This is a genomic window from uncultured Psychrobacter sp., assembly GCF_947500265.1.
In the GTDB taxonomy this organism is placed as follows: Bacteria; Pseudomonadota; Gammaproteobacteria; order Pseudomonadales; family Moraxellaceae; genus Psychrobacter.
Genome location: NZ_CANMRN010000004.1, coordinates 173014 through 230684 on the forward strand (window position 1 = coordinate 173014; position 57671 = coordinate 230684).

At 42.8% G+C, this 57671-nt stretch carries 50 protein-coding genes and 1 tRNA gene (2 of these 51 only partly in view); 31 read left to right on the top strand and 20 right to left on the bottom strand.

What is annotated here, in order from left to right; genetic code table 11:
- Together Q0788_RS07800 and Q0788_RS07805 are read left to right on the top strand one after the other, a co-directional pair.
- Positions 1–1236 carry the 3' portion of a TonB-dependent receptor gene (locus tag Q0788_RS07800; RefSeq protein WP_298809317.1) on the top strand. Its footprint begins 852 nt before the window's first position, so 1236 of the gene's 2088 nt are visible here — the last part of the coding sequence; its start codon lies off the left edge, out of view; it ends in the stop codon at positions 1234–1236.
- A gap of 162 nt (positions 1237–1398) precedes the next feature.
- Positions 1399–2733: a PepSY domain-containing protein gene (locus Q0788_RS07805; protein WP_298809319.1), complete on the top strand. Its 1335-nt coding sequence runs from the start codon at positions 1399–1401 to the stop codon at positions 2731–2733.
- Between the two features lie 98 nt (positions 2734–2831).
- Here Q0788_RS07805 and Q0788_RS07810 read toward each other — a convergent pair whose 3' ends face one another.
- The 4 genes from Q0788_RS07810 to Q0788_RS07825 form a co-directional block, all read right to left on the bottom strand.
- On the bottom strand, positions 2832–3602 hold the full coding sequence (locus Q0788_RS07810) for an ABC transporter ATP-binding protein (protein ID WP_298809322.1): 771 nt from the start codon (positions 3600–3602) through the stop codon (positions 2832–2834).
- Positions 3603–3679: 77 nt separating this feature from the next.
- A complete protein-coding gene (locus Q0788_RS07815; protein ID WP_298809324.1) occupies positions 3680–4765 on the bottom strand; it encodes an iron chelate uptake ABC transporter family permease subunit in 1086 nt (361 codons plus the stop codon).
- A 95-nt stretch (positions 4766–4860) separates the two neighbouring features.
- Complete coding sequence (locus Q0788_RS07820; protein WP_298809327.1) at positions 4861–5946, bottom strand: iron chelate uptake ABC transporter family permease subunit; 1086 nt, start codon at positions 5944–5946, stop codon at positions 4861–4863.
- 81 nt (positions 5947–6027) lie between these two features.
- Complete coding sequence (locus Q0788_RS07825; protein WP_298809330.1) at positions 6028–7080, bottom strand: siderophore ABC transporter substrate-binding protein; 1053 nt, start codon at positions 7078–7080, stop codon at positions 6028–6030.
- A 486-nt stretch (positions 7081–7566) separates the two neighbouring features.
- Here Q0788_RS07825 and Q0788_RS07830 point away from each other — a divergent pair, with 486 nt between their 5' ends.
- The 3 genes from Q0788_RS07830 (at position 7567) to Q0788_RS07840 (ending at position 9870) form a co-directional block, all read left to right on the top strand.
- On the top strand, positions 7567–8514 hold the full coding sequence (locus tag Q0788_RS07830) for an energy transducer TonB (protein WP_298809332.1): 948 nt from the start codon (positions 7567–7569) through the stop codon (positions 8512–8514).
- A gap of 108 nt (positions 8515–8622) precedes the next feature.
- Positions 8623–9312 (top strand): MotA/TolQ/ExbB proton channel family protein, encoded by a 690-nt coding sequence (locus Q0788_RS07835; protein ID WP_290177472.1) that lies wholly within the window; start codon positions 8623–8625, stop codon positions 9310–9312.
- Positions 9313–9468: 156 nt separating this feature from the next.
- Positions 9469–9870 (top strand): biopolymer transporter ExbD, encoded by a 402-nt coding sequence (locus tag Q0788_RS07840; protein ID WP_025651314.1) that lies wholly within the window; start codon positions 9469–9471, stop codon positions 9868–9870.
- 225 nt (positions 9871–10095) lie between these two features.
- On the opposite strand, the gene Q0788_RS07845 is transcribed toward Q0788_RS07840, so the two are convergent.
- On the bottom strand, positions 10096–10635 hold the full coding sequence (locus Q0788_RS07845; protein ID WP_298809338.1) for a DUF2799 domain-containing protein: 540 nt from the start codon (positions 10633–10635) through the stop codon (positions 10096–10098).
- A 357-nt stretch (positions 10636–10992) separates the two neighbouring features.
- Between Q0788_RS07845 and Q0788_RS07850 the strand changes: the two genes are divergently transcribed.
- Both Q0788_RS07850 and topA read left to right on the top strand, forming a co-directional pair.
- Positions 10993–11589: a hypothetical protein gene (locus Q0788_RS07850; protein WP_298809341.1), complete on the top strand. Its 597-nt coding sequence runs from the start codon at positions 10993–10995 to the stop codon at positions 11587–11589.
- Between the two features lie 283 nt (positions 11590–11872).
- A complete protein-coding gene (gene topA, locus Q0788_RS07855; protein ID WP_298809343.1) occupies positions 11873–14539 on the top strand; it encodes a type I DNA topoisomerase in 2667 nt (888 codons plus the stop codon).
- Between the two features lie 224 nt (positions 14540–14763).
- Here the strand turns inward: topA and Q0788_RS07860 are convergent, their stop codons facing one another.
- A complete protein-coding gene (locus Q0788_RS07860) occupies positions 14764–15321 on the bottom strand; it encodes a superoxide dismutase family protein (protein ID WP_298809346.1) in 558 nt (185 codons plus the stop codon).
- A gap of 361 nt (positions 15322–15682) precedes the next feature.
- Positions 15683–18286, bottom strand: a complete 2604-nt coding sequence (lon, locus tag Q0788_RS07865) for an endopeptidase La (protein WP_298809347.1) — start codon at positions 18284–18286, stop codon at positions 15683–15685.
- A 434-nt stretch (positions 18287–18720) separates the two neighbouring features.
- On the opposite strand from lon, the gene Q0788_RS07870 reads away from it, so the two are divergent.
- A complete protein-coding gene (locus Q0788_RS07870; RefSeq protein ID WP_298809350.1) occupies positions 18721–20082 on the top strand; it encodes a Na+/H+ antiporter NhaC family protein in 1362 nt (453 codons plus the stop codon).
- A 101-nt stretch (positions 20083–20183) separates the two neighbouring features.
- On the top strand, positions 20184–20618 hold the full coding sequence (locus tag Q0788_RS07875; RefSeq protein WP_298809353.1) for a hypothetical protein: 435 nt from the start codon (positions 20184–20186) through the stop codon (positions 20616–20618).
- Positions 20619–20650: 32 nt separating this feature from the next.
- Here Q0788_RS07875 and Q0788_RS07880 read toward each other — a convergent pair whose 3' ends face one another.
- Together Q0788_RS07880 and Q0788_RS07885 are read right to left on the bottom strand one after the other, a co-directional pair.
- Complete coding sequence (locus tag Q0788_RS07880; protein ID WP_298809355.1) at positions 20651–20908, bottom strand: hypothetical protein; 258 nt, start codon at positions 20906–20908, stop codon at positions 20651–20653.
- Positions 20908–21633, bottom strand: coding sequence for a 5-formyltetrahydrofolate cyclo-ligase (locus tag Q0788_RS07885; RefSeq protein WP_298809357.1), 726 nt, complete (start codon positions 21631–21633; stop codon positions 20908–20910). Before Q0788_RS07885 ends, Q0788_RS07880 begins: the two co-directional genes overlap by 1 nt.
- Positions 21634–21845: 212 nt before the next feature.
- Between Q0788_RS07885 and fumC the strand changes: the two genes are divergently transcribed.
- Complete coding sequence (gene fumC, locus Q0788_RS07890) at positions 21846–23249, top strand: class II fumarate hydratase (RefSeq protein ID WP_057761207.1); 1404 nt, start codon at positions 21846–21848, stop codon at positions 23247–23249.
- Positions 23250–23529: 280 nt separating this feature from the next.
- Positions 23530–24621: a DUF4238 domain-containing protein gene (locus Q0788_RS07895; RefSeq protein WP_298809361.1), complete on the top strand. Its 1092-nt coding sequence runs from the start codon at positions 23530–23532 to the stop codon at positions 24619–24621.
- Between the two features lie 141 nt (positions 24622–24762).
- On the opposite strand, the gene Q0788_RS07900 is transcribed toward Q0788_RS07895, so the two are convergent.
- The 4 genes from Q0788_RS07900 to Q0788_RS07915 all read right to left on the bottom strand — a co-directional run bounded on the left by Q0788_RS07900 (position 24763) and on the right by Q0788_RS07915 (position 28570).
- Entirely contained in the window at positions 24763–25575 is an 813-nt protein-coding gene (locus tag Q0788_RS07900) for a MipA/OmpV family protein (protein WP_298809364.1), read from the bottom strand.
- A gap of 147 nt (positions 25576–25722) precedes the next feature.
- Positions 25723–26808, bottom strand: a complete 1086-nt coding sequence (locus Q0788_RS07905) for a rhomboid family intramembrane serine protease (protein WP_298809366.1) — start codon at positions 26806–26808, stop codon at positions 25723–25725.
- A gap of 197 nt (positions 26809–27005) precedes the next feature.
- Positions 27006–28205, bottom strand: a complete 1200-nt coding sequence (locus tag Q0788_RS07910) for an alpha-hydroxy acid oxidase (RefSeq protein WP_298809369.1) — start codon at positions 28203–28205, stop codon at positions 27006–27008.
- A 56-nt stretch (positions 28206–28261) separates the two neighbouring features.
- Positions 28262–28570 (bottom strand): glutaredoxin family protein, encoded by a 309-nt coding sequence (locus Q0788_RS07915; protein WP_298809372.1) that lies wholly within the window; start codon positions 28568–28570, stop codon positions 28262–28264.
- A gap of 297 nt (positions 28571–28867) precedes the next feature.
- Here Q0788_RS07915 and mtgA point away from each other — a divergent pair, with 297 nt between their 5' ends.
- The 6 genes from mtgA to Q0788_RS07945 all read left to right on the top strand — a co-directional run bounded on the left by mtgA (position 28868) and on the right by Q0788_RS07945 (position 33404).
- Positions 28868–29557, top strand: a complete 690-nt coding sequence (mtgA, locus tag Q0788_RS07920) for a monofunctional biosynthetic peptidoglycan transglycosylase (protein WP_101205165.1) — start codon at positions 28868–28870, stop codon at positions 29555–29557.
- 129 nt (positions 29558–29686) lie between these two features.
- Complete coding sequence (gene ppk1, locus Q0788_RS07925) at positions 29687–31921, top strand: polyphosphate kinase 1 (protein WP_298809596.1); 2235 nt, start codon at positions 29687–29689, stop codon at positions 31919–31921.
- Positions 31922–32237: 316 nt separating this feature from the next.
- The gene (locus tag Q0788_RS07930) at positions 32238–32408 is read left to right on the top strand and encodes a hypothetical protein (protein ID WP_185156594.1); all 171 of its coding nucleotides are present in this window, start codon (positions 32238–32240) and stop codon (positions 32406–32408) included.
- Between the two features lie 63 nt (positions 32409–32471).
- On the top strand, positions 32472–32738 hold the full coding sequence (locus Q0788_RS07935; protein ID WP_298809378.1) for a hypothetical protein: 267 nt from the start codon (positions 32472–32474) through the stop codon (positions 32736–32738).
- A gap of 66 nt (positions 32739–32804) precedes the next feature.
- Positions 32805–33131: a hypothetical protein gene (locus Q0788_RS07940; RefSeq protein ID WP_102092250.1), complete on the top strand. Its 327-nt coding sequence runs from the start codon at positions 32805–32807 to the stop codon at positions 33129–33131.
- 72 nt (positions 33132–33203) lie between these two features.
- Positions 33204–33404 (top strand): hypothetical protein, encoded by a 201-nt coding sequence (locus Q0788_RS07945; RefSeq protein ID WP_298809382.1) that lies wholly within the window; start codon positions 33204–33206, stop codon positions 33402–33404.
- Between the two features lie 177 nt (positions 33405–33581).
- Here the strand turns inward: Q0788_RS07945 and Q0788_RS07950 are convergent, their stop codons facing one another.
- Entirely contained in the window at positions 33582–34394 is an 813-nt protein-coding gene (locus Q0788_RS07950) for a tRNA-(ms[2]io[6]A)-hydroxylase (protein WP_298809383.1), read from the bottom strand.
- Positions 34395–34945: 551 nt separating this feature from the next.
- On the opposite strand from Q0788_RS07950, the gene Q0788_RS07955 reads away from it, so the two are divergent.
- The 12 genes from Q0788_RS07955 to Q0788_RS08010 all read left to right on the top strand — a co-directional run bounded on the left by Q0788_RS07955 (position 34946) and on the right by Q0788_RS08010 (position 50479).
- Complete coding sequence (locus Q0788_RS07955; protein WP_298809384.1) at positions 34946–37144, top strand: malate synthase G; 2199 nt, start codon at positions 34946–34948, stop codon at positions 37142–37144.
- 608 nt (positions 37145–37752) lie between these two features.
- Positions 37753–38808, top strand: a complete 1056-nt coding sequence (locus tag Q0788_RS07960; RefSeq protein WP_298809386.1) for a porin — start codon at positions 37753–37755, stop codon at positions 38806–38808.
- A gap of 249 nt (positions 38809–39057) precedes the next feature.
- On the top strand, positions 39058–40179 hold the full coding sequence (locus Q0788_RS07965; RefSeq protein ID WP_298809388.1) for a porin: 1122 nt from the start codon (positions 39058–39060) through the stop codon (positions 40177–40179).
- A gap of 195 nt (positions 40180–40374) precedes the next feature.
- Positions 40375–42009, top strand: a complete 1635-nt coding sequence (locus Q0788_RS07970; protein ID WP_298809391.1) for a CTP synthase — start codon at positions 40375–40377, stop codon at positions 42007–42009.
- Between the two features lie 215 nt (positions 42010–42224).
- Positions 42225–43100 (top strand): 3-deoxy-8-phosphooctulonate synthase, encoded by an 876-nt coding sequence (gene kdsA, locus Q0788_RS07975; protein WP_201571001.1) that lies wholly within the window; start codon positions 42225–42227, stop codon positions 43098–43100.
- 27 nt (positions 43101–43127) lie between these two features.
- Positions 43128–43385, top strand: a complete 258-nt coding sequence (locus Q0788_RS07980) for a heavy-metal-associated domain-containing protein (protein ID WP_102092254.1) — start codon at positions 43128–43130, stop codon at positions 43383–43385.
- Positions 43386–43639: 254 nt separating this feature from the next.
- Positions 43640–43864 carry a heavy-metal-associated domain-containing protein gene (locus Q0788_RS07985; RefSeq protein ID WP_298809396.1) on the top strand — a complete coding sequence of 75 codons (225 nt, stop codon included), beginning with the start codon at positions 43640–43642 and terminating at the stop codon, positions 43862–43864.
- Between the two features lie 236 nt (positions 43865–44100).
- Complete coding sequence (locus tag Q0788_RS07990) at positions 44101–46458, top strand: cation-translocating P-type ATPase (protein WP_298809398.1); 2358 nt, start codon at positions 44101–44103, stop codon at positions 46456–46458.
- A gap of 326 nt (positions 46459–46784) precedes the next feature.
- Positions 46785–48101: a phosphopyruvate hydratase gene (eno, locus tag Q0788_RS07995; RefSeq protein ID WP_057761174.1), complete on the top strand. Its 1317-nt coding sequence runs from the start codon at positions 46785–46787 to the stop codon at positions 48099–48101.
- A 151-nt stretch (positions 48102–48252) separates the two neighbouring features.
- Positions 48253–48561, top strand: coding sequence for a septum formation initiator family protein (locus Q0788_RS08000; RefSeq protein ID WP_057761172.1), 309 nt, complete (start codon positions 48253–48255; stop codon positions 48559–48561).
- A 149-nt stretch (positions 48562–48710) separates the two neighbouring features.
- Positions 48711–49439: a 2-C-methyl-D-erythritol 4-phosphate cytidylyltransferase gene (gene ispD / locus Q0788_RS08005; protein ID WP_298809401.1), complete on the top strand. Its 729-nt coding sequence runs from the start codon at positions 48711–48713 to the stop codon at positions 49437–49439.
- A gap of 431 nt (positions 49440–49870) precedes the next feature.
- Entirely contained in the window at positions 49871–50479 is a 609-nt protein-coding gene (locus Q0788_RS08010; RefSeq protein WP_290177495.1) for a BLUF domain-containing protein, read from the top strand.
- Positions 50480–50721: 242 nt separating this feature from the next.
- Here Q0788_RS08010 and Q0788_RS08015 read toward each other — a convergent pair.
- The 4 genes from Q0788_RS08015 to pyrC all read right to left on the bottom strand — a co-directional run bounded on the left by Q0788_RS08015 (position 50722) and on the right by pyrC (position 53349).
- A tRNA-Glu gene (locus Q0788_RS08015) sits at positions 50722–50797 on the bottom strand.
- A 52-nt stretch (positions 50798–50849) separates the two neighbouring features.
- The gene (locus Q0788_RS08020; RefSeq protein WP_134292217.1) at positions 50850–51047 is read right to left on the bottom strand and encodes a hypothetical protein; all 198 of its coding nucleotides are present in this window, start codon (positions 51045–51047) and stop codon (positions 50850–50852) included.
- Between the two features lie 284 nt (positions 51048–51331).
- Entirely contained in the window at positions 51332–51988 is a 657-nt protein-coding gene (gene rnt / locus Q0788_RS08025) for a ribonuclease T (RefSeq protein ID WP_298809599.1), read from the bottom strand.
- A gap of 290 nt (positions 51989–52278) precedes the next feature.
- A complete protein-coding gene (gene pyrC / locus Q0788_RS08030; protein WP_298809403.1) occupies positions 52279–53349 on the bottom strand; it encodes a dihydroorotase in 1071 nt (356 codons plus the stop codon).
- A gap of 335 nt (positions 53350–53684) precedes the next feature.
- Here pyrC and Q0788_RS08035 point away from each other — a divergent pair, with 335 nt between their 5' ends.
- Positions 53685–54923: an argininosuccinate synthase gene (locus Q0788_RS08035; RefSeq protein WP_057761167.1), complete on the top strand. Its 1239-nt coding sequence runs from the start codon at positions 53685–53687 to the stop codon at positions 54921–54923.
- 145 nt (positions 54924–55068) lie between these two features.
- Here Q0788_RS08035 and Q0788_RS08040 read toward each other — a convergent pair whose 3' ends face one another.
- The gene (locus Q0788_RS08040; protein WP_298809405.1) at positions 55069–56337 is read right to left on the bottom strand and encodes a hypothetical protein; all 1269 of its coding nucleotides are present in this window, start codon (positions 56335–56337) and stop codon (positions 55069–55071) included.
- A 140-nt stretch (positions 56338–56477) separates the two neighbouring features.
- On the opposite strand from Q0788_RS08040, the gene Q0788_RS08045 reads away from it, so the two are divergent.
- The gene (locus Q0788_RS08045) at positions 56478–56993 is read left to right on the top strand and encodes a L,D-transpeptidase (protein ID WP_298809407.1); all 516 of its coding nucleotides are present in this window, start codon (positions 56478–56480) and stop codon (positions 56991–56993) included.
- Between the two features lie 147 nt (positions 56994–57140).
- Here the strand turns inward: Q0788_RS08045 and Q0788_RS08050 are convergent, their stop codons facing one another.
- A protein-coding gene (locus Q0788_RS08050; protein WP_298809410.1) for a CYTH and CHAD domain-containing protein crosses the window boundary here: on the bottom strand, positions 57141–57671 show its end. The gene runs 1068 nt beyond the window's last position; only the last 531 of its 1599 coding nucleotides appear in the window; its start codon lies off the right edge, out of view; its stop codon occupies positions 57141–57143.

The following is a 57671-nucleotide window of genomic DNA, read 5'->3' on the forward strand; positions in this document are numbered from 1 at the left end:
GCGCTTGACTACGCTTACAGTCCTGCCAACCAGTTGGTTAATGTAGACGCCAATGTATATCAGACTAGCACGCAGATTTTGCGTAACTCTGATGGCGAACCTGGGTTTGAGTTTGATGCAGAAGTCCAAACCACAGGCGCAAAAGTACAAAACACCAGTATCGTCGATAGCAGTATCATCAATGGTGTGCCAGGGGTTCATAAGTTAATCGCTGGGGTTGAGCATTACAAAAAAGAATCTGAGATGACACGTGACTTTGGTAATGCGAGCACCGATGAAGCAACCAATACTTCAGTGTATCTAGAAGACCAATGGCAAATGGGTAAGCTTAGCTTAACGCCAGGCGTCCGTTATGACCGTTATGAGTCTCCAGAGTATGTATCGGCTGGCAAAACTTATGACAATGTCGTTGGCGCATTGGCTGCGAGCTATGAGATTGCACCGCGTACCCAAATATTTGCGAGCTATACGCAGTTATTTAATGGTCCAGATCTTAGCCAAACGATTTTTAACACCGATGGCGCTGATACGTATGTAAACAATGACCTAAAAGCAGAAGAAGGTGACAATGCAGAAGTCGGTATTGCTACAACGCTGCGTGGTCTGACTATGGCTGATGACTCTTTAAAATTAAGTGCTAAATACTTTGAAACCAATATCGAAAACTATATTGAGTTTGTACGTGCAGGTGGTAGTAGAACTGGCATGAATTGCACAACTGGGCAACTAGGTACAAGTGCTGCCCCTGAAGCCTGCCAAGGTGTCATTAACAATGACGAAGATTTCAAAATCAAAGGTGTAGAGCTATCGGCCGACTATCGCGCAGATAACTTCAACATGGGTCTAAGCTATGCTCGTGCGCGTAGCAAAGGCGAAGATACGGGTTACAATATCTCTTCTGTCAGTGGTAGTGGATCTGAGTCTGGCGATAAGTACATGGTCAACTTGGGTTACGCTCCAACCAATACTACTGAGCTTGGCTGGCGCAGTACTTATGTGGCCGATGTGACACCGAATACCGCTGGTGATGACAACGAAAAACCAGGCTATGACGTACACGATATCTTTATGACTTATACGCCAACTCAAATCGAAGGTCTAAAGGCCACACTAGGTGTATACAATATCTTTGATGAGACTTATGCAAGCCATGCATCACGCAACTCTATCGATGATGCCTATACTGATTTTGAGATGGGACGTAATATCAAAACATCTTTAACTTATCAGTTCTAATCTAGCTTATCGAATTTAAGTCTAATCGTAATTATAAAGTCAGCTGTCTTACACGAGAGCTGGCTTTTTATTGCCTACTAGCTTTTACATTGGCTGTAACAGCAATGACGTGCCAACTGATAAGTACCTACTAAAACAATATATGATAAAGAACCAACACTAATGATTTCACTCAATCCTCGTCAAGCTTGCCTATGGCTCCATCGTTATACTGGGCTTGCCATGGCAGCTTTTTTAATTATCACTGGTATTACTGGCACATTATTGGCATTTCATGACGAGCTAGACGATGTCTTCAACCATAAACTGGCTCAGGTTGAGAAACAAAACGCATCACATCTGCCTATTGCCGAGCTTCATGACAAGGTCATCAGTGCGTACCCTCAATATGCTTTTTCTAGCATGCCAACCTCGATAGCAGCAGAGAGGTCGGCTGTATTTTCGGTAGATAGAGCACGAGGAAAAGCCGCCCAAAACCAACCAAAAGCACCGTTTCAACAAGTTTATGTCCACCCTTATACTGGCGATATCATTGGTACTCGTGATAGAGATGAGTGGGCATGGCGCAACACCATGTGGAAAGTGTTTTGGTTGCATCGCGATTTATTACTGGGTGATATTGGAAAATTGCTACTAGGGATTGTCGCGCTCGTGTGGACGATTAATTGCTTTATTGGCTTTTACTTAACGTTTCCTAGAGCGATTAAGAAAAAAGCACAGAACCAAACCTCGCCTAAAAAACGTGCCTCATTTTTTAAACGCTGGTTACCAGCGTGGAAAATCCGTACTAAAAGTAATATGTTTAAATTGAATTATGATCTACACCATGCCTTTGGGCTATGGCTTTGGGGGATCTTGTTTGTCATCGCGTGGTCGAGTGTTGGTTTTAACCTAAGAGAGGTCTATCAACCTGTGATGCACGCTGTCGTAGGACTCGAGGAAAGAGGTGAAAGACAGGAGAAATCAAGAAAGCCATCAGAAAAAGCGGAGCAGGCGTCTGGTGCAGAAACAGCGAATAGGGTTAAGGCTGTAAACAATGAAGATGTCGATGTCGAGGCTGTTGATGTGGTCAACAAAGCCAATAGCATTGCTTATTTAAGTCAGCAGGCAAACATCGCTGCCCAAAGCAAGGACATGATAGTACGGGAGTTTTTAGGCATACGCTGGATTGAAGATGAGGGTCAATGGCAGCTGCGCTTTAAGACAGATAAGGACATTGGTAAAAAAGGCGGTGCATCATCCATCACAGTCAATGCAAAAACGGGTAGCGTTGAACAGGTGAATTTTGGCTATCAAAACTCATCATTTGGTAGCAAAACAAACAATTGGTTGATGACTTTACATATGGGTCATATTGGCCATGGCATCGGTCACTTACTGTATCAAATATTTTTAGCACTGGTAGGTTTGGCTGTGACAGTGTTGTCAGTTACAGGCGTCTATCTGTGGTGGAAAGGTCGACAGCAACGACTTAAAGCGTCGCAAAAACTTAAATAGATATTAAGATATAAAATTAATATGCTCAATATATTGCTAGTACCAATGTGCTAATAATATATTGAGTTTTTTATTGCGTACTTGAATATAACCAGTCATTAAACCGTATCAACAATCACTGGACGACCCTGATGACTTAGGACAGTGACATCGACGTTGTATAAATCTTTCATAGTTTCTTTAGTAATAACATCAGCAGGGCGACCAACAGCCGTCACTTGTCCTGCTTTCATCGTAACCACTGTATCGGCAAACTGTGCCGCTTGGTTGATATCATGCAGGACGATTACTACGGTTTTCTGCTGTTTGTGGCTAAGCTGACGTAGTTCACGCATGAGTCGACCAGCATGATACATATCTAGGTTGTTCAGTGGCTCATCGAGCAATAGATAGGGCGTATCCTGGCAGACAATCATAGCAATCAGCACGCGTTGACGCTGTCCACCTGATAGCGTTGACAAGAAGCGCTCGGCAAGTGGCTCAAGCTCAAAGCGCTCGAGGATTTCCTGTACTTTTTGCTGATCGTCGGCGGTCGGTTGTCCTTGATGATAAGGGTAACGACCAAACATCAGTAGCTCATGTACGCGCAGGCGTCCTTGTACATGGTTGTCTTGCCCAAGCATCGCAACCGTCTTGGCCAGCGTTCGCGCCTGACAGCTGACAATATCACGTTCCTCATTATTTACAGCGAAGCTCACCTGCCCAGATTGTAGCGGCTGCAAGCGAGCCATGACAGAAAACAACGTAGATTTGCCAGCGCCGTTAGGCCCAATCAAAGCAATCACCTGCGCCGTTGGGAGGGACAACGTAATGTCATGCAAGATTTGTTGTTTGCCAATATGGTGAGAGATATTATTTAGTTTAATCATAGTCAGTCTTATTTAAAAAAGTCTTAGGGTTTTCTTTATCAACAGCATCAGCTAAATAAACAACGTCAGCTAAGTAGTTATAACGAACGACGCTGAGACATAAATATCAATGCTAAGAACATCAATCCGCCCGCTAGCTCTATCACCACTGACAATACGCCTGCCATATCTAGCACTTGCTCAAAGAGTGTTTGACCCAGCACTAAGCAAATCATAGCGACCAAACTGACCAATATCAGCCGCTCGGTGTGATACATATGTCGAGCGATACGATTGGTCAATGCGCAAACCAATAGACCAAAGAAAGTCACTGGACCGACCAGAGCGGTAGCCGTGGCAACCAGTACAGCGATGACAGTTAATAGACCAAATGCCAGACGTTGATAGTTGATACCAAGGTTGACGGCTTGTGCTTGTCCGAGCATCAATACATCGCATTGGTAACGCCAGCGCCACACAAATATCGCAGTGATGGCACAGATAAATAAGCTGATACCTAGTAGCTGAGGGTTGACTGTATTAAACTGCGCGTAGCTGGCAGACTGTACGACCACAAAATCATCAGGGTTTATCAGCCGTGCAATGAGTGCTGATAAACTGCGAAACAACACACCAAAGATAACGCCCACCAATATTAGCCGCGTCAGATCTTGACTGCTTTTAGAAAATAATAGCTTAAATAATAATAAAGATGCCCCAAACATCAGGACAATCTCTAACGTGAACTTGGCAATAGGATCGAGACTGGTAAAGCTAATCGCACCTAGAAAGAAAACCAGTAAGCTCTGCAACAGAACATAGAGTGAGTCAAACCCAAGTAGGGAGGGCGTTAGAATTGGATTGTGAGTCAACGTCTGAAACAGTAACGTCGACACGCCAATCGCATAGCCAACCACCATCAGTGCCAGCAGTTTTTTGCCGCGTAATGGTAGCGCAAAGTCCCAATAGCCATTGACGTTGAGTGTCATAAACAAGGTCATCGAGATAAGTAGAATAATAGCTGCTATGGATTTTGGATGCGCAGCTATCCATGCCCACAGCTTTGACAACTGACTTTGGGCAGCGGCTGAATACTGACCATCTGCTGAAGATGAGTTATCTATCGCTGTGCTGGTTTTGGTAGCACCAGTCTTGGTAGAAGTAAGCTTAGTTGATGAGAACATACAAAAATCCTATGGTGCCAAGCTTATCTAATAAGGCAAAAATGAACGACGGTAAGTGAGTGTTGCAAACTAATACACAGTTAGTGAACATAGTGCTACTGCTCAGCTGGCGCTCGTAATAACAGCCATAAAAACAGCACCGTACCAACCACACCAAAAATAGTGGCGACCGGCACTTCAAATGGATAGCGAATAGAGCGCCCGATAATGTCGCATAGCAGCACCGCTGAAGCACCAAGTAGGGCAACTGCTGGCAAGCTGCGACGCAACTTATCTCCCATTAGACGGCTCACAATGTTTGGTACGACCAGCCCAATAAAAGGAATCATGCCCACAGTCACGACCACGACAGCGCTCATCATGGCTACCATACCCACGCCAATCCAAGTGACCTGACGCTTACTAATACCCAAGTTTAAGGCGATATTGTCACCCAAGCCGACGATGGTCAGCTTGTCAGCAATAATATAAGCCAGCACACACAATCCACCCGTGAGCCACAATAGCTCATAGCGCCCTGCCAATACGCCCGAAAAATCCCCAAACTGCCAAACACTGAGCATCTGTAGCGATTCGGTTTGATAGGCGATAAAGGTAGTGACGGCTTCGATAATGCCGCCAAAGACAATGCCAATCAGTGGAATCATCAAAAAATCAGTAGGCGGAATACGGTGAATGAGCAGCATAAATAGCATCATGCCAAAAACGGCAGCGATGGTTGCCACGCCCATTTTTACAATGAGCGCACTGGCAGGGAACAGTAAACTGACCACCAGCAAACCAAGTGCAGCACTCTGAGTCGCACCAACCATAGATGGCTCTACAAAGCGGTTTTTTAGCACCACTTGGATAATCATGCCAGCCACAGCCATGGCAATACCAGTCAAGATAATGGCGATGGTACGCGGTATGCGGCTAACCAATAGCAATGAGCTATCGGAGTTGGCACTCTGAGTCAGCAAACTCTGCAAGATACCTGACCACGAAAAGTCAGCCACACCAATAGATAAGCTCAATAACACCAAAAGCCCCATAAGAATGAGGCTTGCTGTATTGATGAACCACGGTGGTATGACAGTACGTCGATGTAACACATTGCCAGTACCGCTTTGCCAGCTTGACGCTGATGGAGCAGTACTGGATTTGAGCCTAGCATGAGTACGGTGTGAAAATAACGACATAATCTCTACTGGCTTAAAAATGAGCAGTGTTAACGGTAATAATACCTACTTGTGCAAAAAACGTTTTTATAAGCAACGACATTATTTAGCGTTAGTAAAAGCATCTTTGATCGTCGTGAGATCTTGCATCCACTGGTAGTAGCCGCCAAATGCCAAGTAAGAGTCTGGGCTCAGATAAACCACTTGCTGCTTGCTCCATGCATTGCTCTGGGCAACCAATGGATTGTCTAATACGGCCTTGGCACCAATACCGTCTTCACCAATTGCAGCACTACGGTCGATGACAAATAACCAATCTGGATTGGCTTTTTGGATATATTCAAACGATATCGGCTGACCATGAGGCGCATCAGCAATTTTGTCATCTGCCATTGGTACACCTAACACAGTATGGATAAAACCATAGCGAGACTTGTCACCATAGGCTGACATTTTGTTGCCATTGACCATGACGACTAGACCAGTGCCTTTATTTTCTTTCGTTAGACTTTTGGTCTCAGTGATGAGTCCATCAATGTTCTGTTGTAGCTTAGCTGCTTGATCGCTTTTACCGAACAGTGCACCTAAATCATGCAGGCGCTGCTTGCTTGACTCATAGATATTGGCTGTATCAATACTCATGTCCAATGTCGGCGCAATACTTGATAGCTCGTCGTATTTTTCTGCCATGCGTGAACCGACCAAAATAGCTTGCGGTTGCATTGCATTCAACGCTTCAAGATCTGGCTCAAACACAGTACCTACCGATTTTGGATCAGGCTGTGTTTCTGAGTGTAGATTCTTTAGTAGTAGACCACCAGGCATACCATCGACCGCTACATCTAGTGCAGCCAAGTCTTGCATCAACGTCATGTCATAGACGACAAGTGGCGATGGGTTCATAGCCAGTTCAACATCACCTTTTACGGTATTAACCATGATTTTTTCAGCAGATACAGCGTCGTTATTAGCAACGTTTTGTGATTCATCAGCCGTTGGGTTTTCAGTTTTGGCGTCTGCTGGCTCAGAGTCATTTGATTCAGGCGAGCTACATCCTGCCACTACAGTAGCCAACAACGCTGTCATGGCAGCAGTCAGTAATGGACGTTTGAAAAAAGAGACGGTAGATCTGCTAGATAATAAGGGTGTCGGCATAATGAACTCGGTCTATCAAAAAATGTTTAAGCAATTGTCTAAAGTAATTGCAAATGAATGACGCTAAAAATATTAGGTCTGAACGATGCTTGAGATAAAAAGCATAAAATAAATAGTCTACTTAGTACCAATTACTAACTTTTTATACGAATAGTTTTTATAAAAATAGTATGGGTAGACAATACAGCGGTTATAATAAAGTAGTTGAGACTCATTATCAATATAAATGATAATGGTTTTTATTAACAGTAATTGTTATATTAAACGCAACGTATCATTTGATAAAAATATAAGTTTCATAGTAGTGAAATTGAGAAGTAGGGAACGTTCATAGAAATGAGCGTTGCGATAGGTAAAACCACTAAGCAATGTCACGTGTCAGAGATGTATTAAATAGCGAAAATATTGTAAATTATTATTGATAATAATTATCGTTTGCATTATTATCTACGCCATTCTACTCTGAGTAATAAACATTAGGCTGTTATGAGTTCAATGGATTTAGACGCGCCACCACTTAAATCGTTATTGCTAGCTATTGTTGCAGTACTAGGACTCCATGTGCTTGCCGCAATTGCACTAGTGGCAATAAAAACGCCTGAACTCAAACCTGAGCCAAAAAAAGAGATGTCACCGCTTGAGATAAAGTTTGTGTCATTACCGGCAAAAACGGTCTCAACTGAAGTAGAAAAGCAAACAGTCACAGCCAAAAAAGAAATACAGCCTGAGGTACAAGTTCAGCCAGCGCCGCAACCTGAACCAAAGCCTGAAGAGCCGGTGAAACAACCAACAGAGACCCCAGTAAAGCAAAAAGAGCCTGTTGTAAAAAATGTAGAGCCGAAAGTGACGCCTGTGATAGCGTCAGAAAAGTCTCGTCCTGATACCAGTCAAAAAGTAGCCCCAAAAGAGCCGCTACCGAAACCAAAGGTTGATAACTCAGCAGCTGAAGCACAGCGTAAAGCAGCTGCCCAAGCTGAATCAGAGCGACAAGCCAGAAAAGCTGAGCAAGAAGCACAAACTAGGGCAGAGCAAGAAGCCAAAAGAGTCGCTGATGCCAAAGCTGCAGCTCAAGCGAAGGCCGCCGCTGCACAAGCAAGAGCTGAGGCGGAAGCAGCAGCTGCTTTAGCACAGAGTAATGAGCCTGTGAGCTTTACTGCTAGCTCAGCCAACTGGGCATCTGCGCCAAACTTTAGTTTCCCTGAGCGCGCCGCACGTAGAGCCCGTTCTGGTGATACGCTCAACGTTGTCTTGGTATTACGAGTCAACAAGCAAGGCGGCATCGATAACGTGCGCGTTGCTCAATCATCAGGCAATCCGCTAGTAGACAAAGAAGCCCGACGTCAAGTGCGATCTGGCAAATTCAAACCCTTTACTAAGAATGGCGTACCCGTGGTGGGTGATGTGACCCTACCGATCAGTTACGCGGTTCCTTGATAGTTCATACTTTATAACAACGTATTTATTCATCATTTTTCATTATAAAACTAAACATGATATTTACCTCAGTATCATGTAATGGCATTACACATTAAGGAGTCTGACATGGACTTTATGCAATACTGGCAGATCAGCGACATGGTGACAAAAACGTTGTTCTTTTTGTTGCTTGCGTTATCTATTCTATCTTGGGTGACAGGTATCGTCCGCGTATTGCAAAGCCGTAAACTGGCGACCAATGTAGCAGATGATTTGAGCCAGCAATTACAAGCCAGGCAGTCTGACTTGGCTGGTTCAGATGCTGCCACTCGCCGTTTGGTGACTGAACAGACTTTGCTCAAGCACATCGGTCGCTATCGCTTTGCTAGTGAGCGCGGTTTGCCGATTCTTGGTACGACGGCAGCGATTGCACCGTTCATCGGCTTGTTTGGTACGGTATGGGGTATTTTCCATGCATTACACAACATCGGTATGAGTGGTCAGGCAGGATTGGGGCAAGTTGCAGGGCCAGTCGGTGAAGCACTGATTATGACAGGTCTTGGTATTGCAGTAGCGATTCCAGCCGTGGTGTTTTATAACCTTGCAGTACGTATCAATCGCCGCATAATGTATCAAGCCAATGACAGAGCGCATGATCTATTGGCACAATCAACGGGTCTTGTGGATACTACCAAGGTAACTGCGAGCCATGCTACTAGTGCCTCACAAGTGCATGCTGCACCAAGCAGTCGTTCAACGACGAGCGAGACTCAGCATACCAGCAACTACAGTAATTCTGTGCCAAAGCAGCTATAGATAGTACTAGTTCTACAGATACTGATTTTGTAAACGTTAGGTCCGTAAACATTAAGGCTGCAAGCGCTAGGTCTGTAAAGGCTCAAACGACAAGTCGACAAACCGTCAAAAAACGGCTTGGCTGTGTGAAAATAACCAAAAGCATTGAGAGTAACTATGGCATTTCAATTGGGTGATGATGACGTACGAAGCATGGATGAGATGAACCTCATTCCGCTTATCGATATCATGCTGGTATTGATGATTATATTTTTATTGACAGCGACCGTGTTGAATCCGACAGTGCCTTTAGATTTGCCAGAGACTAGTGCCGCGCTCAATGAAACGCCGCCAGAAGCGATTCAAGTCAGCATTGATAAAGACGCGGGGATATTCTGGGATAGTGACCCAATCAGCATGGAAGAGTTAGAGACACGCTTGCAGCAACAAGGCGCGACTGGTAAGAACCCAGCGGTACAGTTACGTGCGGATAAAGAAGGCAAGTACGATACGGTTGCTCAAGTCTTAGCAGCGGCAAGTAACGCTGGACTGACCAAAATCGCGTTTGTGAATGAGTAGCTTAGTAGCTAAATACTGAATAACTTAAGCACTGAATAGTTTAAGCACTGTGAGTCAGTGCTAGTAGCTTTGGCTTTAGATGAGAAAACTGGCTAGATAAATCAATAGCCCAACCAGCAAGACAATTAGCACCACTATAATAAAAACAATTAAAATAATAAAATTTTCTCCAACCTCATTAACTACTTAAACCTCAAATTAAGTCGTTAGTGAGGTTTTCTTTTTTTACCAGCCATAGCCAAACGGACGATAGCCGCAACCGAAGCCTGCATGTCTGTAGCCAAATGGGTAAGGTGAGCGTAAGTAGTCGAGATCGCGCTGACGAATATAATAGTAGCGCCCTTGGGAGTAAGCTTCTTCTAACTTCTCAATACCTTCTAACGGACAGACAGGTTGCCAGTCATAGCCTTCGCGACCGAGCTTATAAGCATTCAGCTCAGTACAGTATTTTGTGAGACCTTGTTGACGCCCTTGTTCCCATTGGATACGGTTAGGACTAGCACCGCCGACACTGGCGCAGCTATTGGTATAGTGACCAAAGTAGGCACCTGAACGTCCTTGCGAGCCATCAGTGTAGCCGACTTCTTGCCAGTTGCTGCTTTGACACTGCTGCGGGGTTAGGCTCTGAGTCGTGGCACAGCCTGATAATGTCAGTACGACCGCGCCAAGTAGCGATAGGCTCATGCCTGTTTTGCTCATGACTTTACTCATCAGCTTGCGAGCGTGATAAGCGCCCGATGAGTTTGACTCAATAAGATAATTCATAATAAACCTGCGCGCGTTTAAAATTATGGTTTATCATAGCACTTTTTTGAACTGACCACTTTTCGTATCTGGTTTTTATAGTGTACTGTACTCAGTAAGTTTGTATACGCTAAATAGCTGATTTAATAGTGTAACTTGCTAAATTGTCATATGCTTTAAAAGCACCTGTTGCACCGCGATTGGACGACAACGCTTGATTTTTAATGGTTCGTGCTCATTATAAGCCCTTATATATCGTTGTTTGTTATCGTGCTAATCGCAAGTCTATATGTACTATTTATAAATAACGGTTCATTAGCGATATTTACCGTTATATCTCTTAGTATCTTTTTCATTTAGTCAAAAGGCCAGACCATCATGGGAACATTGATTGGCGTTATCATTGTACTATTCGTATTAGGGAGTATGATGGCGCTCAAACCGAACGGTATCGATCAGCGTTTAGATAAGCTGCGTATGACCGCGCGTCGTTTACAGCTCAATCCAAAGCTCGTTTCGTGCCCTGATTGGATCAAAGGCCGTGACAATGAGTATGGCCGCGGTATGCTTGGACAGTACTGCCTGATATTTGAAGACACTAAACTGCCGCATACACGTTATCAAGTGATTGATGGACAGTGGCGACCAGACAGCAGTTTTGTCGATACCAGTACAGATGATAAGACGCTTACTATTCCCAGTGCGATTCGATCTAGTCAAATCAGCAATAATCCGACGGTCAAAAAGACTGATTTTAGCTTGGATCAAGTGCCGTTAGATTTGCCAGTAAGTATCGAACCGTTTGTTAAAGGTCTATTGACCAAGGCCAATAGCATTATTATTTATTGGGAAGATATTGCTTATGTACGTCCAGCATCTAATCCTACGTACCATCAAAAACGGATCGAAGCGGACTTATTAGTGCTCAAAGAAAACCTTGAGAAATGGGCGCTACATATGCAAAAACAAGCATAAACCTAGTAAAGCGTATTTTCGTCTCCATTAAAGGGCAATATGCAAGCGGTTTGTCATATTCAAATTATTTAAAGTTGACAGTTTAACGCTTAGCAGTGTAACGTCTTTATAACTATATCTTTATTTTATGGTTATTATTTGTTTTATAACCTTTTTTATCAGCAGCGATTATTACTATAAATAGTTGAACCATGGTCAAACCATGAGTATCAGCTTCCATAAATTGCCGTGCTGCTGAATTTAACCTTACTTTTAATTTACTTATATTATGGTGTCGTCAAACATGGCAAAAACCACAACCAAAAAAAGTCCAGCACCAGCTGCGGACAGCCCAAAGGGTAAGTCTTTGGTGATTGTAGAATCACCAGCCAAGGCAAAAACGATTAATAAATACCTTGGTGATGACTTTATCGTACGCTCAAGTATCGGTCACGTCCGTGATTTGCCGGTCAGTGCGAGCAAAAGCGCAAAGAAAGCAACGACTGCTAAAAAAGATGACAGTCTGACCAAAGAAGAAAAAGCGCAACAAGCACTGGTACGCCGCATGGGTGTAGATCCAGAGCATGACTGGGCAGCAGTCTATGAAGTATTACCAAACAAAACCAAAGTCATCAAAGAGCTTAAAGCATTAGCCAAAGACGCTGACAAAATCTATCTAGCAACGGATATGGATAGAGAAGGGGAAGCGATTGCTTGGCATCTAAAAGAAGTCATCGGTGGCCCTGATAGCAAGTATCAACGTGTGGTCTTTAACGAGATTACCAAGTCAGCTATTCAAAGTGCGTTTAAACAGCCTTCAAAATTAGACATTGACCGCGTGAACGCACAGCAAGCTCGTCGCTTCTTGGATCGTGTTGTTGGCTTTATGGTATCGCCACTATTATGGCAAAAGATTGCTCGCGGGCTGTCTGCAGGTCGCGTACAGTCAGTTGCCATGCGCTTGGTCGTCGAGCGTGAGCATGAAATTCGCGCGTTCATTCCAGAAGAATACTGGCAAATCCATGCAGACACGCACATTGCTAATGGCAATGCTAAAAAAGCCTCAGATGCTGAGCAAATCGGTATCCGCTTAGAGGCGACCAAACAAGGTGGAAAAACTTTAAAGCTTGGTAATAAAGAGCAAACCGATGAAGTTTTAGAGGTGCTCAAAGCAAGCGACTTTATCGTCAAAGAGCGTGAAGAGAAACCAACGCAATCGCGTCCAAGCGCACCGTTTATTACTTCGACCTTGCAACAGGCTGCTAGCACGCGCTTAGGATTCTCTGTTAAGAAAACCATGATTTTGGCGCAGCGTCTATATGAAGCGGGTCATATTACTTATATGCGTACTGATTCGACGTTCTTATCAGGCGACGCGCTTGCTGCTGTCCGTGGTCATATCGAAGACAGCTATGGCGCAAAATATGTACCAGAAAAACCAAATTTCTATGGTAACAAGCAGGGTGCACAAGAGGCGCATGAAGCGATTCGTCCTTCTAACGTCAATATGAAATCAACACAGCTCAAAGGTGTTGAGCGTGATGCGATACGTCTATACGAGCTAATCTGGCGTCAGTTTGTGGCGTGTCAGATGTTACCTGCCAAATATTTATCAGTGAACCTGTTTGTAGGCGCAGATGATATCGAGCTAAAAGCCCGTGGCCGTACCATGGTATTTGATGGCTACACAAGAGTGATGCCACCAGCCAAGACTGACGATACCTTACTGCCTGATGTCAAAAAAGGCGATAAGTTAAACCTAGATAAGCTAGATCCGAGCCAACATTTTACTAAGCCTGCGCCCCGCTATACTGAAGCAAGCTTAGTAAAAGAGCTTGAGAAGAAAGGCATCGGTCGTCCATCGACGTATGCCTCAATCATCTCGACTATTCAAGATCGTGGTTATGTGAAGTTAGAAAACAAGCGTTTATTTGCTGAAAAGATGGGCGATATCGTCACCGATAGATTGACGGCTAGCTTCCCAGATTTGATGGATTATACCTTTACTGCTGCGTTAGAGGACAAGCTCGACCATGTGGCAGAAGGTGATCAAGATTGGAAAGATGTGCTTGATAATTTCTATGGCGAGTTCAAAACCACTCTAGAGCGTGCCAAAGAAAAAGACGGTATGCGTCCAAACGATCCAACTGACGTGCCAGATGTCCACTGTGATATCTGTGATCGTCCGATGCAGCTGCGCACAGGCTCAACAGGTGTATTCTTAGGTTGTACTGGTTATAACTTACCGCCAAAAGAGCGCTGTAAAGGCACCAAAAATCTAATGCCAGTCGAAGCATTCGCCAATCTAGATGATGCGGAAGGTGATGACGAAGCGGCAGAAGTTAAAGATTTGATGGAGAAAAAACGCTGCCCGAAATGTGGCACGGCGATGAATGGTTACATCGTAGATGGTGGCCTCAAACTACACATTTGCGGCAACAACCCTGATTGCGATGGTTATATTCTAGAAGAAGGTAAGTTTGAAGTTCCTGGCTCAGATGCACCAACTATTGACTGTAATAAGTGCGATGGGCAGATGGAGCTTAAAACAGGACGCTTTGGTCCGTACTTTGCTTGTCAGAACTGTGATAACACGCGTAAAGTACTAAAAACTGGTGAAGCAGCTCCGCCGCGTATGGATCCAATACATCTTCCAGAGCTAAAGTCGACCAAACACGATGATTATTTCATCTTGCGTGAAGGGGCGGCTGGCATGTTCTTAGCGGCGTCTAAGTTCCCGAAAGTGCGTGAGACACGTCCGCCAAAGCTGGCTGAGCTACGAGAAATTAAAGATAAAATGGAAGACAAGTTCCAGTATCTGTTTGCAGGGCCAGATGAAGATCCTGAAGGTAACCCAACCATCTTGCGCTGGTCACGTAAGAAAAAAGAGCAGTATATCGGCTCTGAAAAAAACGGCAAGGCCACACGTTGGGGTGTTTATTGGCGTAAAGGTGAATGGGTAGAGGAGTAACTATTGTGAAATCCAATATAGTGCTTTTATAGCGTCAGACTCATCTGATGTACTACAGGTACAATTTGCATTGGTCTTTCTTTTATTGGCTTAAACAAACCTAATAATTACTTCCAACAAAAAACCCTCTTATAGTTTAAGAGGGTTTTTTTGTGCTCATAAAATTTCTTTTAAGCCATTTCTACGTTTATAGACTTAGCTTGAGTTCATAGATTTGGACAGTATTAGTTTTTTACGATGATACCGCAACCAATACGATCGCCTGCATTACCTGAAGGCTGACTGGTATAGTCATCAACGCCAGCATGTACGATAAAGGCCAAACGATTTACGCTGTATTTGCCTGCTTCAGTCGCTGCGATTTTCTTGTTCACGTAATTGATAGTAGCAATACCATCTTCATTAGCAGTTAAGTTTGGCAAGTCACCAGCATGGCCATTCATATCATCTGGATTAGAGTGTGGCTTGTTATCTGGGTTGAAGTGCCCACCTGCTGCTTTACCCATGACGTCACAGCTACCTGTTTCATGGATATGTAATGAAACAGTTCTGCCTGGCTGTAGATTAGTGAGTTTACCGTAAACTTGGACACCACCATCAACTGGACGTAAGAAAACTTGACCAACTTCTTTCTTCTTACCATCTACTGTTTGTATGGTTGATTTTAGCGTTGGCTGTGCTAAAGGATTGCCTGTTTGCATTTGGCTTTCTACCGTTTGGCAACCAGTCATTGCTAACGCTGAACCGCATAATAGGGTACTTGCAAGTAATGTCTTATTCATTATTATCTCCAATTGTTTGAGTTGTTATTTTTAATCTTCATTAAAGTCACGAATATATATCGTTATTGTTCTATAAAAATCGGCGTCAATATTCGTTAACATCGGAGTCAGTATAGCCAAGCTAACTCTATAGTTATTCATCAAATGCGCAACAATCAGTTAATAAATGTAAGTAACGTATGGGTTTGAAAAACGGACTAAAATAAATAATTTCTGAAATTAAATGGCTTTAAATGCGTGAGAAACCTATTAAGAAAGCTATGAACTATAAGTAAATAGATAATAAACAGGCATAAAAAAGCCGCCCATCATTGTGATGAGCGGCTTCTTAATCTATAGGACGAGTTTAATAAAGGTTCAATTAATTATGCAGTGCTTTGCCAGAGGTTTTATCAACCGTAACTTTTGCAGGTTTGATTGGTGTTGGCATACTCACCAAAGCAACCTTTAAGATTTCTTCAATCGTGGCGACTGGCTGAATGGTTAGGCCTTCTTTTACGTTGTCAGGGATATCAGCCAGATCACGCTCATTAGTCGCTGGGATCAAGACGTGCTTGATACCGCCGCGATGTGCCGCCAGCAATTTCTCTTTGAGACCACCGATGCGTAATATCTTACCGCGTAAGGTAATCTCACCTGTCATCGCAATATCTGGACGGATAGCGATACCTGTCAACGCAGAGACTAGCGCTGTCGTCAGTGCACCACCAGCAGATGGGCCGTCTTTTGGCGTGGCGCCTTCTGGCATATGCACATGGACGTCTGTTGTTTTAAACGTCTCGTAATCAATGCCTAAGCTATCACCGCGAGCACGAACCACACTCATAGCCGCGCGAATCGACTCTTTCATTACATCGCCGAGTGAACCGGTAAAGCTAAGCTCGCCTTTACCTTTCATACCGACCGCTTCGATGGTCAATAGCTCACCGCCGACCTGAGTCCATGCAAGACCAGTGATACGACCAATCTCAGGCTCTTCTTCAGCCAGACCATAGTCATACTGATGTACACCTAGATAATCATCGATGTTCTTGTCATCGACTGTCACTAGCTGACGTTCTGCTTTTTTCGGAGCACGCGCACCATGAGTTTCAACCGAACCGCGAACCACTTTACGGCAGATTTTGTTCACTTCACGCTCAAGGTTACGCACACCTGCTTCACGCGTATAGCTACGTACGATGCTGTGCAATGCTGCTTCAACAATCTCAATTTCACCTTCTTTGAGACCGTTTTGCTTAATCGCTTTTGGCACTAGGTATTTCTGTGCGATATTGACCTTTTCTTCTTCGGTATAACCCGGCAGACGAATGACTTCCATACGGTCAAGCAGCGCAGGCGGAATATCCATACTGTTAGCAGTACAGATAAACATCACTTGCGACAAGTCTAAGTCCATGTCTAAATAATGGTCGTTAAATGTATCGTTCTGTGATGGGTCCAATACTTCAAGCAACGCTGATGCTGGATCACCGCGGAAGTCTTGTGCCATCTTATCGATTTCATCTAATAGGAACAGCGGGTTTTTGACTTCTACTTTTGCAAGTGATTGAACGATTTTACCCGGCATCGCACCGATATAGGTACGGCGATGACCACGAATCTCTGCTTCATCACGTACGCCACCAAGCGCCATACGCACAAACTTGCGACCAGTGGCACGGGCGATAGATTCGCCTAGTGAAGTTTTGCCAACACCTGGAGGACCGACAAGACATAGAATCGGACCACGAAGTTTTTTCACGCGTGATTGCACGGCGAGGTACTCTAAGATGCGGTCTTTTACATCTTGTAGACCATAATGATCCTCGTCTAATACCGTTTTAGCTTTATCTAAATTGATAGATACTTTGGTCGTCGCATTCCACGGTGTGTCTAAGATCCATTCAATATAGTTGCGTACCACAGATGATTCACTTGATGCAGGCGGCATCATTTTGAGCTTTTTGAACTCTTGCTCAGCTTTTTTGCGCACATCGTCTGGTAGGTCAGCATCTTCTAAACGCTGCTCTAGCTCAGCCACATCATCTTCACCATCGAACGCGCCGTCATTCATATCTGACAGCTCATTTTTAATGGCTTTCATCTTCTCGTTCAAGAAGTATTCGCGCTGATTGTCTTCCATTTGCTGACGCACAGCATCTTGGATATCCTGTTCGATATTTTGCTCAGCACTTTGCTTAACCAGATATTCAGTCAACGTATTGATATGCGTTTTGATATCGTCTTCTTCTAGGAAAGACTGTTTGATATCAAGGTCCATCGATACACGAGTTGAGATGAAATAAACCAACTCAAGCAAGTCGTCAATACGTTTGGCCACACGAGTCAGCTCACGTGCATTGCGAAGTCGCGCATCTGCATAGCTTTCGAATAATGTAGTTAATGCTTGAATCGTATTTTTCTGTTGGCTTTCATCCATGCTGACATCAAGGTCGGCACGTTCAAATCTCGCCATCAATAAATCATCATGGCCTTCTATATTATCGACACGAGCGCGGTATTGACCTTCGATCAATACTTTAATGCAGTTCTCATCGCTGTCATGTGGCATAGTGCTGACGATGCGGCACACCGTACCGTACTGATACAAGTTGTCTTGATCAATATCTTCGGTCAGTGAGTCTTTTTGCGCGACTACCAGTACTTTGTTGCCATACTCAGCCTGTGCCAGCTCAACCGCTTTCACCGATGGCGCACGTCCCACAAACAATGCAATTTGCATGTGTGGATAGACGACGACGTCACGTAATGCCAGCAGTGGCAGATAGCTTTCATCTTCATTGTCTTTGACAGCGTTGGATGAGGCATTTGACGCATCCGTAGATGAGCTTTTTGTCTCATTATTCGCGTCAGCACTGATATTAGCGTCAGTGTCAGTATTTGCGTCAGACGTCGTGTCAGTGTTCAGGGCAGATGATACATCGATGTCGATGTTGTCTTTATCAATATTATGTTCACTCATATGTTTTTCCTCGTTCCCCAGACTTGTAAAGTCAAGTTCGTGGTTCATGTTTAGATAAATGGTGCTCACGAAAAAAATTGCAAGGCTGATTGGTGAAGTCGTCTGCTTATCTTTGTTAAATAGTTATCTGAGCGTCCAGTTATTAATGCAATTAATGTGGGTAACGATGTGTTGTCATTAGTGTGACTGGTCTGTGAAGGATAAAGACAGTCAGAAATTATAAAAGAGGGTTTAGATGTATAGGTGATATTTGGCTACCTATGTTGATGCCTAATTGGTTCTATGCGTAGGCTTTATACCCAAAATAAGGTAAACTGGCGCGCGTCTAAAACAGGCTCTCATATTGAGACGTTTTAGACAACAGGGCGATATTCATTAGTTTCAATATTCATAGGTCTCAATAAGACCAAAGTATAAAGAACAAGGGGCAACACATGGCCATCAATGCGGTATTGCTAGCAGTTATTATTATGCTAGGACTGTCACTTTCGCGAGTGCACGTGGTGCTCAGTTTATTAATCGGGGCGCTGGCAGGTGGACTGCTAGCAGGGCTTGGTATTACTGATACGCTCAATGCTTTTCAAGAAGGCATCCGTAATGGCGCAGAGATTGCGCTGTCATATGCACTGCTTGGGGCGTTTGCGGTAGCGATTGCTCATTCAGGTTTGCCGCAATCGTTGGCAGGCGCGGTCATCAAGCGTATCGATGCTGCTGGTACGAGTGGCATGATTAAGTACATGCTGTTTGCAGGCCTCATTACCATGAGCTGCTTTAGTCAAAACTTAATCCCTATTCATATTGCCTTTATTCCGCTGCTGGTACCGCCACTATTGTTAGCATTCAATCGCATGCAGATTGATAGACGCCTGATTGCTTGTCTGATTACGTTTGGACTGGTCACCACCTATATGTTTATTCCTTATGGCTTTGGTGATATCTATCTCAATCAGATTATGCTAAAGAATGTAGGTGAAGCGGGTATCGATGTTGCTAATATTTCTGTGGTGCAAGCCATGGCGATTCCTGCATTGGGTATGCTAATTGGTTTACTGGTTGCTGTATTTATCAGCTACCGTAAGCCACGTACGTATCAGCAGATTGCGATAGATCAGCAAGCGCATGATGCAGTAGTGGAAGGCGATGCATTAAGTAAAACCGCCGTTGGTGCACAGTCGCAAAGCAAGTTAAAGACACTGGTTGCATTGGCTGCTATCGTGACTGCTTTTGTGGTGCAGCTATATACTGATTCGCTACTTCTCGGCTCAATGTTTGGCTTCGGTGTGTTTATGGCGACCGGCGTGGTGAAGTGGCGTGATGCTGATGGCGTCTTTAATGACGGTATCAAACTGATGGCGATGATTGGTTTTATTATGATTACCGCGCAAGGCTTCGCTGAAGTGATGAAAGCCACTGAGCAAATTCAGCCATTAGTCGATGGGGCAGCGTCACTGTTCGCTGGTAACAAAGCGATGGCCGCATTTATCATGCTATTGATTGGTTTGATTGTGACCATGGGCATTGGTTCTTCATTTTCGACCATTCCTATTTTGGCCGCGATTTATGTACCGCTATGTATTTCTTTAGGGTTTTCGCCATTGGCTACTGTAGCGATTATCGGTACGGCTGGCGCGCTGGGTGATGCAGGTTCGCCAGCGTCAGATTCGACGTTGGGGCCAACGTCTGGTCTGAATATCGACGGTCAGCATGACCATATCAAAGACAGTGTGATACCGACATTCTTGCATTACAACATTCCACTACTGGCATTTGGTTGGATTGCAGCGATGGTGTTGTAGGTTGCTTTAGCTAAAATATAGTTTTATAAAAAGCCATCGTATAGATGGCTTTTTTGTTTTAAGGTGGGAATAGAAAATAGTGCATAAAAAAGGATGGGTTTATGAAAGTTAAAGAACACATGAGTGCAACTCAGCTTAAAAAGATATTAAAAGAAAGAAAATATTTAAATCCCAAGAAATTAGAGACACTTCTAAGGATTCTTGAAGAGAAAGTACAAGAGGTTATTCCACCTAAAAAATTTGAAGAGGTCTACTATATCTTTAATACAGAAGAGGCTGTTTTCTATGGGATACAAGGACCGATATCTTGCTTAAGTTACGTATTTTTGAATAACAATTTTGTTGTAAATGTAGACATAAGAGGTAATCGTTCCTACTCCGTAACATTAAGTTTTCATGACAACATTAATAAACCAACCGATGAAGATAAAAAGGAAATCATTAACCAGTTGTTTGACATTGTCGAAAATGCAGAAGTTTTTTTGCTTGAAGACATGACTAGAGACAACACGACTATTGAATTTGTAGAGGTATAAGTTATTGGTGCGCTAGGCGCACCCTACTCAAGTCAAAGGTCGTCTTCATCAAAATCCTTAATCTCACCGCTTAAACTACTCAAAAACTCATCACTTTGCGCGAGCAAAGCATTTAAGCGTTCTTCATTGACGAGCCTTGTCATCTCATCAGCGCTAAACGGCTGCTCTTGACTGTAGTAGCGTTGCTCTCTAGCGTCTTCATTGCCTAATGTCTGCAAATACTCATCCACACTGTCTGCACTGGAATCAGCAGCACTAGAGTCTTTTTCAAAGTGTTTATCGTCTTTCATTAAAACCACCTTATGCCGCTTGGGGTAATTAAGCCGTCTAATGGTACATCCCACGGTTGACGCGCTAATTGTTCAACCACTTGAAAGTCATAACACCAGCCAATTTTTAATGGATTTTTCGCACCTGAGCGATGGCTGTTACCAAGCGTCGTATCATAGAACCCACCACCCATGCCCATACGGTTGCCGTTTAGGTCTACCGCCACCAGTGGACAAATCATCACGTCTAGTTCTGATGCCCATAATAGGGCGCGGCTGTGGTTTTGCTTCATGCCTAATTGGTGAATGCGAGTGGGGACGTTGATCAGTTTTGAGTGATAAACAGGTACAAAGCGCAGGTGTTTATCATCATTGCCATTGCTAGTACGACCAAGTGAACCAACAACTGGCAAGTAAGGTAAATAGCCTAAGCGCTGACACCAGTCTAGCAGTGGCTGGGTAGGTAGCTCACCAAATCCATCATAGTACAGTCCAATGCGTGCATGTGTAGGCAATCGCTGCTGTAGCTTAGATAAATGCAAGCTTGCAGACTGAGCAAATTGTCTACGCGCGCCATCGCTTAACTGGCGACGCTGGCGAGTAAAGTGCCGTCTAGGCGGGTTGCTGATGACAGTTTCGGATGTTTCAGTGTTTTTTGAGTCCGAATTATTTGGATCAAGGTTATTTGGCTCAGGCCGTATTGGTTTGGGGTGCATGGTTTCAGAGTGCATAATTTTAGATAGCATAGGTATCTTATCCAATGAAGTATCAGATTGGTGATGACAGGCGTTTTTAGACATTCGTTTTTAGGCATTGCTCAAGGCTATTTGTGAATATTCAACACGCCCTAGTCATGCTATCATAACGCCACTTTACATCGTATTTCCGTTTATGTGCAGCAGCTGTTGCACTTTTTATCGTTCAGTTATCTAACAACAAACCAGTAAAGAGGGTAGTTATGTCGACACAGAATCAGGCAACTCGTACCGAAAAAGACACCATGGGCAACGTAGAAGTCCCAGCTGACGCTTATTGGGGTGCGCAAACTCAGCGTAGCCGCGAAAACTTCAAAATCGGTGGCGAGACGTTGCCGCGTCCAATGATTGAAGCGATGGCACTGGTCAAAAAAGCCGCTGCGATTACCAATGCAAGCCTAGAGCGTATCGAAGGCGACAAGCGTGACCTTATCGTACAAGCCGCTGACGAAATCATCAATGGTGGTCTGGTCGATCAGTTCCCATTGGTTGTATGGCAGACAGGTTCTGGCACACAGTCAAACATGAACATGAACGAAGTATTGGCCAACCGTGCTAACGAAATCGCTGGTTCTGAGCGCGGTAGCTACACGCCAATTCACCCAAATGACCATGTGAACCATGCACAGTCTACCAACGACAGCTTCCCAACGGCGATTCGTGTGGCAGCTGCTCGTCAGATCAACAGCTTGTTGATCCCAGCAGTACAAGCCCTACGCGATACGCTAGCGGCAAAAGCCAAAGAATTCGATAGCATCGTAAAAATCGGTCGTACGCATTTACAAGACGCGACGCCTTTGACTTTAGGCCAAGAGTTTAGCGGCTATGTGAGCCAACTTGACCATTCATTGACTCGTATCGACAACGCGCTACAAGGTCTATATGAATTGCCACTAGGTGGTACTGCCGTTGGTACTGGTCTAAACGCCCATCCTGACTATGCAGTAAAATCAGCTGAGCAACTAGCGACTTTGACTGGCTTGCCATTCGTTACGTCACCAAACAAATTTGAAGCACTAGCCGCTCGTGATGCAGAAGTATTTGCCTCAGGCGCACTAAAAACATTAGCGGGCAGCTTAAACAAAATCGCTAACGACGTACGTTGGTTGGCATCAGGTCCTCGTTGTGGTCTGGGCGAGTTGACGATTCCTGAAAATGAGCCAGGCTCTTCTATCATGCCAGGCAAAGTGAACCCAACTCAGTCAGAAGCAATGACCATGGTTGTCGCTCAGGTCATGGGTAACGACACAACTATCAGCATGGCTGGCGCGTCAGGTAACTTTGAGCTAAACGTGTATAAGCCAGTTATCGCGTTTAACTTGTTGCAATCTATCAAGCTGCTTGGCGATGCTTGCAACAGCTTCAACGAAAACTGTGCCGTTGGTATCGAGCCAGTAAAAGACAAAATCGATGACTTCTTGCACAACTCATTGATGCTAGTCACGTCATTGAACCGTCATGTTGGTTATGAAAATGCTGCAAAAATCGCTAAGACTGCTTATAAAGAAAACAAAACTTTAAAGCAAGTTGCGGTTGAGCTAGAGCTATTAACTGAAGCGCAGTTCGATGAGTGGGTAATTCCTGCTGATATGGTACATCCTAAGTAAGCAGTAGACCAAATAATGAGCTGCTACGGCGTCAGACTCGCTTAATGTACGATAAGTACAATTTGCCCTCGTCTTTCTGGTAGCAGCATCATATTTGTTCCACTGAGAATTTAGAAATAAAAAGACCTTGTCACGTTATGTGGCAAGGTCTTTTTTTTGTTTTCGATTGGATATTACTTTTATCTATTAAATGTTTCATTCGCTATAGAAATAATACAATTTACTTATTATCGTATTAAGTTTACTCTCAATATCAAAATTACGTTCAATGAGGCAAACAATGGCTTCCAATAAGAACCAACATTATGTACCTCAGTGCTATTTAAAAAAATTTTCTACTGATGAATCAAAAGCAGCTATTTGTCTCTATAATCTGAACAAAAAGAAACTAATAGAAAATGCACCTATAAAGAACCAGTGTTCAAAAAACTACTTCTATGGCGAAGACCTAGCTTTAGAGAAGGCGTTACAGCCGATTGAAGGGCAGTTCTCTGAAATAGTTCGCAATCTTGAAAATATAAATTACGTTCTGACAGACAAAGACAAGCTATTTCTCATAGAATTTTGGCTACTTCAACGTGCAAGAACTGAGGAGTTTTCTAAGTCTACTGCTGAATCAACTGAACAAGATATAAAAACTTTGCTTTCTATTGACATTAAAATGGAAGTTAAAGAAGTTGTTCACAAAGTAATGCAGTCGATCTTAAAAGATAGGCATTTAATTCATGACTTAAAGGTTTGTATTTTAAAGAACAATACTAAAACTGATTTCATAACCTCAGACCATCCAGCAGTACTCACAAATCGATGGTATTTTCTCAATAAAAAAGTGCAATTTAGATCTTTTGGATTACAGTCAGCAGGAGGACTGTTTATTTTACCTCTTACTCCTAGAATTCTTATGTTGGCCTATGATAAAGATGTTTATAGTATTGCTAACGTAAAAGGGTGGGTTCAGCTTAAAAATAGGTGTGATGTAGATGCTTTTAACTATCTTCAGTTACTGAATTGTCGAGCTAATATATACACAGCAAATCCTGATAGTGCTCGATATCTAGAGAGTCTTCATAATAAAGTGGAGTATTCAAAATCTTTGCAAGGCCATAAAACAGAGTTTTACATTTCAGATAATTCTGACGGTAAGATAAGAGATGAAAATCGAATTGATGTTTCTGAAATTAAAGTAAATCAAAAGTTCTTCAAAGTCTCTCAAACCGTTTACGCTGCACCACCAATATGGCCTAGAGTAATAAATTGGAAGCCAAATGGGTTTATAATGACAAATGACACGTATGATGATTTTGTTCGTCAAGCAGTAGTAAAAAAAATAGGGCGAAGTGATTTTTATAAAATGTCGATCCGCAAAGGCTAGCTAGAGTCAGTAAAAGTAATTTTATTCAAACAACTAAACTTCTCTGACTTCTTAAAAACTCAAAATATGTGTTGATCTAAAGTACCTACAAAAAAGCCAAGCAAAATGCTTGGCTTTTTCATATCAAACTTCTAAGCTTAGTTAAAACTTATAAAGCAAACCAAGCGTGGTCGCCGCTTCAGTACGTGAGTCGACCATTGGGCTATCATACTGCTCATTCGGTACATAGCTCACGCTTTGATTGGCGAATCCTGCCCAGCGCTCATTAAAGTCATAGTTGGCACTGATATTGATATACGGGTTCAGGCTTGAGTTAGATTTATACGCATCAACGCCTGTCTCTGCTGACTCTTTTTCACTGACACCATAGTAGTATTCATTGTAGTCAGCATCATGATATTCAAAGCCAATACTTGGATAGACCGTTAGCTTGCCTTTAGTGATTCTAGAAAGGTAGGTCAAGCGAGCTGTGTTACCACCACTACGATCTAATACATCAGCACCTATCTGCGCGCGGATGCCGCCAATAGCCGTACGACGCTGATAGCTTAGACCTGCTTCTGCTGATGATTTACGCTCATCTAAGCCTTGTAGTGCGCCATTGGCATCATCAGGTTCAAACTCAGAACCTGCAAGCTTGGCATAGGCAGACAGCTGATTGACACCATCATTGATCAGATACGCACCAGCTTGCGCACCGCGTACATAGACTTTATTGTTGTCATAAAATGCACCTGGTAGCACGCGCACTTTAGTACTGTCTTCGAGATCATAGGCTGATTTGACCGCCATGACATTGACCCCAACGCTGAGCCCAGCATCTTTATCAGTCGGCAAGTTGTCATTAAAAAGTGCGGCGTTAGACATGCTAGCCACACTAAGTAGTGCAGTAGCTGTGAACGCGCTAAACATAGTACGTGTAGAGATATTAGGTAGCGCTGCAAGTTTTAACATAATTGGATCTCGTAAGTGAGTATAAATAACTGAGTGGTGCGATTAAGCAAAACATGTTCAAAAGAGTAAGTAATCAAATGAATCAGTAATATAGGTCAGTATGCTGTTTTTGGAGTCTATATAGCAATGATAGATAAGTATGAGCATTTACTCAATGGCTTTTAGTACTTGCAGTAATTGCTGATGAATATCTTGCCACCACCAGACAAAACCAATGCTAATAAGTAGCATTGCAAGCCATGGTAATAGCTGCCAAATAATGGAAGGTTTTTTAAGTGCTTTGGGATCAATACTATTATGAACAGCTTCATTACTTAACGGTGAATTGTTAGCAGTAACGCTTTCAGCACTATTGTTAGCATTTATATCAGACACATTCGTTTCATTGTTAGCAACCGCAGTATTTTGTTCGATTGAGTTGGCAGCAAAATGAGGTGGCTGTTCGATAGGAGTGGCGTCATAGCGGCCTTGATTATCATGTTGGTCATGATACTGGCCACTATACTGACTATCATATGGTGGGTTGTCGTGAGCACCGTATGTATAGTTGGTTTGATAAGAATTAAACGTGCGCTGCTGCTGAATCGCTGCGTTTTGTATAGCAACGGCTAAACGCTGACGGTAGCCAATCGCAAAAGCCAATGCAATCACTAGTCCCGTGATTGCGCCACCGATATGACCAGCATTATCAATACCCGGTACGGCAAACCCATAGACAAGATTGATGCCCATAATAAATATGAGGCTTTTGAGGTTAAGCACCATGCCATTGACCGATATTTTAAACAGTGCAGCGATTAATAGTGCCGCGCCAATGCCCATGATACCGCCTGATGCGCCAGCTGATAGTCCAGGCTGTCCCGTACCATCCAAAATACTTTGCCACGTGACATAGCTGTTGAGTAAGTTACCACCGATTGCCGCCAGCAAAAATAACGCTAAAAATTTGGCTGAGCCAAACATCGGCTCGGCAATCTGCCCAAAGAAATACATGGCAAACCCATTAAACAATAAATGCATCAGACCAATGTGCAAAAACGCACTGCTGACCAGTCGCCAAGGATCATCACCCATAGTAAAAGGTAGGGCATTAGCACCCCATTTGAGCAGGGCTTCAGTTGAAGGGTTATTGGCATCGACGCCCGTCAGTACCTGCATAATAAATAGCCCAATAAAGCTGGCTAATAGCAGGGTAGTGACGGGTGCAGTTTTTAATAGTTGTTGAATGGTCATAAAAGCGAGATATCATCAAAATGTTGTATAGATAGTATAAAGGGTATGGCCAGATAATGTTATGTATCCGCAGGTCATCATGGTACAAGTTTTCATAGTCTTGATGGCTGATAGCTTTTAAAACTAGATAGTTCTTAGAAAAAGTTCTTAAAAATGAATAGTTCTTTAAAGCGGATAACTCTTAAAAATTGATAGCTCTAAAAATGACCAACTTTAAGATTCTCATAAGTACCTTTTACCAAGATATCGTCCGTAACTTTATTGATATCAGTATGACCGCAGAATGCCATTGAGATATCACACTCTTTATAGATGATTTCGAGCGCGCGGCGTACACCATCTTCACCATAAGCGCCCAATCCATAGAGAAAAGCGCGACCAATCATCGTGCCTTTTGCACCCAGTGAGATGGCTTTTAGCACATCTTGACCAGAGCGAATGCCACTGTCTAACCATACCTCGATATCGCTATCCTCAGCATGGATAGCTTGTACGATGTCAGACAGCGCAGAAATAGAAGACAGTGCGCCATCTAATTGACGACCACCATGATTAGAGACGACCAGTGCATCAGCACCGCTACGGGCCGCCATAATGGCATCTTCAGGTTCCATGATGCCTTTGATGATGAGTTTGCCACCCCACATATCTTTGATACGCGCCACATCATCCCAGCTCAAACGTGGATCAAACTGCTCTTCTGTCCATGAGCTCAATGATGACAAGTCTTCAACGCCTTTGGCATGACCGACGATATTGCCAAAGCTACGACGTTTGGTGCCTAGCATATTCATACACCACTGCGGCTTGGTCATTAGATTGATGATGTTGGTAAGTGTCGGTTTAGGCGGTGCAGACAAGCCGTTTTTGATGTCTTTATGACGCTGACCCATGACCTGCAAGTCGGCAGTTAATATCAGTGCTGAACAATTGGCATCTTTGGCCCGTTGAATCAAATTGGCCATATAGTCTTGATCGCGCATGACATATAATTGGAACCAAAACGGTTTGCTGGTATGAGTGGCGATATCTTCGATAGAGCAGATGCTCATGGTCGAGAGGGAGAAAGGCACGCCAAATTTTTCAGCGGCACGTGCGGCATGAATCTCGCCATCTGCCCACATCATACCAGTGAACCCAGTTGGAGCGATGGCGACGGGCATATTGACGGACTCACCAATCATTTGTGTTGCTAGACTGCGATTGTCCATATCGACCAATACTCGCTGGCGCAGTTTGATACGGTCAAAGTCAGTTTCATTACTACGATACGTGGTCTCAGTCCATGAGCCTGAATCGACATAGTCATAAAACATACGCGGTACTTTGCGCTCAGCGACACGGCGCAGATCTTCAATCTCTGTTATTTTCTTTAAGACAGGTTTTAAATCTTTCATGATTTCTCACCACTTTATCATCGTAATTGGGCGTCTTTATTATAGGTCTAATGCTATTAAGCGAGCAGCTGTTGCAAATCCATCACCGAAAACGGATAGTTCAATCGTTTGGATGGCGTCAAAATCACAGGAATAGCTGTGGCAAATTCCATCATCAGCGCCTCATCAAAGTCTGCAATATCGACATGTTGGTAACTAATTGGTTGTACGGCTTGAAACTGAGTGATTATTTGCTCAGCGATGTCACATAAATGGCAGCCCGAGGTGCCGAGTAGCCACCATTGATTGTTATTTTCAGCGATGTTGAGGCTTGGACTTGCTGCAATAACACGCGCTCGTAATACTTCTATATTATCATCGTACATGGTTAATCTCTTATCTTCATACTGATTGCAAAGCGCTGATGCTCAGCACGCGCTTATTTAAAATGTAAAATACTTTAACGGTCATTACATCATAAAGAAGTGGGGTAAATAATGACAGCGATTGTGAGATTAGGTAAGATGACCTGCTATTGATCATTATTAATGACGAATGCTCAACAGTTAATGATTGGCTATAAATAGCCCGTTTACAATCATTGATTCTTAGTTGATGTTTCATAGTCATTAATAGAGTATCTATCTTATCTTATTACTTTTTTAACCACTCGGACATCGCGCATGACAAGTTTTGGCACATTTATCAAACGTCTGTTATTGGCAATTATGCTATTGGTTGTCGCATTCCACATATTGGTCGTTGGACTACTATTAATTTGGAAAACACAGCCAATTAACAACAGTATGTTTATGTTGACGCATCGCCTAACGGGCGGCACGGTCACTCAAACATGGGCTGAATATGATGCAATTGCCAAATCTGCCAAACAAGCAGCGATTGTAAGTGAAGACTCAACGTTTAGTCAGCACAGTGGTTTTGATTTTAAAGGTATCAAAGCGGCGCAAAAGAAAAATGAAGAGACAGGCAAAATGTCTGCTGGTGGCTCAACGATTACTCAGCAATTGGCAAAGAACTTGTTCCTCACCTCGCATCGCTCTTATGTGCGTAAAGCGGAAGAGGCTGTCATCACTGTGATGATTGAGACGCTATGGGACAAGCAGCGCATCATGACCGCTTACCTAAATGTGGCGGAGTTTGGTAATGGTATCTATGGTATAGACGCGGCAGCGCATCATTATTTCGATAAGTCTGCGGCCAATCTAAACCGAGATGAGTCAGCACTTCTGATTGCGATGCTTACCAATCCAAAGTACTACGAAGACAATCAAGGCGATAAGCGTTTACGTAACAAGCAACGTATTATCAAAAAACGCATGAAAAATGCCGTATTACCGCAAGCCTCTTCATAAATATAAATCCTTAGGGCTGGGCTAGATTATAGGATCGGATGTTGTAGGCTAGGATATACCCTAATAAAGACAGAACTATAAAAGATGATGGCGTATCGATAACGCAAAAGGAGTAGTGACGTGGTAGAGATGACTAGTAATCAGGGCAGCAGTAATGTTAACGATATGATTGACGTTAATAATGTTGAAGATGGCGCTAATGACAATATTGATAAAGACGTTAGTGTAGATAATATCCAAAATAATTTAGCAGAAATCGAATGGCAACGCTCAGCAGATGGTAGCTATTCACCTAGCAGTTATATCAATCGTGATTTGTCTTTACTACAGTTTCATCTGCGGGTATTGGCGCAGGCATCTAGTTCGCGTCACCCATTGCTTGAGCGCTTATTTTTCTTGATTATTTTTTCATCCAATCTCGATGAGTTTTTTGAAATTCGTGTCGCTGGCATCATGCAAAAGCTCAACATCGGTGATGTATCGACCAGTGCTCATGGCATGCGTCCTAGCGAAGTGTTAAACGAGATATCTATTATCACTCATGCTGCAATCAGTGAGCAGTACCGTATTCTCAATGAGGATATCTTGCCAGCGCTCGCGCTCGAAGATATCCGCTATCTCAAACGTGATGAGCTAAACGCTGAGCAGTCTGCATGGATGAAGCGCTATTTTACGGAGCAAGTCGTACCCGTATTGACACCGATTAGCATTGATCCAGCGCATCCATTCCCGCGTCTTGTAAATAAAAGCTTAAACTTTATTGCCACGTTGGAAGGTAAAGACGCCTTTGGACGTGACATCAACTTGGCGATTGTACCTGCGCCGCGCAGTCTGCCGCGTGTGATTCGTCTGCCAGATGAGCTAACTGGTGGCAAAGAGCATCATGTGATGCTATCCGCTATTATTCATGAGCATATCGGTGAGCTATTCCCTGGAATGAGTGTGACAGGCTGTCATCAATTTAGGCTAACACGTAATGCCGATTTAGATTTGGCCGATGATGTCGAAGACATTGCCAAAGCACTAGAAGGCGAGCTTGAAAACCGCCGCTTTGGTGATAAGGTGCGCCTTGAGGTCACCACCGATTGTCCAACGCACATCAGTGAGTATCTGCTCAATGAGTTTGAGCTGCATGACAATCAGTTATACCGTGTCAATGGCCCAGTCAACCTAACGCGCTTGCTGTTTGACTTTAATATTCCTGCGCTACGCTATCAGCCATTTACTCATGTCGTGCCAAAGGCATTCCGCCGAGAAATGGATAAGTCAGATAAATCGACCAGTATGTTCGCTGCCATGCGTAAAAGTGATGTGTTGGTTCATCATCCTTTTCATGCCTTTTCTCCGATTATTAATTTACTTTGGCAAGCGGCCAGTGATCCCAAAGTATTGGCGATTAAGCAAACGCTATATCGTTCAGGCACCAATTCAGAAATCGTCAAAGCACTTGCAGCCGCCGCTCGTAATGGCAAAGAAGTTACGGCTGTTATCGAGCTGCGTGCGCGTTTTGATGAAGCGTCTAATATCGCAGTTGCCAACTATCTACAAGAAGCAGGCGCGGTCGTGGTCTACGGTATCGTCGGTTATAAGACCCATGCCAAGCTCATGCTAATCGTACGCCGCGAGGACGACCGAATCCGCCGTTATGTCCATTTGGGCACTGGTAACTATCACGCAGCCAATGCCAAGGTCTATACGGACTATGGTCTGTTTAGCGCTGATCCTGATATCTCAGAAGATGTTCACAAAATATTCCAAGAGTTAACCGGCATGGGTAAGCCTGCCAACCTCAAAAAACTATTACATGCACCGTTTACTTTGCATGAAAAATTGATGAGCTTTATCGATGATGAAATCGCTCATGCCAAAGCGGGCAAACGTACTCATATTATCATCAAGGCCAATGCGCTCACTGAGCGCCGTCTCATTGATAAGTTATACGATGCCTCGCAGGCAGGCGTTAAGATTGAGCTGATTTTACGGTCTATGTGTTGTCTACGTCCACAAGTAAAAGGACTCTCCGAAAATATCACTGTGCGTTCTGTTATCGGCCGATTTTTGGAGCATACGCGTGTTTATTATTTCTATAATGACGGCGATGAGCGCTTATACTGCGGTAGTGCAGACTGGATGGATCGTAACCTGTTCCATCGCGTAGAAGTGGCATTCCCGATTGAGAATAAAAAGCTGTTTAAGCAGATTTATCAAGATGGCTTAATTAACTACTTACAGGATAATACGCAAGCGTGGACACTTGATGGCACTGGCGTTTGGCAGCAGCTACAGCCAGCAGCAGGCGAGGAGCCACATGTCGCACAAGAGCATTTACTAAAAACAATTAATCGTGTCGAGGAATCTAGCTAATCCGTAAAAGCACCTTTAGGCGATAATCAGCTATTCAATTATCTATCTAACCAAGCACTGGTAAATACCGGTGCTTGGTTTTTTTGCGCTCACCAATTGCAAAAGTTACAAACTGACTTGCAACCTCACAATTATTCACATATTGATACGGCAGTACACTGGTGCATTACCCAAGGTCATACCTATAATTAATATCAATTCTGACGCTACTTGATAAGTATTGGTTACTCATTTGGGCGTTGGTATAAGTTCAAAATGTATATCTATTTAATGTTTCAAAACAATTTAATAAAATCATAAGAATAGGAAATAAACCATGAGTACTACTAACGATGACAATTCAGATATCAAGCAAGCTGCAGAACAGGTAAATGGTCAGGAAGTTGAGAAGAACTTAGCAGAGAATAAAAAAGTCGACGCCCCTGAATCATTAAGTGAAGAAGAGCAAACACCTTTTATCGATGATGACTTACGTACTGATAAGTAATTTCTAATATTAATCACCGACCTAATATACGACAATAATAAATAATAAAGCGAGGGATACGCCATGACTATGCAAGAACCTATAGGAACAGAAGCAACAGACACAGAAGAAAAAGTAATCGTGGATGACCCTGCTGCTAATGAGTTAGAAAACCCTAAAGATAGCTATGCAGGGCGCAAGCACAAGCCTGAAATCGATGGCCCTGAGCAAGACTCACAAGAGACTGACGAAGTTTATGCTGATCCACGTAAAGAAGAGAATCTTCCAGCTGGTGGCAAGAACGCAGCAGAACTAAGTGCCTACGACTTGAGCCAAAAAGGTAATGAGTAAAGGAGTATAGCTAACAGTGTGCTAACCAAATCGACAAAATTATAAATATAAAAAGAGGATATGATAATGCAAGCCAAAGACTCAGCAATAGACAAGACAAAGGTACTAGGATCTGATGATCATAGTGCAATTGAAAGAAATACTACTGAGAACAAAGGGACCGATACTTTTGATGAGTCTGTTGTCGACTCAGAACACGTAAATGATAATGACAATCCAGCGCGCCAACCAGATCGTCGTGATCAAGAAGGTAGTACCGCATTTGATGACAATATCAATGAAGATACTGTCGGTAGTGCAGCACCAAAGAGTGAGGGTATTAATGATTTAAATCGTTATGCCAATATTGATAATGCACAAACCCGTATTTTAAATCCTGATGAAAAAGATTAGATAGGTTTAAATCTCGAAAGATATATAGCGTTTCTTGGATTAGATAAGTAATTATTATAGTAGGGAGTACCAATGAATAACTCACATAATGAAAGCGTCAATAGCGATTATAACTTAAAAGATGCAGATGATAATAATGGTATTGTCCCTGATGATGCATTACAGAAAGCAAATCCAGCCGCAGCAGAAAAAGCTACGGAAGATCATGATCCGCATAATGTCGCTAAGAGTAACAAACAGTATGACAGTCCACTCATGGAAGATAAAAAGTAAGAATTAACTATATCGGTAGCTATTAGTATTTGTACATAAATAGGCATTTGTACATAAACAGAAAGGCACTGTGTTTGGTAAGAGTATATAACTCGTATCAAACACAGTGCCTTTTTTGCTTACTATATTTTTACTTTCTACATTATATAGGTAGTAGGTTTAGGTAAGGCGTGGGTTTTAAGCAGGTGTACCACTATGAAAACGTAGCTCAGCATCTGGGCTACTTATTAATTCAGCCTCTACTTCTTTAAAGAAAGCGACTCGCTCGTCTATATTCTCATCTGACAATGTTTGAGCAAGCGCAAGATAATCTTCGAAATGACGACTCTCTGACTTGAGTAGATAACGATAATACTTCGCTAAGCGTTCATCATCGATGACCTCGGCCAACGCTGCAAAACGCTCACAAGAGCGCGCCTCAATAAACGCCCCGATTATTAATACATCAACCATCGCTGCTGGCTCGTAAGTGCGTTTGTGCTTTAACATACCTTTGGCGTAGCGTCCAGCACTCAGATATTTCCACTCTTGGCCGCGCTCATTCATGATACCTAGTACTTGCTCGTAGTGCAGCATCTCTTCACGTATCAGCTGCGCGAGTTTACGTTGCAAGTCATAAGAGAACTCATAACGAAATATTAAATTCATCGCAGTACCAGCGGCCTTTTTTTCGCAGTTAGCGTGGTCTTGAATAATCATAGGTAGGTTTTCAATCGCGGCATCTACCCAAGATTGCGTGGTTCGAGCACCTAAAAAGTTATAAACAGGAGATAGGTCTACCTTTATAGGAGTGCGCAGATGCGTAATATCGATGCTATCTTCTTCAGGCAGCTCTTTTTCAGACAGCTCTTCTTCGATTAGATCTGTTTCGGCACTATTATTTACAGTTTGAGAAATATTTTCTTCGACAGATTTTTTTTCGATACTATCGTTATCTATAGTATTTGCTGTTGATTGGAATGTTGCGAGGTCTTGTTGATTGATAGTCATAGTCTAAGGAAGCTTTATTTATGAATGGTGATACGAGTAATTATATCGTTAGTCTGACCTAGATACGATGTTAAATAACTGACAGTCATCAATAGGTGTTTATTAATAGATAACGGTTAAGCATAATTAAAGGTGTCAATGATTACTTACTGTTTATATTAATTTTGCTGCATCTAATTCCTAGATGATGATTATAGCTCCTAGAGTAGGCCACTTATACATTATCATTATTAAACAGCCTAAGTATTTACTTAGTAAATGGTGTTTCCTTGTTAATTTTATTATTTGATAGTAGGATGATATTTTGCTATTTAAGCATTTCGTCTTACTTTTATGATTCACTATTAGTAAAGAGTAAGTCTAATATCAATAGATTGCGTTTTACTAGAACATCAAATTTGTAGATATATCTTCTCAGAAAAATTAGAGAATCAAAGATTCCACAACGAATGAGATATGAACGTTTAAAACCTCACAAGATTAAAAAATCTTAAACAGTTACTGTCACAACTCAGTATTAGTACCCCTCACGAACAGATAAGGATAACAATATGAGCCAGTCTTCTAACACCAATCGTATTCAAAAAGGCAGTCTTGCCATCGATCAGCAGTTATATGACTTTATTGAAAACGAAGTATTACCGAAAGTCGGTGTGGATTCAGACGATTATTGGTCAGGTTTCGAAAAGGTTATTAAAGAATTTACCCCGCGCAATAAAGCGCTATTGGAAACTCGTGACAAGATTCAAGCACGGATTGACCAGTGGCACCTAGATAATCCTGCAAAAGATGGCGAAATCGACTATCCAGCTTATAAGACATTCTTGCAAGAGATTGGTTATTTGCTACCTGAAGGCGAAGCATTTACAGTTGATACCAAAAACGTCGATGACGAAATCGCGCACATCGCAGGGCCACAGCTAGTCGTACCAGTTCGTAATGCTCGTTATGCGCTTAACGCGACCAATGCACGTTGGGGTAGCTTATACGATGCTTTATATGGCACCGATGTTATCAGTAGTGAAAATGGTCAAGAAGCGGGTGGTAGCTATAATCCTACCCGCGGTGCTGCTGTTGTCGCTTACGCCAAAGCGTTCTTAGATGAGCACTTCACACTAGCATCAGGTTCTTACAATGATGTGACTGGCTTTAAAGTAGTCGATGGCAAGCTAGAAGTTGTACAAGGTGATAGCAGTACCGAGCTAAAAGATACGGCTAAGTTTGTCGGTTTTGTCGGTGACGCTGAGGCTCCTACAGGTGTACTGTTAAAGAACAACGGCTTGCATGCTGAGATTCAAATCGATAGCAACCATCCAGTGGGTAAAGACGATCCAGCAAACATCAAGGACGTACTGCTTGAGTCAGCCATGACAGCCATTCAGGATTGTGAAGACTCAGTTGCTGCTGTAGATGCAGAAGAAAAAGTCGAAGTCTATCGTAACTGGCTTGGCTTGATGAATAGCGACCTACAAGAAACCTTTGAAAAAGGCGGTAAAACCCGTACACGTAAGCAAAACCCAGATCGTGAATATAACACGCCAGATGGTGGCAAGCTGATCTTACCAGGTCGTTCGCTATTGTTAATTCGTAACGTCGGTCACTTAATGCAGAACCCTGCCATCTTAGTCGATTTGGGCGAGGGTCAAGAGCAAATATTTGAAGGCTTAATGGATGGCCTAATCACACCACTATTATCACTTAATGATATTAAAGGTAAAAACGAGCTATCAAACTCACGTCAAGGCTCAATGTATATCGTGAAGCCAAAAATGCATGGCCCTGAAGAAGTTAAAATGGCCAATGACTTATTTAATGCATCAGAGGATCTGTTAGGTCTAGAACGCAATACGCTCAAAATCGGTATCATGGATGAAGAGCGCCGTATGACGGTCAACTTAAAAGAAGCAATCCGCCAAGCCAAAGAGCGCGTTATATTCATTAACACGGGTTTCTTAGACCGTACTGGTGATGAGATGCATACCAGCATGAATGCAGGTCCATTTGTACCAAAAGGCGAGATGAAGTCGCAAGCATGGCAGCCTGCTTACGAGCAGTGGAACGTCGATATCGGTCTAGAGACAGGCCTACAAGGTCATGCGCAAATAGGTAAGGGTATGTGGGCTAAGCCTGATGAAATGAAAGAGATGATGGATACTAAGGCTGCTCATCCTAAATCTGGCGCTAGCACTGCATGGGTACCATCACCAACGGGCGCTACCTTGCATAGCATACACTATCATCAAGTGAGCGTAGCTGATGTACAAGATACGCTAAAATCACGCGAGCGTGCTAGCTTGGATGACATCTTGACCATTCCATTAGCAAAAAATACCGACTGGACTGACGAAGAAAAGCAGCAGGAGCTTGAAAACAATGCTCAAGGTATCTTGGGTTATGTCGTACGCTGGGTAAATCAAGGCGTTGGTTGCTCCAAGGTACCTGATATCAACGATGTAGGTCTCATGGAAGATCGTGCTACTTTGCGTATCTCAAGCCAACATATTGCTAACTGGTTGCATCATGGCGTGGTTAGTGAGCAGCAAGTGATGGATACGATGAAACGTATGGCCAAGGTCGTCGATGAGCAGAATGCAGGCGATGATGACTATCAATCGATGGCAGATAGCTTTGATAGCTCTTACGCGTTCAAAGCAGCCTGTGATTTAGTCTTCAAAGGCCGCGCACAGCCTAGTGGTTATACTGAGCCATTGTTGCATCAAGCACGTTTGGATCTTAAAGCAAACGCTTAGAACAACAGACTAAATATGACAAGCATTTGAGCATACTTGATGGGCAAGTATGCCAGTCATTCTTGCTCATTTGTAACTGCTGAATGTGTCAAGTATAAGTCATAAACTATTTTATGAGCGCTATTTGTGATCAATAAATAGCGCTCTTTTTTGGCATATTACTTAGTATCTATTACGTGCGTTTAAGACTATTAGTAACGGTATTAACCAATATTATTCGTATCTAATTGAGTAAATAGAAGTTTTTTCACAATCGTTCAAATATAAGAAATCATCTGTTATTCGATAACGCGTGTATCGAAAAAGCAAAAAAATATGTTGCAAATTATGTCAAAGTTGTTATGCTTGTATTCGAAGTATGAGTTTGGTAACGGATGTTACGCACGGAGCAATAAAGACCAAACGTTACATGGCAGTTGCGTTGTTTAATCCCAGTCATGTGTGTCATGGTTTTTTACCTTACTGTAATAGAAATTCGCCACACTTGTTTCTGACTAATCTCGGTAGCCAGTTACACATTATATCTTTGAGGATTTGTGACGATACCATTATGGGCGCCAGCTAATAATAGCTTGCTCATTACTACAATTGTAAAGTGGAGATACCCCATGAAAAAACTACTTTTAGCTACAGCAATCGCAGCCCTATCTGTATCTGCAGCCAACGCAGCACCTACCGTTTATGGTAAAGCTTTCGTTACTGCTGACTATGTAAATGCTGAGCGTGACGGTACTGATGATCAGTTCGACGTAGATAGCGATTCAGTACAAATCAACTCAAACATTTCACGCCTTGGTTTCAAAGGTTCTGAAGCGATGACTGCTAACACTGATGTTATCTATCAGTTAGAGTATGGCATTGCTATCGACGGTAATGATGACAACATTGGTTTCAAAAGCCGTGATACTTACCTTGGCCTAAACAACAAAGACTTCGGTCAGTTCCGTTTTGGTCGTAACTACTCAGTAACTGACTACATCAACAACGTTACTGTTACTGAAGGCTACTGGGATAACCTAGGTGTTAGTAACCTTGATATGGATGGCGACGTACTTGACGCTGTAACTATGGCTGATGGCGGCCGTGTTAATGATTCTATCGTATGGATTGCACCTAAATACAACGGCTTACCTTTAGAGCTTGCTCTACAGTATGGTGCTGACGAATCATTTGTTTCTGACAGTGATGACCGTGACAGTGGTTATGGTGCTTCTTTAATGTTTGACCAAGGTACTGGCTTCACTGCTGGTGTTGCTTACGAAAAAGACATGAGCCAAGATGGTGACCTTCTACGTGGTAGTGCTACTGTTGATCTAGGTAAATACATGGCTGCCCCAGTTATGCTAGGTGCTATGTATCAAGTAGCTGATTTCGATGGTGCAGATAACGGTACTGAAGACGAAAAAGGTCTAATCGTAAGCGCTGAAATGGGTCTAAACAATTTTGCTCGTCCAGCATCTGTATATGTACAGTATAATGGTACTAAAAACCTAGCTGGTTTTGACAACCGTGATTCAGATCAAGTGGTTGTAGGTGGCAAATATAACTTTAAAGACAACATGATTGCTCATGCTTATATCGGTAACAACTCTGCTGAAGACAAGAATACTAATACTGATCTTGACGTATTCGCATTGGGTGGCGGTCTAGAATACTTATTCTAGTATCACACTTAAGCAGATTACATAAAAAGACTCATCCTTCGGGATGAGTTTTTTTGTGCGATAAAGAATGATAACAGTTATGTAAACTTTGGTTTTTTCATCTTACTGTAATATTTGCTTGGTAAAGTTATGTCTAAGCAGTTCTTATGGCTCGCTGTATATCATGGTTTCGAAGGTATAGGACCTTACCATTATATATCTAACGATCTTAGACCATTTATCACTCAAATCGTAAAGTGGAGATATCCTTTGAAAAAATTACTTTTAGCTTCAGCAATTGCAATGCTATCAGTTTCTACTGTTCAAGCAGCCCCAACTGTCTATGGTAAGGCATTCGTGACTGCTAACTATGTAAATGCTGAGCTTGATCGCCAGTCGATGGATTTGCCAAACGATGCTATCAATGTCAACGAAGACAATAGCTCGGTACAAGTTAGCTCACACTCTTCACGTTTAGGATTCAAAGGATCTGAGACAATAACTGCTAATACAGACGTCATCTATCAATTAGAGTACGGTATCAAAATCGATGACAGTGGCAGTGACAATATTGGTTTCAAAAGCCGAGACACTTATCTGGGTCTAAAGAATAAAAACTTTGGCCAATTTCGATTCGGTCGTAACTACTCAGTTTCTGATTATGTTAACAACGTGACTGTAAATGAAGGGTATTGGGATAACATTGGTTCGAGCTCTTTAGGTAGTAGCAATACACTAACTGAAGCACTTACCTTGACTGATGGTGAGCGTATCAATAACTCAATCGTGTGGATTGCGCCAAAATATAACGATTTACCAGTAGAGCTTGCATTACAGTACGGCGCTGATGAGTCTTTTGTTTCTGATAGTAGTGATCGCGATAGTGGCTTCGGTGCTTCGTTGATGTTCGATCCGGGCACTGGTTTTACCGCAGGCGTTGGGTATGATAAAGATATGAGTGTTACAGGTGAGATTCTACGCGGTAGTGCTAGTGTCGACCTAGGTAAATACGTGGCTTATCCAGTGAAGCTAGGCGCGCTATACCAACAAGTAGATTTTGATGACTCAAACGATGAAGAGAAAGGCTTGGTCGTCAGTGCTGAAATGGGTCTAACCAACTTCTCACGTCCAGCTTCTGTTTATCTACAGTATGATAAGACTGAGAACTTAGCAGGTCTAGGCGGCAATGATTCAGACCAAATCGTATTGGGCGGTAAGTATAAATTCAAAGACAATATGATTGCACATGCTTACATCGGTAAAAACTCTGCAGATTTAGAAAATGGTCTCCTAGTAGTCAGAGACTACGCCAACAATACTTCTGAAGAAGTTGTTGCACGCGGTGATGCAGATGTATTCGCTATCGGCGGCGGTTTAGAATACAAATTCTAAATTAGATTTTTGTATAAGTTATTCGTAAAAACTCATCCTTCGGGATGAGTTTTTTGTTGTGCAACGTTTTAACAATAGAAAAATGTTTGCTACCAGCACGAAAACATAAGAGTTTCAGACAGTTTGCATTTTTGCCCTATATTTTATGGCGTATTTTTAGTAAAATCCTTCTTTACCAATTACCGACAGAGTACTATGACCAAGTTTATATTCGTGACCGGTGGGGTAGTGTCCTCACTAGGAAAAGGTATCACCGCAGCTTCTCTTGCAGCGGTCTTAGAAGCACGTGGCGTGACTGTCACGATGACCAAAATGGATCCGTATATTAACGTTGATCCAGGTACAATGAGCCCGTTTCAGCATGGTGAAGTATTCGTCACTGAAGATGGCGCAGAGACCGATCTAGATTTGGGTTATTACGAGCGCTTCTTGCGTCACTCAAAAATGAGTAAGAGTAATAACTTTACCAGTGGCCGTATTTATCAGAATGTGTTGAATAAAGAACGCCGTGGTGAATATCTGGGCGGTACTGTACAGGTTATTCCACATATTACTGATGAAATTAAAAACAAAATCCTTGCCAGTGGCGAAGGGTATGATATCGCTATTATCGAAATTGGCGGTACCGTTGGTGATATCGAATCACTTCCGTTTATGGAAGCCGTACGTCAGATGCAAGTAGAGCTTGGCCGTAATAGAGCCATGCTAATGCATCTTACTTTGGTACCGTATATTGCTAGTGCGGGTGAGACCAAAACCAAGCCGACACAGCATTCAGTAAAAGAGCTACGCTCTATTGGCCTACAGCCTGATATCCTAATCTGCCGCTCTGATCATCATATCTCACAAGACAACCGTCGTAAGATTGCGCTATTTACCAACGTTGAAGAGCGTGCGGTAATCATGTGTGAAGATGCACAAAGTATCTATCAAATCCCGCGCACATTACACGAGCAGGATCTTGATGATCTAATCTGTGAGCGTTTCGGTCTTGATGTGCCTGAAGCTGATTTGAGCGATTGGGACAAAGTGGTTGAAGCTCAGTTGAATCCAGAAGGAACAGTGACTGTTGCGATGGTTGGCAAATACGTCGAGCTTCCAGATGCTTATAAGTCTATTAACGAAGCATTGCTACATGCAGGTATCACTCATAAAGTAGACGTTAAGATTGACTACATCGATGCTGAACGTCTAGAAGATGGCGATACTTTACTTGCGCAGCTAAACGATGCCGATGCTATCTTAGTACCAGGCGGTTTCGGTGAGCGCGGTACGATGGGCAAGATCAAAGCCATCACTTATGCTCGTGAAAACAACGTTCCGTATTTAGGCATTTGTCTTGGTATGCAGTTGGCTGTGATTGAGTATGCACGTAACGTACTTAACATTAACGCCAACTCTTCTGAGTTTGATCGTAAGACAGCTGAGCCTATCATTGGTCTGATCACTGAATGGTTAGATGAGCGCGGCGAGCTACAGATTCGTAGTGATGACTCAGACCTTGGTGGCACGATGCGTCTAGGCGCACAGCAAGCAGAGCTGGTTTCTGGTAGTAAGCTAAGCCAAATTTACGGTGCGAGCAATATCACTGAGCGTCATCGCCATCGCTATGAAATGAATAACCGTTATATCGAGCCGTTAGAGCAAGCAGGTATGACCATCTCTGGTTATTCTGCCAAGCAGCATCTGGTAGAGTCGGTAGAGATCTCTGAGCATCCATGGTTTGTCGCTGTGCAGTTCCATCCAGAGTTCACTAGCTCACCACGTGGTGGTCATCCATTGTTTAATAGCTTTGTAAAAGCGGCTAAGAACCACAACGAAGCAAAATAGCTCTCAAAATGTAATGTATATTGAAAGCGTTTATTATAAAAAAGACTGATCTTCGGATTGGTCTTTTTTTTGCTTAATTTAGACTGTTTGTTGTTATTAGCCAGTAACTATCTTGACTAATGACGTCTAATTACGCTTGCATACTTTTTTTAATCAGCCTATCGGTTACAATATGGGATAGAGATATTAATAACAAAATAAGAGGTAGTGGCTTCATGGAAAATTTATTGACCGCACAATCACATATCACGCTCAACACTCCTAATAACGATACGATTAAAATTGGTAACGACCAGCCTTTCGTATTGTTTGGTGGTATGAATGTTTTAGAGTCTAAAGAATTGGCATTTGAGATTGCTGAGCAGTATGTTGATATTTGCCAGCGCTTGGGTATCGGCTATGTTTTTAAAGCGAGCTTTGATAAAGCCAACCGCTCAAGTCTGCATTCGTATCGTGGGCCTGGTTTAGAGCAGGGTATCGATTGGCTAGGTCAGATCAAAGAAAAATTCCAAGTACCGATTATCACCGATGTGCATGAGCCACATCAAGCAGCACCAGTCGCTGAAGTGGCTGATATTATTCAGCTACCTGCATTTTTGTCGCGTCAGACGGATCTAGTGCATGCGATGGCAAAAACAGATGCCATTATTAATATCAAAAAGGCGCAGTTTTTGGCCCCTCATGAGATGCGTCATATCGTTAATAAGTGCCTAGAAGGTGGTAATGATAAATTGATACTTTGTGAGCGTGGTAGTGCCTTTGGTTATAATAATTTGGTCGTGGATATGCTTGGTTTTGATACCATGAAGCAGATGGATATACCGGTATTCTTTGACGTGACGCATAGTTTACAACAGCCAGGTGCACGTAGTGATAGTGCTGGTGGACGTCGTGAGCAGATTACAACGCTTGCCCGTGCAGGTATGGCTACAGGGTTGGCAGGGTTGTTTTTAGAAGCGCATCCAAACCCAGAAACTGCAAAATGTGATGGTCCATGTGCGCTGCGTATGAGTCAACTAGAGCCGTTCTTACGTCAGCTTAAGCAAATTGATGATTTGGTCAAAGGTTTTGAGGTATTGGATACTCATTGATACGGTACGTGATAAGAGGGCTATATAATGGCAATTCAGATGGCGCAAGTAAGCATCGAAAATATCGATGATGCAGAGGGCTTAGATAGCGTAATGACCGCTCTTAAAAATATCTCAGGCGTGACGGCTATCAATTTGGATCCCAAGCATAATGTCGCAACGGTGAGCTATGATGATACAGATACTAGTATCCATGCCTTGACGGCGGCGATTAGTATGGTGGACTATGTGACTCAGCCATTTCCGATTGATTCACCGCAGAACCCGCACCATAACGATTTATAATTACAAATAGCTATTGCTATAAACTTGTCGATGCGCTTTTTTACGTTTTTATTGACAAGTTACTGTCTCGTTAATAGCATCTCGTTAATAAAGCAACAACCAAACGGTCTTGTTGTCGAGGGTAATAGAGCTTATGCTTATTTAATGTAGCTTTGGTAATTGCTCTTACTTTGATAACTTAAAAAATATCAAAGTAAGCATTAACAGAATCACTATTAGAGTTGCTCATTACTAATAAAAATAAGGAGTCCAATATGGCAGATCAAACACGTATTATTAAAATTGACGGTATGACTTGTGGCGGATGCGTAGCAAGCGTACATACAGCAACAGCCGATATTGATGGATTAGAAACTATTACCGTTGACCTTGCTGATAACCTAGCGACGATAACCTTTGATAATAGCAAAACCAGTGCAGAGGCTATTGCTTCAGCTATTGACGATGCTGGATTTGAGGCGACAGTTGCTAACTCATAAATCTCATCTTCTATGTAAAAAACCAGCTAACATGTTATTACAAGCATGATAGCTGGTTTTTTAATGATTAACGATTACGAGTATTCAGTCTCAATACTTTGATACATTGCTACTTTGTCTAAAACACTAATACTGAATACGATATTACCCAATTCCTTTATTTGAATTTTTTGCCTACCCACTGATATTTTATCGTGGTTCCTACAAATTTATAGGCACCATGACGAGTTTTATTTATGAACGATACCACCCGTACTACTAAAGATGAGTCTTATGATGTCGAAACTGATGTTGAGTCCAACACGCCACTGACACCGCAACGCGCGCATTTGCAATTAGCGATTGATGGCATGACTTGTCAGGCCTGCGCCTCAAGAATCGAGAAGGTGCTTAACAAAAAGCCTTCGGTGTACGAGGTAAGTGTGAGTTTTGCTGGCGAGACCGCCAATGTTGATTATGATCCAACCCAGACGACGCCCGAGCAGGTGACAGAGTGGGTGAATAAAACGGGCTTTGTGGCTAATGTGCAGGCAGCCGATAGCTTATTTGCTCAGACTGACGAAGATACCGCCACTCAATACCCATGGCGTTTGATCGGATTATGGGTTTGTTTGGTGCCATTTTTGGTAGGTATGGCAGGTATGTTGACAGGTTTCGGTATGGCGTGGATGCCGCCAGTCTGGGTGCAATTTATTTTAGCGACCATAGTACAGTTTGGTTTGGCGCTACCGTTTTATAAGAGCGCATGGGCATCTATAAAAGGTGGCCTTGCCAATATGGATGTACTGGTGGTCATCGGTACAGTGACGATATGGGCATATTCGACTTACCTTTGGCTCACGCACGGCGATGGTACTTTAAACAGTCTATTGCAAAATGGACATTTGGGTGGACATGGCATTAGTAACAGCCCAGCCGTATATTTTGAAGCAGGGGTGATGGTCATTGCCTTTGTGCGTACAGGTAAATATCTTGAGGAACGTACCAAGAAGCACAGCCTAAACAGTATTGATTTATTATTGTCATTGACACCTGATGAAGTAGAGCAGCGACAGCCAAATGGTGAATTTCATAGGATTGCGTTGTCTGATGTACAAGTAGGTGACGTCTTACGTGCAAAGCAAGGCAGCCGCGTCGCTACAGATGGTACCGTCATAGAAGGCAGCGGTTGGTGCGTGGAGAGTCATTTAACTGGCGAGTCGGTAGCTCTCAAAAAAGAACAAGGTGATGGATTGCTGGCAGGCGCTTTGGTAGAGAATGGCAGTCTGCTATACCGTGTCAGTGCGAAGGGCAGCGACACGAAACTCGGCGATATGGTACAAGCGTTGAGTGATGCACAAGGCTCAAAAGCCAATCTAGCGCGTCTCGCGGATCGAGTAACGGCTATTTTTGTCCCCGTGGTAGTAACGATTGCGTTGGTTACTTTTGGAGTCACATGGTGGCTAACAGGTATGGTTGATACTGCACTAATGCATGCCGTATCGGTATTGGTTATTGCTTGTCCTTGTGCGCTTGGTTTGGCCACGCCAGCGGCGATCATGGCGGGTATGGGCGTTGCCGCGCGTCATGGTGTGTGGTTCAAGGATGCACAAAGTCTTGAGGCAGCAGGTAATATCGACACGGTAGTACTCGATAAAACAGGTACATTGACTATTGGTAAACCTACTATCGTCGATCATGTCATGGTGGATAAGTCGCTTGCTGTGGACGATGTATTGCAGATTGCGGCCAGTGTCGAGGCGCACGCCAGTCATCCACTAGCAACTGCTCTCGTCAATACGGCTAAAGAACGTCAACTGTTTCTATTTAATGTGACCGATATCAGTGTGATAAAAGGTGCTGGTATACAAGCAAATATCGAAGGGCTTGGATTAGTAAAAGTGGGTACGGCAGAGTTTGCGAACTTGACGTTGCCAAGATTTATGCCAAAAGTATGGCAAATTGCCAGTACCGTTGCGATTAGTATCAATGATGAGCCACTAGGTGCGTTTGCACTAGCCGATGACTTGAAAGCGGATACGCCGCAAGCAATCGCTGCACTACAAGATGCGGGTATTAATGTGATTCTGATGAGTGGTGATAAGCAGTCCGTCGTCGATCATGTAGCAGGGCAGTTGGGTATTGATAAGGCTTATGGCAAAATGAGCCCGCGTGACAAGGCCAGTCAAATTGCACTATTGCAAACTGCTGGTCATAAGGTAGCGATGGCAGGAGACGGTGTCAACGATGCGCCAGCGATGGCTACTGCCGATGCCAGTTTTGCGATGTTTGAGGGGACTGATGTCGCTCAGCATAGTGCCTCTGCACGTCTAATGGGTGAGTCGCTCATGCATATCGATGCGGCACAAAAAATCGCTCAAGCAACGCTACGCAATATTAAGCAAAATCTGTTTTTTGCCTTTATTTATAACTGTCTTGGTATTCCGCTTGCAGCATTTGGATTTTTGAATCCGATGATTGCCGCCGCTGCTATGGCGCTTAGCTCCATCTCAGTACTCATGAATGCACTACGATTGACACAGTTTAAGACGAAGGTTGAGCTAGATAATACGGTATCAACCCCTCATACGGATAAAGAACGTATAGCGAAATAGTAGCTATCATATTTGCTTAGGTATTTTATAAATATGAAACAGACAGCCATCGCATATCTGTATCTCTAAGATTGTTTTTATGACTGCAAGTCGGTGTAAGATAAGGGAAGTTTGGTAAAATATATGCTATGATGCCAAGCACTATAGCCGACTATTAATCTGCTCCATACACCTCTAATCGTTAGGCAACGATAGCCACAAGATAGAAAGGTATGAAGGGTTTTTAGGACTATGCGCTATATGATATTTTGCTTTATCTTTTTTGTATGCTAGCTGCCGTTATTTATCTCACAAACTTGGCATGACCAAAGGAATTAACAGACATTATGTACGCTGAAGAAACCAACAACGTCACCGCAATTAAAGACATTCGCGCTCGTGAAATTTTAGACTCGCGCGGCAACCCAACTATCGAAGCTGATGTTATTTTAGCTGACGGTACTGTCGGCCGTGCTGCTGCTCCAAGTGGCGCATCAACAGGCTCACGTGAAGCGCTTGAGCTACGTGATGGCGACAAGACCCGCTTTATGGGTAAAGGCGTCAAAAAAGCCGTTTCTAATGTCAACAGTCAAATCCGCAGCGCCTTGATTGACAAAGATGTGACTGAGCAACAGGCCATTGATGATGCCATGATTGCGCTAGATGGTACAGAAAACAAAGAAAGCTTGGGTGCCAATGCCATGCTAGCTGTGTCACTTGCGACGGCCAAAGCGGCAGCCAAGTCACAGAATCTGCCATTACATCAATACATTGCCAATCTACGTAATCAAACGTCGTTGACCATGCCTGTGCCGATGATGAACATCTTGAACGGTGGCGAGCACGCGGACAACACCGTTGATATTCAAGAGTTTATGATTGAGCCTGTAGGCTTCACTAGCTTCTCAGAAGCGCTGCGTGCTGGTACAGAGATTTTTCATAGCTTAAAGTCTGTGTTGAAATCACAAGGTCTCAACACTGCCGTTGGTGATGAAGGTGGTTTTGCACCGAACCTACGTAGTAACGAAGAAGCCATCACGGTTATTATGCAAGCGATCGAACAAGTTGGCTACAAAGCTGGTGAAGATATTCATCTTGCGCTAGATTGTGCAGCTAGTGAATTTTACAAAAACGGTCAATATGTCTTGGCAGGCGAAGGTAATAAAGCCTTTGATAGCCAAGGGTTCTCAGATTATCTAGTTGGGCTGGCACGTCAGTATCCGATTATCTCTATCGAAGATGGTCTTGACGAGTCGGATTGGGACGGCTGGAAATATCTGACCGAGCAGATTGGTGATAAAGTCCAATTGGTTGGTGATGACTTGTTTGTAACCAATCCTGCAATCCTGCAAGAAGGTATTGATAAGCACATTGCTAATGCCATTTTGATTAAATTTAACCAAATTGGCACTTTGTCAGAAACGCTAGATGCGATTTATATGGCTAAGAAAAATGGCTATGCAACCATCATTTCACATCGTTCAGGTGAAACGGAAGACAGCACCATTGCAGACTTGGCAGTTGGTACAGCGGCAGGCCAGATCAAAACTGGCTCACTATGCCGTTCAGACCGCGTAGCGAAGTACAACCAATTGCTACGTATCGAGCAGCAAGTACGTGCAAGCTATCGTGGCCGTGAAGAATTTATCGGTCTACGTGGCTAAGAGTCTGACTGGCTCTTTGGTGCATAATATGCGTTAGAAAGCCTAGACTCATCAGCTGAAGTCAATATTTAGGCGATATATAATCATTTGTATATCGCCTAATCAGCTTAAATTTTACTATCTTTTTTATACCGTTTGGCGTTATCACCTTATGAAATATTTTAGCCAATTTATACTACTTGCTTTAGCCGTTGCCGTGCTTTTAGGACTGCAATATCAGTATTGGTTGGGTGAAAATGGCCGTTTTGAACACAATAAGTTGACGGCTCAAATCGAAGAGCAACAACGTTTGAATGACAATCAAGTTGCAGCAAACAACTTACTACGCACCGATGTCCAAGATTTAAAAACGGGACTTGAGGCCGTAGAAGAGCATGCTCGCTTAGATTTAGGTTTAATCAAACCCAATGAGACTTTTGTCCAAGTATCCACCGCACCAACCACGCACAGCAACTATTAGCTTTATAAATACACTAATTTTTACGACATGAATTAATTTTCATGATGCAGCATCATAGTGTTGTTATCTGACACCATTCATCATACTTAACAGCTGCTTTATTCCTCTCTACATATACTGTCATGGGCTCAAACCATGAGTACACTACTATGAATACAACCCCTAATATACATGCCATGATCGTCGCAGCTGGTCGCGGCAGCCGTTTTGGTGCATCTATCGCCAAGCAATATACAATGCTAGAAGGCCAGACACTGTTGCAGCATAGCGTGGCACGACTTGCTTGTAGTGATTACATTGATAAGTGTCTATTGGTCATATCAGCCGATGACAGCACGGCGCAACAATTAGAGTTTACACTTCCTGTGCGCTATGCAGTCGGCGGAGTAGAGCGTTGGCAGTCAGTACAGTCGGGCGTTAAAGCGATTAGTCAGACAGGTGCTGATGATTCGGATTTGGTGCTTATCCATGATGCGGCTCGTCCCGCTGTGCCAAATGTAGATATCGATCAAGTGATTGAAGCAGCGATGCTGGAGCCTTACGGCGCTATCTTAGCGACACCAGTGGCTGATACGTTAAAAGCTTCCTATCAGCAAGCTACAAATACAGAAGAGAGTCGTGCACACTCTTATACCAAATCTACTATTGATCGTAGCAACATGTGGCAAGCACAAACCCCGCAAGTATTTCGCTTAGGTCAATTAAAAAAAGTCCTAAATCATGTGTTTGAGCATCAGCTAAGTATCACAGATGAAGCCAGTGCTTTTGAACAACTAGGTTTTCCAATACGCTTAGTCTCTGGTAGTCGCCAGAATATAAAACTAACCTATCCTGATGATGCGATACTGTTAACAGCGATTATGGCGCTTCAGTCTTAGTTTCAACTCTGCTTCCGCTAACGAGCATCAGTTTTACTCCTTTTATACTTAATGATGGCCATGATAAGAATTATGGCTTTAGTAGCCACTATATCCTCGTTAAAATTTTCTGTACTATTTCAGAAAAATAATGAATCCAAAAATTAACTATTACTAAAGCCTATACCAAGAATATATATACTCTACTTTGGAATATAATATGGTTATTACATATGTTTTTTGTGTCTGAGCGGGCCTATGTCCAGTAATAGGTTGCTTTAATGACCAAACTAACCTATGATGTAACTAACTTAATACAATTAATATAAAAACTTATAAAATCAATAATATATCAGACCAATTCATTACGCTTAGTTATGTTGTCTCTATATTTTTTCTGAAGTTAGTATGATTGTTTTAGCGACATTTACCTGATAATAGGGAGAAGCTGATTGTCAACAATCAACGATTCAACAAATCCAGTAACGCCAGATCTCTGCCAGCTTGTATATATAAGCCGGATTACCTCTACTGGTCTTTCAAGTCCTAGCACGCTTAATGATATCTCAGAGACCGCGGTTGAACGCAATCAAATAGATAATGTCACGGGTATTCTTTGCTATGGTAATGGCTACTTTTTACAGTGTGTCGAAGGCTCAGAGCAGGCACTAACCAATCTAAAAAATCGTTTGTTGGTAGATGATCGACATAAAGAATTAAAGATTTTAGATTTTTCTGAAATTACTAAACGCCGTTTTGCCAGTTGGTCATTACGTTCAATTACCCTTGAGCGTTGGATGACTAAAGAGCCTGAGCTTAAAAAGTTAATGCCATTCAAGCCGTATGAGTGGGATTCTAATGAGTGGCAGAAGTTCTTGGACGTGTTGCAAGGCTACTATGAAGAGCAAACGAGAACAGGTAACGTTGATACGCCACCTGTCAAATACAGTACGTTAGGGGTGACTTTAAGTAAGGTTGTAGGGCAGCATCAGGCGTTCTTTTTAATCCAGACGATATTGGGATTGATGATAGTGGCTACGTTGCTATGGTTACTACTGTAATCGATAGATATGAATAAAGTTGCCCATTGAGCCTAGCTATATTTTATAATTGATAAGACAACCAAATAGAAAAAGCCAGCATTCAATTGATGCTGGCTTTTTTATTTGAAAGAATAAGTTGGCTCTTAATGAGAGACATAAAAAAACCCAGTTCATAATAAATTATGAACTGGGTTTTTGGTGGTACGCTTGTTAGTCTAATCTAATGCTAAGCAATAGTGCTAACAAGTGACGCCAAATAGTGGCGTCCCCAGGGGGATTCGAACCCCCGTTACCGCCGTGAAAGGGCGGTGTCCTAGGCCTCTAGACGATGGGGACTAGTAACAACACTTCAACTGCTTTCACCATTTATGCTGAAGTGGTGCGTATTTTAATAGCGTCGGCGCTTCCTGTCAAGCCTTTTTCTACGTCTTTTTAAAATTAAATATCTTTTTTTAATTGCGCGACGAGGATGTAGGTCATTTCGCTTTAAATGATAGCGAATCCATAAAGAAGTACAGGCGCTAATCGTCAATGCAAGCAGCATATAACCGAGAATGGTGCCCCATAACTTGAGCTGTGGATCCATAATAAAGTCCCTCCTATTAATCTTGATAATGCTTACTATCAAGACAGTGTGAGCAACTTAAACCATCTATAGGATATAACTACATCGCTTAAGAGTGATATTTTATCATCAGACCGTTATTCGTATCGAATAGAACAACTACGTCTGTCATCACTAAAATAGTTCCGTCTATATATTATGATATCAATCATATCCCTATTGATTGCCAAATCAAGATGTCAAAGTCATCAAGTATTACAAATAGCACTATTATGTATGATTGGCAATATAGGATATGTGACTTATTAACTGTCGCTATCAGCTGACTCTTCTTTCGCCTCTTCATTATGCAGTGCATTGGCCAACATAGGGTAGTTATTTAGTATATGGCAAAATAGCTCAGCAGTCTTTTGAGTGTCATACAGAGCTGAGTGAGCATTCTTACCATCAAACTCTAACCCTGCTGCTTTACAAGCGCGTGCTAGGACAGTTTGACCAAACGCCAATGCTGATAAAGTGACGGTATCGAATACTGAAAAGTTATGAAATGGATTGTGGTTTTTGCTATTGGTTCGTAGCACAGCTGCATTCAAAAAAGCCAAGTCAAAATGGGCATTGTGTCCAATTAAGACACATTGACGGCATTCTTCGTCACGGCGTACGTCTTTTAACCCTTTAAAGATGCGGCGCAATGCTGTCTTTTCATCTTCCGCAATGGCTTTGCGCATTGGGTTTTTAGGGTCAATACCCGTAAATGCAAGCGCACTTGGCTCTAAATTTGCGCCTTCAAAAGGCTCGATATGAGCATTAAAAGCTTCACCTGGATAAAATACACCTTGCTCATTCAGTAAGACGGGAATACAGGCAATTTCTAACAGGGCATCGGTCTGGGCGTTGAAGCCTGCTGTTTCCACATCGACAACGACAGGCAAGAACTTGCGAAAGCGGTCTTTTAAGGCCATAGGTGCTTGCTCATCCGTCGCTGAAGCTGCATCTTCAGCAGAAGTGCTTAGAGTAGCATCAAGACTGGCAGATTTAGGGTTTGATAAGTCTTCGTCAGGCAAGGTCGCTATGTTTTGATTGGTCATATAAAGTTAAATCACTTTTATCAGTCGTACTAATATATTGAATAAGAAATAAGCATCCTATGATATTAACTGCACCTTTAGTACAAAGAAATCTACTACAAAGGTATCATTAATATCATAGGATAAAATAATAGGTCATTTTTGAATGCTAAGCTTTGTGAGCATTAAGCCTTAATCGACCAAGGTAGCGTCTCACCTGCCATCAAGGGCGTCAATGATGCACCATCAAAATAAGGATAGTCAGTCGGTACTTGCATAGGCGTGTTAACAAGCGTGATAGTACTTTCATTCAGAGGTAAACCGTAGAACTGGGCACCAAAACGACTCGCAAAACCTTCTAACTTATCTATTTTTCCAACACTATCAAAGGCGGTTGCATACAAAGGTAGCGCCGTGGCTGCACTATAGCAACCGGCACAGCCACAAGCGGCTTCTTTTTTATCTGTCGCATGTGGCGCAGAGTCAGTACCCAAGAAGAACTTTGGATTACCACTAGTAGCTACATCTAATAGCACTTTTTGGTGGCTCTCACGCTTCAAAATGGGTAAGCAATAAAAATGTGGTTTGATACCACCAACCAATAGATGGTTGCGGTTAAACATTAAATGCTGCGGTGTAATAGTCGCAGCAACATGATTACCTTGTGACAATACAAAATCTGCCGCATCGCTGGTAGTGATGTGCTCTACTACTATTTTCAATGTAGGGAATTTTACGATAATTTGTGCCAATACTTCATCTAAGAAACGCTTTTCGCGATCAAAGATATCTATATGGTCTTGTGTCACTTCGCCATGTATCAGTAGTGGTAAATTGTACTTCTCTAATGCTTCAAAGACATCGACACAGGCATTGATATTGGTGACACCATCTGCAGAATTGGTAGTTGCTCCAGCAGGATAGAGTTTGACAGCTTGTACGATACCTGACTGCGCTGCCAACTCAATATCTTGGGCAGTGGTGTTATCCGTTAAGTATAGAGTCATACGCGGATCAAAAGCTGACTTGCGCTCAAGACTTAAGTTACTAGCTGCTAATTGCTCCATGATACGTGCGCGGTAGGCAATCGCATCCTGCGCATTTTTGACTGGAGGCACAAGGTTAGGCATACAGATGACACGGTTAAAGCTGCTTGCTGCATGAGGTACGGTCGTGCCCAAGGCGAGATCGTCACGCAAGTGAATATGCCAGTCATCTGGCTGAAGGATGGTCAATTCTCTAATCGAATCAGTCATAGTGTCAAAGCGCTCTATATCGTCAAATAAAGGAAACAAAAGGGAGTGATACTGTGGGTCTATCATAACAGATTTGCCCACTTGACTAAATATAAGGCTAGATATCTGTACATAATTCATCGGACTAAGATTAATATCTTGTTGTTAAATGATGTTTAAATGCTGGTGGCAAAAATGAAGTTGACCAGAATTTAAGTCAAAAGCGCATGCCTTATGGCAGTTAGACTTTTGCCCATAGTAAATATGATGTACACTGAGCAGGTAATTATCGTTCGACTTGCTTTCGATTTGATCGTCGCCTTTTCTAAAACTATATTTCATAATGGGAGTTCTTCATGGCTCAACTTGATCCAAAAAATATCAATAAAATCGTCTTGGCTTATTCAGGTGGTCTTGATACCTCAATCATCGCTAAATGGCTACAAGAAACTTATGATGCGGAAGTAATTACCTTCACCGCTGATATCGGTCAAGGCGAAGAAGTTGAACCAGCACGAGCCAAAGCTCAAGCAATGGGTATCAAGCATATCCATATTGAAGACTTGCGCGAAGAGTTCGCTCGTGATTATGTATTCCCTATGTTCCGTGCTAACGCCATTTACGAAGGTGAGTACTTATTAGGTACGTCCATTGCTCGTCCATTGATTGCCAAGCGTTTGGTTGAGATTGCTAAAGAACATAACGCCGATGCTATCAGCCATGGTGCGACTGGTAAAGGCAATGACCAAGTTCGTTTTGAGCTAGGTGCTGTCGCTTTGTCACCAGACGTAGTGACTATTGCTCCTTGGCGCGAGTGGGATTTATCAAGCCGTGAAAGCCTGATGAAATATGCTGAAGAGCATGATATCGCAATCGATTATGCGGGCAATAAGAAAAAATCTCCTTACTCAATGGATGCTAACTTATTACACATCTCTTATGAAGGCGGTGTCCTAGAAGAACCATATACTGAAGCAGAAGATGACATGTGGCGCTGGTCTGTTAGCCCAGAAGAAGCACCTGATGAAGCGCAATATCTAGAACTAGAATACGAAAAAGGCGACATCGTTGCTATCGATGGCGAAGCGCTTAAGCCTTATGAAGTCATGATTAAGCTGAACGAAATCGGTGGCAAACACGGTATCGGCCGTTTAGATATCGTTGAAAACCGTTACGTAGGCATGAAGTCACGTGGTTGCTATGAGACGCCAGCGGGTACTATTATGTTAAAAGCGCATCGAGGTATTGAGTCGTTAACGCTTGATCGTGAAGCTGCCCATCTAAAAGATGAGCTAATGCCACGCTATGCAAAAATCATCTACAATGGCTATTGGTTCAGCCCTGAACGTATGATGCTACAAGCATTGATTGACAAGTCACAAGAATACGTCAACGGTACTGTACGTGTAAAACTGTATAAAGGTAGCGTGAGCGTCGTCGGCCGTAAATCTGACGATTCATTATTTGATGAAAAAATCGCCACTTTCGAAGATGATGCGGGTGCTTATGACCAAAAAGACGCAGAAGGCTTTATCCGTCTAAATGGCCTACGTTTAGCTATCGAAGCTAGCCGTGGTCGTGATTTATCTAAGTAAGTTTTTGGGCTACTGATAGTCAATTCGTAACTTAGATCGCACAACAAAAAAGAGACTCTATATTGATAGGGTCTCTTTTTTTATGGCTAATAAATGATTGCTAAAACGGTTGCTTTGAGGGTAGCTATTTCAAAAGTAAAGAGCTTTACTCAGCTGTTTCTGTCTCTACAACGTCAGATTCATCTTCGTCTACCATTACAATGGCCACATCTTGCTGTTGGCGCTCATCAATGGCATCTTGTTCTAATACTTCTTCAGTTGCCAGAATCGCACCGTCAGACTTTTGCGATTGGTATTTTAAAGTAGCGAGTGCACCAAGGACACCAACGACAAGTATGATGATAAGAATGACCGGATTTTTCCATAGCGGTGTGGAAGCCTCATACTCGATGGGCTTTTCACTGGTGGTGGTAGGTGTGTTGTCGTTATTGCCGCCGATTAGTCCCAAACTTACTAAAGGCGGTTTAGGCGGATTGGCTGGTTCAGAGTTAACGCGCAGTCGATTTCGACTGAGATAGATATCTGAGATTTTGGCCAACTGCAATAACCAACGTTGATGTGGTAAGGCAACGGCATGCATTTCGGTAAATACCAACATATCGTTGTGACGACCCTGCTGTAGATTGTCAGGTGAACGCCCAATGGCTTTTAAGTAATTGCCTGTTGCCATTTGCATGTCTTGCACAGGTTCATGGTTTTCAGGTTTGAATCCGCTCAGCTCATACCAGTAAGGATCAAAAGAAGGTGGAGTGCTTGATAACTGAGCAGCATTTAATAACGTACGCTCCGCATTATTCTCTGAGTTGTTCTCTATCGCTTCAACAGCTTCAGTAGTTGTTTCGAGCAGGTCACTATTGCTTTCTGTTTCAGCAGATGAGGTATGCGTTTGCTCTGGGCTAAATCGTGCCGCCGATAAAAACTGTGGTTGTAGCGCAAACCATTTATTGATCTCATCACTGTCTAGTTGACTGTATTCTGTCAGGATAGCCAATTCACGTAGCACAATTACGCACAATGAAGTGAGTAGAGTTTGAGCTTGCTGCGTCGTTGCATCAATCTTCTCAGCGATATGTTCGCTTGCCTTTATGACACGGGCATTATCACTAAATACAGCATCTGCTGCATCGTGACGATGGTAGAGTGTGGCGCTGATGGTGGCAAAGTTCATTGAGTTATACTGTCGTAACTCTTTGACAGCACTACGACTAAACAGCTTTTTGCTGACTGCTTGTCCCTGATGACGCTGCTGATAGGCGAGAAGCGCACTTACGATGGCTTGTAGACTGGCATCCATCCCTAAGCGAGCTTGCGGTAGAGAGAGCTGTGCCGCATCGGCCAAAAGTGACAGCATAGGCTGGGTATCATGATATAAAAAATCATACATCGACACACGTGTCGGTGAAATAGTCGTCATAATCTGCTAGCATCAAAAAGTGTGCCCCTATATTACGGTGCCAAATGTCTTGATACAATCCCTTGATAATAGAAATTTTCAATCATTTTACTAATAACCTTAATAGTAATCTGATGAATGACAGATAGTCGGAAGCATTTATGAACAATAATAAGACCCTTAATAAACAACTCGTGATTAATATCGCTGAACAAACATTGACGCTGTACCAGCAGAAAACTGAGGTTGCGAGATACGTAGTCTCCACTGCAAAGAATGGTATTGGTAGTCAGCAGGATAGCGGTTGCACGCCGCTCGGTAGGCATATCATTGAACAGAAAATAGGTGGTAGTGAGCCTATAAATGCGGTATTTGTTGGGCGTGTGCCGACAAGTGAGATATACGATGCAAATCTTGGTGAGCTACATCCCAAGCGTGACTGGATATTGAGCCGCATTCTTTGGTTAAGGGGTCTTGAAGAAGGGTTAAACAAAGGTAGCAATAGCCAAGGTGGCTGCGATACTTATGAACGCTATATTTATATTCACGGCACACCAGATACTGAACCAATGAGTATTCCGCTATCACATGGCTGTATCCGTATGCGTAATGAAGATATTGTAGAATTATTTGAGCAAGTAGAAGAGGGCATGCCTGTTACGATTGTGGCTAATTAGGACATGTTGCACATTTAGCCATGGCGCTGACAGAAACTATTTCAACACAATAAAAAAAGACAGCCTGTTATATAACAGGCTGTCTTTTTTATGAAGTGGTTTTACTTTATGAAAGCAGTATCCGTCATAAACATAATATTCCTACTTCTACCAAAATGTTGAGCTGTCCGCAAATTTGGCCAAACGCGTTTCGATATGACTCTGGTCATCAGTCAGTATGGCCGTAAACCAACCTGCACCATATAAAGCATTAGCATCTGTTGTTGATTTTAACTCATAGAACTGCTGATATTGATTATCATCGTTCAGTTGTTCTAATGCCTTTTGCGCTTTTATCAGCCGTTTGAGCCAACGTTTGGTTTTCTTCTTAGCTTTTTTCTTGCTTAATAAAGGCGTAGAAAACTCACTGATGTAACGCAAATCTCTTAACTGATTGAGCAGGTCGCTTTCAGGTTGGTCATTATCAGAAGTGTTTGTGCTTACCTCTACGTCATCGCTCGCAAGCTCGGTAACACTTACTTCATCACTTACTACGTCAGCTTTTTTATCAGTTTTAAGGCATTTCTTATATTGTTTAGAAAGGACTTTCGTTAGCTTATCGCGGGCAAGCTGATCAGTCTGAGGTTCAATGCTTGGGTCGCTCATAGTAAAGGCAATCAGCTCTAGCAAGGTTATCTG

What these genes read in the sequence shown, in the direction of transcription:
- Q0788_RS07980 (WP_102092254.1), top strand. Translation starts at nt 43,128, where the DNA reads ATGGCAATTCAGATGGCGCAAGTAAGCATCGAAAATATCGATGATGCA.
- lon (WP_298809347.1), bottom strand. Translation starts at nt 18,286, where the DNA reads ATGAGTGAACATAATATTGATAAAGACAACATCGACATCGATGTATCA.
- Q0788_RS07900 (WP_298809364.1), bottom strand. Translation starts at nt 25,575, where the DNA reads ATGTTAAAACTTGCAGCGCTACCTAATATCTCTACACGTACTATGTTT.
- ppk1 (WP_298809596.1), top strand. Translation starts at nt 29,687, where the DNA reads ATGACTAGTAATCAGGGCAGCAGTAATGTTAACGATATGATTGACGTT.
- Q0788_RS07935 (WP_298809378.1), top strand. Translation starts at nt 32,472, where the DNA reads ATGACTATGCAAGAACCTATAGGAACAGAAGCAACAGACACAGAAGAA.
- Q0788_RS07905 (WP_298809366.1), bottom strand. Translation starts at nt 26,808, where the DNA reads ATGACCATTCAACAACTATTAAAAACTGCACCCGTCACTACCCTGCTA.
- Q0788_RS07850 (WP_298809341.1), top strand. Translation starts at nt 10,993, where the DNA reads ATGGGAACATTGATTGGCGTTATCATTGTACTATTCGTATTAGGGAGT.
- Q0788_RS07970 (WP_298809391.1), top strand. Translation starts at nt 40,375, where the DNA reads ATGACCAAGTTTATATTCGTGACCGGTGGGGTAGTGTCCTCACTAGGA.
- Q0788_RS07950 (WP_298809383.1), bottom strand. Translation starts at nt 34,394, where the DNA reads ATGACTATCAATCAACAAGACCTCGCAACATTCCAATCAACAGCAAAT.
- Q0788_RS07860 (WP_298809346.1), bottom strand. Translation starts at nt 15,321, where the DNA reads ATGAATAAGACATTACTTGCAAGTACCCTATTATGCGGTTCAGCGTTA.
- Q0788_RS07810 (WP_298809322.1), bottom strand. Translation starts at nt 3,602, where the DNA reads ATGATTAAACTAAATAATATCTCTCACCATATTGGCAAACAACAAATC.
- Q0788_RS07945 (WP_298809382.1), top strand. Translation starts at nt 33,204, where the DNA reads ATGAATAACTCACATAATGAAAGCGTCAATAGCGATTATAACTTAAAA.
- Q0788_RS07910 (WP_298809369.1), bottom strand. Translation starts at nt 28,205, where the DNA reads ATGAAAGATTTAAAACCTGTCTTAAAGAAAATAACAGAGATTGAAGAT.
- Q0788_RS07915 (WP_298809372.1), bottom strand. Translation starts at nt 28,570, where the DNA reads ATGTACGATGATAATATAGAAGTATTACGAGCGCGTGTTATTGCAGCA.
- Q0788_RS08000 (WP_057761172.1), top strand. Translation starts at nt 48,253, where the DNA reads ATGAAATATTTTAGCCAATTTATACTACTTGCTTTAGCCGTTGCCGTG.
- Q0788_RS07955 (WP_298809384.1), top strand. Translation starts at nt 34,946, where the DNA reads ATGAGCCAGTCTTCTAACACCAATCGTATTCAAAAAGGCAGTCTTGCC.
- Q0788_RS07875 (WP_298809353.1), top strand. Translation starts at nt 20,184, where the DNA reads ATGAAAGTTAAAGAACACATGAGTGCAACTCAGCTTAAAAAGATATTA.
- Q0788_RS08045 (WP_298809407.1), top strand. Translation starts at nt 56,478, where the DNA reads ATGAACAATAATAAGACCCTTAATAAACAACTCGTGATTAATATCGCT.
- Q0788_RS07820 (WP_298809327.1), bottom strand. Translation starts at nt 5,946, where the DNA reads ATGTCGTTATTTTCACACCGTACTCATGCTAGGCTCAAATCCAGTACT.
- Q0788_RS07895 (WP_298809361.1), top strand. Translation starts at nt 23,530, where the DNA reads ATGGCTTCCAATAAGAACCAACATTATGTACCTCAGTGCTATTTAAAA.
- Q0788_RS07985 (WP_298809396.1), top strand. Translation starts at nt 43,640, where the DNA reads ATGGCAGATCAAACACGTATTATTAAAATTGACGGTATGACTTGTGGC.
- Q0788_RS07870 (WP_298809350.1), top strand. Translation starts at nt 18,721, where the DNA reads ATGGCCATCAATGCGGTATTGCTAGCAGTTATTATTATGCTAGGACTG.
- Q0788_RS07885 (WP_298809357.1), bottom strand. Translation starts at nt 21,633, where the DNA reads ATGCTATCTAAAATTATGCACTCTGAAACCATGCACCCCAAACCAATA.
- fumC (WP_057761207.1), top strand. Translation starts at nt 21,846, where the DNA reads ATGTCGACACAGAATCAGGCAACTCGTACCGAAAAAGACACCATGGGC.
- Q0788_RS07880 (WP_298809355.1), bottom strand. Translation starts at nt 20,908, where the DNA reads ATGAAAGACGATAAACACTTTGAAAAAGACTCTAGTGCTGCTGATTCC.
- mtgA (WP_101205165.1), top strand. Translation starts at nt 28,868, where the DNA reads ATGACAAGTTTTGGCACATTTATCAAACGTCTGTTATTGGCAATTATG.
- topA (WP_298809343.1), top strand. Translation starts at nt 11,873, where the DNA reads ATGGCAAAAACCACAACCAAAAAAAGTCCAGCACCAGCTGCGGACAGC.
- Q0788_RS07840 (WP_025651314.1), top strand. Translation starts at nt 9,469, where the DNA reads ATGGCATTTCAATTGGGTGATGATGACGTACGAAGCATGGATGAGATG.
- ispD (WP_298809401.1), top strand. Translation starts at nt 48,711, where the DNA reads ATGAATACAACCCCTAATATACATGCCATGATCGTCGCAGCTGGTCGC.
- Q0788_RS07815 (WP_298809324.1), bottom strand. Translation starts at nt 4,765, where the DNA reads ATGTTCTCATCAACTAAGCTTACTTCTACCAAGACTGGTGCTACCAAA.
- kdsA (WP_201571001.1), top strand. Translation starts at nt 42,225, where the DNA reads ATGGAAAATTTATTGACCGCACAATCACATATCACGCTCAACACTCCT.
- Q0788_RS08040 (WP_298809405.1), bottom strand. Translation starts at nt 56,337, where the DNA reads ATGACGACTATTTCACCGACACGTGTGTCGATGTATGATTTTTTATAT.
- Q0788_RS08035 (WP_057761167.1), top strand. Translation starts at nt 53,685, where the DNA reads ATGGCTCAACTTGATCCAAAAAATATCAATAAAATCGTCTTGGCTTAT.
- Q0788_RS07835 (WP_290177472.1), top strand. Translation starts at nt 8,623, where the DNA reads ATGGACTTTATGCAATACTGGCAGATCAGCGACATGGTGACAAAAACG.
- Q0788_RS07940 (WP_102092250.1), top strand. Translation starts at nt 32,805, where the DNA reads ATGCAAGCCAAAGACTCAGCAATAGACAAGACAAAGGTACTAGGATCT.
- Q0788_RS07805 (WP_298809319.1), top strand. Translation starts at nt 1,399, where the DNA reads ATGATTTCACTCAATCCTCGTCAAGCTTGCCTATGGCTCCATCGTTAT.
- Q0788_RS07825 (WP_298809330.1), bottom strand. Translation starts at nt 7,080, where the DNA reads ATGCCGACACCCTTATTATCTAGCAGATCTACCGTCTCTTTTTTCAAA.
- pyrC (WP_298809403.1), bottom strand. Translation starts at nt 53,349, where the DNA reads ATGACTGATTCGATTAGAGAATTGACCATCCTTCAGCCAGATGACTGG.
- eno (WP_057761174.1), top strand. Translation starts at nt 46,785, where the DNA reads ATGTACGCTGAAGAAACCAACAACGTCACCGCAATTAAAGACATTCGC.
- Q0788_RS08020 (WP_134292217.1), bottom strand. Translation starts at nt 51,047, where the DNA reads ATGGATCCACAGCTCAAGTTATGGGGCACCATTCTCGGTTATATGCTG.
- Q0788_RS07845 (WP_298809338.1), bottom strand. Translation starts at nt 10,635, where the DNA reads ATGAATTATCTTATTGAGTCAAACTCATCGGGCGCTTATCACGCTCGC.
- rnt (WP_298809599.1), bottom strand. Translation starts at nt 51,988, where the DNA reads ATGGCCTTAAAAGACCGCTTTCGCAAGTTCTTGCCTGTCGTTGTCGAT.
- Q0788_RS07960 (WP_298809386.1), top strand. Translation starts at nt 37,753, where the DNA reads ATGAAAAAACTACTTTTAGCTACAGCAATCGCAGCCCTATCTGTATCT.
- Q0788_RS07830 (WP_298809332.1), top strand. Translation starts at nt 7,567, where the DNA reads ATGAGTTCAATGGATTTAGACGCGCCACCACTTAAATCGTTATTGCTA.
- Q0788_RS07930 (WP_185156594.1), top strand. Translation starts at nt 32,238, where the DNA reads ATGAGTACTACTAACGATGACAATTCAGATATCAAGCAAGCTGCAGAA.
- Q0788_RS07990 (WP_298809398.1), top strand. Translation starts at nt 44,101, where the DNA reads ATGAACGATACCACCCGTACTACTAAAGATGAGTCTTATGATGTCGAA.